The sequence below is a fragment of the Paraburkholderia sp. LEh10 genome (assembly GCF_017814945.1).
GTDB lineage: Bacteria > Pseudomonadota > Gammaproteobacteria > Burkholderiales > Burkholderiaceae > Paraburkholderia.
This window is the reverse complement of the sequence record NZ_JAGIPX010000001.1, coordinates 114118-170286: the sequence shown is the minus strand read 5'-3', so window position 1 is coordinate 170286 and position 56169 is coordinate 114118. Positions and strand designations below refer to the sequence as shown.

55 protein-coding genes and 6 pseudogenes (2 of these 61 cut by a window edge) are annotated in these 56169 nt (G+C 60.1%); 32 read left to right on the top strand and 29 right to left on the bottom strand.

From position 1 onward, the window contains the following. Positions 1-770, top strand: the 3' portion of a protein-coding gene (locus J8I87_RS00850; RefSeq protein WP_209929549.1) for a glycosyltransferase family 4 protein. 319 nt of this gene lie to the left of the window's left edge; the window shows 770 of its 1089 coding nt (coding positions 320-1089); its start codon lies off the left edge, out of view; the stop codon is at positions 768-770. Positions 771-994: 224 nt separating this feature from the next. Here the strand turns inward: J8I87_RS00850 and J8I87_RS00845 are convergent, their stop codons facing one another. From J8I87_RS00845 to J8I87_RS00835, 3 genes are all read right to left on the bottom strand, one after another. Beyond that, positions 995-1276 carry a DUF6566 family protein gene (locus J8I87_RS00845; protein WP_313063647.1) on the bottom strand — a complete coding sequence of 94 codons (282 nt, stop codon included), beginning with the start codon at positions 1274-1276 and terminating at the stop codon, positions 995-997. A 165-nt stretch (positions 1277-1441) separates the two neighbouring features. Further along, positions 1442-1660: a DUF2795 domain-containing protein gene (locus J8I87_RS00840; protein ID WP_209929547.1), complete on the bottom strand. Its 219-nt coding sequence runs from the start codon at positions 1658-1660 to the stop codon at positions 1442-1444. Beyond that, positions 1657-2181 (bottom strand): hypothetical protein, encoded by a 525-nt coding sequence (locus J8I87_RS00835; RefSeq protein WP_209929546.1) that lies wholly within the window; start codon positions 2179-2181, stop codon positions 1657-1659. Before J8I87_RS00835 ends, J8I87_RS00840 begins: the two co-directional genes overlap by 4 nt. 253 nt (positions 2182-2434) lie before the next feature. Between J8I87_RS00835 and J8I87_RS00830 the strand changes: the two genes are divergently transcribed. Beyond that, complete coding sequence (locus tag J8I87_RS00830; RefSeq protein WP_209929545.1) at positions 2435-2629, top strand: hypothetical protein; 195 nt, start codon at positions 2435-2437, stop codon at positions 2627-2629. Between the two features lie 51 nt (positions 2630-2680). Then, positions 2681-4636, top strand: a complete 1956-nt coding sequence (gene ligD, locus J8I87_RS00825; protein ID WP_209929544.1) for a DNA ligase D — start codon at positions 2681-2683, stop codon at positions 4634-4636. A 35-nt stretch (positions 4637-4671) separates the two neighbouring features. Here ligD and J8I87_RS00820 read toward each other — a convergent pair whose 3' ends face one another. Continuing rightward, complete coding sequence (locus J8I87_RS00820; protein ID WP_209929699.1) at positions 4672-5217, bottom strand: hemerythrin domain-containing protein; 546 nt, start codon at positions 5215-5217, stop codon at positions 4672-4674. A 143-nt stretch (positions 5218-5360) separates the two neighbouring features. Beyond that, complete coding sequence (locus J8I87_RS00815; RefSeq protein ID WP_209929543.1) at positions 5361-7640, bottom strand: FdhF/YdeP family oxidoreductase; 2280 nt, start codon at positions 7638-7640, stop codon at positions 5361-5363. Positions 7641-7832: 192 nt separating this feature from the next. Here J8I87_RS00815 and J8I87_RS00810 point away from each other — a divergent pair, with 192 nt between their 5' ends. The 5 genes from J8I87_RS00810 to nadE all read left to right on the top strand — a co-directional run bounded on the left by J8I87_RS00810 (position 7833) and on the right by nadE (position 12602). Beyond that, entirely contained in the window at positions 7833-9236 is a 1404-nt protein-coding gene (locus tag J8I87_RS00810) for a cytochrome ubiquinol oxidase subunit I (protein WP_209929542.1), read from the top strand. Beyond that, entirely contained in the window at positions 9233-10261 is a 1029-nt protein-coding gene (gene cydB / locus J8I87_RS00805) for a cytochrome d ubiquinol oxidase subunit II (protein WP_209929541.1), read from the top strand. Before J8I87_RS00810 ends, cydB begins: the two co-directional genes overlap by 4 nt. 293 nt (positions 10262-10554) lie before the next feature. Beyond that, entirely contained in the window at positions 10555-11034 is a 480-nt protein-coding gene (locus tag J8I87_RS00800; protein ID WP_209929540.1) for a DUF3597 domain-containing protein, read from the top strand. Between the two features lie 112 nt (positions 11035-11146). Next, on the top strand, positions 11147-11650 hold the full coding sequence (locus tag J8I87_RS00795; RefSeq protein WP_209929539.1) for a CinA family protein: 504 nt from the start codon (positions 11147-11149) through the stop codon (positions 11648-11650). Between the two features lie 109 nt (positions 11651-11759). Next, positions 11760-12602 carry an ammonia-dependent NAD(+) synthetase gene (gene nadE / locus J8I87_RS00790; RefSeq protein WP_209929538.1) on the top strand — a complete coding sequence of 281 codons (843 nt, stop codon included), beginning with the start codon at positions 11760-11762 and terminating at the stop codon, positions 12600-12602. Here the strand turns inward: nadE and J8I87_RS00785 are convergent. Beyond that, positions 12520-12789 carry a phasin family protein gene (locus tag J8I87_RS00785; protein WP_313063655.1) on the bottom strand — a complete coding sequence of 90 codons (270 nt, stop codon included), beginning with the start codon at positions 12787-12789 and terminating at the stop codon, positions 12520-12522. The genes nadE and J8I87_RS00785 overlap by 83 nt on opposite strands. 29 nt (positions 12790-12818) lie before the next feature. Further along, a complete protein-coding gene (locus tag J8I87_RS00780; protein WP_209929537.1) occupies positions 12819-14483 on the bottom strand; it encodes an alpha-amylase family protein in 1665 nt (554 codons plus the stop codon). Positions 14484-14529: 46 nt separating this feature from the next. On the opposite strand from J8I87_RS00780, the pseudogene J8I87_RS00775 reads away from it, so the two are divergent. Continuing rightward, positions 14530-14809 (top strand): annotated as a pseudogene (locus tag J8I87_RS00775) (alpha-amylase family glycosyl hydrolase); the annotation flags it as partial. A gap of 476 nt (positions 14810-15285) precedes the next feature. Here the strand turns inward: J8I87_RS00775 and J8I87_RS00770 are convergent. Further along, the gene (locus J8I87_RS00770) at positions 15286-15834 is read right to left on the bottom strand and encodes a DUF4142 domain-containing protein (RefSeq protein ID WP_209929536.1); all 549 of its coding nucleotides are present in this window, start codon (positions 15832-15834) and stop codon (positions 15286-15288) included. A 1000-nt stretch (positions 15835-16834) separates the two neighbouring features. Here J8I87_RS00770 and J8I87_RS00765 point away from each other — a divergent pair. From J8I87_RS00765 to J8I87_RS00755, 3 genes are read left to right on the top strand one after another with little or no spacing between them, the layout of a single operon-like run. Then, positions 16835-18055 (top strand): NRAMP family divalent metal transporter, encoded by a 1221-nt coding sequence (locus J8I87_RS00765; protein WP_209929535.1) that lies wholly within the window; start codon positions 16835-16837, stop codon positions 18053-18055. After that, positions 18055-18417 carry a hypothetical protein gene (locus J8I87_RS00760; protein ID WP_209929534.1) on the top strand — a complete coding sequence of 121 codons (363 nt, stop codon included), beginning with the start codon at positions 18055-18057 and terminating at the stop codon, positions 18415-18417. The genes J8I87_RS00765 and J8I87_RS00760 overlap by 1 nt, the downstream gene beginning before the upstream one ends. Beyond that, a complete protein-coding gene (locus J8I87_RS00755) occupies positions 18417-18722 on the top strand; it encodes a hypothetical protein (protein ID WP_209929533.1) in 306 nt (101 codons plus the stop codon). Before J8I87_RS00760 ends, J8I87_RS00755 begins: the two co-directional genes overlap by 1 nt. Before the next feature lie 208 nt (positions 18723-18930). Here J8I87_RS00755 and J8I87_RS00750 read toward each other — a convergent pair whose 3' ends face one another. Then, positions 18931-19968, bottom strand: coding sequence for a glycosyltransferase family 4 protein (locus tag J8I87_RS00750; RefSeq protein ID WP_209929532.1), 1038 nt, complete (start codon positions 19966-19968; stop codon positions 18931-18933). 154 nt (positions 19969-20122) lie between these two features. On the opposite strand from J8I87_RS00750, the gene J8I87_RS00745 reads away from it, so the two are divergent. Further along, on the top strand, positions 20123-20488 hold the full coding sequence (locus J8I87_RS00745) for a glycosyltransferase (protein WP_245253613.1): 366 nt from the start codon (positions 20123-20125) through the stop codon (positions 20486-20488). An 11-nt stretch (positions 20489-20499) separates the two neighbouring features. After that, on the top strand, positions 20500-22248 hold the full coding sequence (locus J8I87_RS00740; protein WP_209929530.1) for an HAD hydrolase family protein: 1749 nt from the start codon (positions 20500-20502) through the stop codon (positions 22246-22248). Between the two features lie 337 nt (positions 22249-22585). Here the strand turns inward: J8I87_RS00740 and J8I87_RS00735 are convergent, their stop codons facing one another. Both J8I87_RS00735 and J8I87_RS00730 read right to left on the bottom strand, forming a co-directional pair. Next, positions 22586-23467: a YsnF/AvaK domain-containing protein gene (locus tag J8I87_RS00735; RefSeq protein ID WP_209929529.1), complete on the bottom strand. Its 882-nt coding sequence runs from the start codon at positions 23465-23467 to the stop codon at positions 22586-22588. A 91-nt stretch (positions 23468-23558) separates the two neighbouring features. After that, a complete protein-coding gene (locus tag J8I87_RS00730) occupies positions 23559-24020 on the bottom strand; it encodes a YsnF/AvaK domain-containing protein (protein ID WP_209929528.1) in 462 nt (153 codons plus the stop codon). A gap of 319 nt (positions 24021-24339) precedes the next feature. Here J8I87_RS00730 and J8I87_RS00725 point away from each other — a divergent pair, with 319 nt between their 5' ends. The 3 genes from J8I87_RS00725 (at position 24340) to J8I87_RS00715 (ending at position 28579) form a co-directional block, all read left to right on the top strand. Next, positions 24340-25365: an alpha/beta fold hydrolase gene (locus tag J8I87_RS00725; RefSeq protein ID WP_209929527.1), complete on the top strand. Its 1026-nt coding sequence runs from the start codon at positions 24340-24342 to the stop codon at positions 25363-25365. 572 nt (positions 25366-25937) lie between these two features. After that, on the top strand, positions 25938-27446 hold the full coding sequence (locus tag J8I87_RS00720) for a tyrosinase family protein (RefSeq protein WP_209929526.1): 1509 nt from the start codon (positions 25938-25940) through the stop codon (positions 27444-27446). A 254-nt stretch (positions 27447-27700) separates the two neighbouring features. Beyond that, positions 27701-28579 carry an ATP-grasp fold amidoligase family protein gene (locus J8I87_RS00715; RefSeq protein WP_245253612.1) on the top strand — a complete coding sequence of 293 codons (879 nt, stop codon included), beginning with the start codon at positions 27701-27703 and terminating at the stop codon, positions 28577-28579. 203 nt (positions 28580-28782) lie between these two features. On the opposite strand, the gene J8I87_RS00710 is transcribed toward J8I87_RS00715, so the two are convergent. The 4 genes from J8I87_RS00710 to J8I87_RS00695 form a co-directional block, all read right to left on the bottom strand. Continuing rightward, positions 28783-29034 carry a hypothetical protein gene (locus tag J8I87_RS00710; protein ID WP_209929524.1) on the bottom strand — a complete coding sequence of 84 codons (252 nt, stop codon included), beginning with the start codon at positions 29032-29034 and terminating at the stop codon, positions 28783-28785. 141 nt (positions 29035-29175) lie between these two features. After that, complete coding sequence (locus tag J8I87_RS00705) at positions 29176-29868, bottom strand: hypothetical protein (RefSeq protein WP_209929523.1); 693 nt, start codon at positions 29866-29868, stop codon at positions 29176-29178. Positions 29869-29870: 2 nt separating this feature from the next. After that, positions 29871-30296: a DUF551 domain-containing protein gene (locus J8I87_RS00700; RefSeq protein WP_209929522.1), complete on the bottom strand. Its 426-nt coding sequence runs from the start codon at positions 30294-30296 to the stop codon at positions 29871-29873. 1 nt (position 30297) lies between these two features. After that, on the bottom strand, positions 30298-30552 hold the full coding sequence (locus tag J8I87_RS00695) for a hypothetical protein (protein ID WP_209929521.1): 255 nt from the start codon (positions 30550-30552) through the stop codon (positions 30298-30300). Between the two features lie 614 nt (positions 30553-31166). Here J8I87_RS00695 and J8I87_RS46200 point away from each other — a divergent pair. The 6 genes and pseudogenes from J8I87_RS46200 (at position 31167) to J8I87_RS00665 (ending at position 37614) form a co-directional block, all read left to right on the top strand. Continuing rightward, positions 31167-31955 carry a hypothetical protein gene (locus J8I87_RS46200; RefSeq protein ID WP_409518710.1) on the top strand — a complete coding sequence of 263 codons (789 nt, stop codon included), beginning with the start codon at positions 31167-31169 and terminating at the stop codon, positions 31953-31955. Between the two features lie 569 nt (positions 31956-32524). Further along, the gene (locus J8I87_RS00685) at positions 32525-32968 is read left to right on the top strand and encodes a cupin domain-containing protein (RefSeq protein ID WP_209929520.1); all 444 of its coding nucleotides are present in this window, start codon (positions 32525-32527) and stop codon (positions 32966-32968) included. Positions 32969-33208: 240 nt separating this feature from the next. Next, positions 33209-33754 (top strand): hypothetical protein, encoded by a 546-nt coding sequence (locus tag J8I87_RS00680; RefSeq protein WP_209929519.1) that lies wholly within the window; start codon positions 33209-33211, stop codon positions 33752-33754. Positions 33755-33910: 156 nt separating this feature from the next. Next, positions 33911-34878, top strand: a pseudogene (locus J8I87_RS00675) (transposase); the annotation flags it as partial. 403 nt (positions 34879-35281) lie between these two features. Beyond that, a complete protein-coding gene (locus J8I87_RS00670) occupies positions 35282-37342 on the top strand; it encodes a carbon starvation CstA family protein (protein WP_209929518.1) in 2061 nt (686 codons plus the stop codon). Positions 37343-37344: 2 nt separating this feature from the next. Next, entirely contained in the window at positions 37345-37614 is a 270-nt protein-coding gene (locus tag J8I87_RS00665; RefSeq protein WP_209929517.1) for a YbdD/YjiX family protein, read from the top strand. A gap of 821 nt (positions 37615-38435) precedes the next feature. Here the strand turns inward: J8I87_RS00665 and J8I87_RS44360 are convergent. Further along, entirely contained in the window at positions 38436-39305 is an 870-nt protein-coding gene (locus J8I87_RS44360; protein ID WP_245253611.1) for a DUF1269 domain-containing protein, read from the bottom strand. Positions 39306-39764: 459 nt separating this feature from the next. Next, positions 39765-40538: a helix-turn-helix domain-containing protein gene (locus tag J8I87_RS00655; RefSeq protein ID WP_245253610.1), complete on the bottom strand. Its 774-nt coding sequence runs from the start codon at positions 40536-40538 to the stop codon at positions 39765-39767. 522 nt (positions 40539-41060) lie between these two features. On the opposite strand from J8I87_RS00655, the gene J8I87_RS00650 reads away from it, so the two are divergent. The 3 genes and pseudogenes from J8I87_RS00650 to J8I87_RS00640 form a co-directional block, all read left to right on the top strand. Beyond that, a complete protein-coding gene (locus J8I87_RS00650) occupies positions 41061-41636 on the top strand; it encodes an HdeD family acid-resistance protein (protein ID WP_209929515.1) in 576 nt (191 codons plus the stop codon). Between the two features lie 87 nt (positions 41637-41723). Further along, positions 41724-42428, top strand: a complete 705-nt coding sequence (locus J8I87_RS00645) for an Hsp20/alpha crystallin family protein (RefSeq protein WP_409518709.1) — start codon at positions 41724-41726, stop codon at positions 42426-42428. Between the two features lie 412 nt (positions 42429-42840). Next, a pseudogene (locus tag J8I87_RS00640) lies at positions 42841-44349 on the top strand (Clp protease N-terminal domain-containing protein); the annotation flags it as partial. On the opposite strand, the gene J8I87_RS46195 reads toward J8I87_RS00640, so the two are convergent. Next, the gene (locus J8I87_RS46195) at positions 44300-44566 is read right to left on the bottom strand and encodes a hypothetical protein (protein WP_409518708.1); all 267 of its coding nucleotides are present in this window, start codon (positions 44564-44566) and stop codon (positions 44300-44302) included. The pseudogene J8I87_RS00640 and the gene J8I87_RS46195 overlap by 50 nt on opposite strands. Before the next feature lie 57 nt (positions 44567-44623). On the opposite strand from J8I87_RS46195, the pseudogene J8I87_RS46190 reads away from it, so the two are divergent. Further along, a pseudogene (locus J8I87_RS46190) lies at positions 44624-44917 on the top strand (AAA family ATPase); the annotation flags it as partial. A 3-nt stretch (positions 44918-44920) separates the two neighbouring features. Next, entirely contained in the window at positions 44921-45334 is a 414-nt protein-coding gene (locus J8I87_RS46185; RefSeq protein ID WP_409518714.1) for a hypothetical protein, read from the top strand. 52 nt (positions 45335-45386) lie between these two features. Here J8I87_RS46185 and J8I87_RS00625 read toward each other — a convergent pair whose 3' ends face one another. The 4 genes from J8I87_RS00625 to J8I87_RS00610 form a co-directional block, all read right to left on the bottom strand. Further along, positions 45387-45659, bottom strand: a complete 273-nt coding sequence (locus J8I87_RS00625; RefSeq protein ID WP_209929513.1) for a UBP-type zinc finger domain-containing protein — start codon at positions 45657-45659, stop codon at positions 45387-45389. A gap of 58 nt (positions 45660-45717) precedes the next feature. Next, a complete protein-coding gene (locus J8I87_RS00620; RefSeq protein WP_209929512.1) occupies positions 45718-46953 on the bottom strand; it encodes an NAD(P)/FAD-dependent oxidoreductase in 1236 nt (411 codons plus the stop codon). A gap of 149 nt (positions 46954-47102) precedes the next feature. Then, on the bottom strand, positions 47103-47342 hold the full coding sequence (locus J8I87_RS00615) for a DUF6566 family protein (protein ID WP_209929511.1): 240 nt from the start codon (positions 47340-47342) through the stop codon (positions 47103-47105). A 27-nt stretch (positions 47343-47369) separates the two neighbouring features. After that, complete coding sequence (locus tag J8I87_RS00610) at positions 47370-47612, bottom strand: hypothetical protein (protein WP_209929510.1); 243 nt, start codon at positions 47610-47612, stop codon at positions 47370-47372. A gap of 648 nt (positions 47613-48260) precedes the next feature. Between J8I87_RS00610 and J8I87_RS00605 the strand changes: the two genes are divergently transcribed. Then, positions 48261-48767: a phosphate-starvation-inducible PsiE family protein gene (locus J8I87_RS00605; RefSeq protein WP_409518713.1), complete on the top strand. Its 507-nt coding sequence runs from the start codon at positions 48261-48263 to the stop codon at positions 48765-48767. A 149-nt stretch (positions 48768-48916) separates the two neighbouring features. Here the strand turns inward: J8I87_RS00605 and J8I87_RS00600 are convergent, their stop codons facing one another. From J8I87_RS00600 to J8I87_RS00585, 4 genes are all read right to left on the bottom strand, one after another. Then, complete coding sequence (locus J8I87_RS00600; protein ID WP_209929508.1) at positions 48917-49978, bottom strand: hypothetical protein; 1062 nt, start codon at positions 49976-49978, stop codon at positions 48917-48919. Beyond that, positions 49965-50258: a triacylglycerol lipase gene (locus J8I87_RS00595; RefSeq protein ID WP_209929507.1), complete on the bottom strand. Its 294-nt coding sequence runs from the start codon at positions 50256-50258 to the stop codon at positions 49965-49967. The genes J8I87_RS00600 and J8I87_RS00595 overlap by 14 nt, the downstream gene beginning before the upstream one ends. Before the next feature lie 72 nt (positions 50259-50330). Further along, a complete protein-coding gene (locus tag J8I87_RS00590; RefSeq protein WP_209929506.1) occupies positions 50331-51479 on the bottom strand; it encodes a hypothetical protein in 1149 nt (382 codons plus the stop codon). A 667-nt stretch (positions 51480-52146) separates the two neighbouring features. Next, positions 52147-52410, bottom strand: a complete 264-nt coding sequence (locus J8I87_RS00585) for a hypothetical protein (RefSeq protein WP_209929505.1) — start codon at positions 52408-52410, stop codon at positions 52147-52149. 372 nt (positions 52411-52782) lie between these two features. Here J8I87_RS00585 and J8I87_RS00580 point away from each other — a divergent pair. Continuing rightward, a pseudogene (locus J8I87_RS00580) lies at positions 52783-52974 on the top strand (hypothetical protein); the annotation flags it as partial. A 158-nt stretch (positions 52975-53132) separates the two neighbouring features. Beyond that, a complete protein-coding gene (locus tag J8I87_RS00575; RefSeq protein WP_209929504.1) occupies positions 53133-53627 on the top strand; it encodes a GNAT family N-acetyltransferase in 495 nt (164 codons plus the stop codon). Here J8I87_RS00575 and J8I87_RS00570 read toward each other — a convergent pair. After that, positions 53627-53740: pseudogene (locus J8I87_RS00570) on the bottom strand (transposase); the annotation flags it as partial. The gene J8I87_RS00575 and the pseudogene J8I87_RS00570 overlap by 1 nt on opposite strands. A gap of 497 nt (positions 53741-54237) precedes the next feature. On the opposite strand from J8I87_RS00570, the gene J8I87_RS00565 reads away from it, so the two are divergent. Continuing rightward, entirely contained in the window at positions 54238-54441 is a 204-nt protein-coding gene (locus J8I87_RS00565; protein ID WP_209929503.1) for a cold-shock protein, read from the top strand. A gap of 402 nt (positions 54442-54843) precedes the next feature. Here J8I87_RS00565 and J8I87_RS00560 read toward each other — a convergent pair whose 3' ends face one another. Both J8I87_RS00560 and J8I87_RS00555 read right to left on the bottom strand, forming a co-directional pair. Then, a complete protein-coding gene (locus J8I87_RS00560) occupies positions 54844-55095 on the bottom strand; it encodes a hypothetical protein (RefSeq protein ID WP_209929502.1) in 252 nt (83 codons plus the stop codon). A 434-nt stretch (positions 55096-55529) separates the two neighbouring features. Continuing rightward, a protein-coding gene (locus J8I87_RS00555) for a DUF2252 family protein (protein WP_313063654.1) crosses the window boundary here: on the bottom strand, positions 55530-56169 show its 3' portion. 602 nt of this gene lie beyond the right edge of the window; the window shows 640 of its 1242 coding nt (coding positions 603-1242); its start codon lies beyond the right edge, outside the window; its stop codon occupies positions 55530-55532.

The following is a 56169-nucleotide window of genomic DNA, read 5'->3' as shown; positions in this document are numbered from 1 at the left end:
AAACGCCCTTCGTGACCACGCTGCACGGGCGTCTCGACTTGCCCGAGCTGCGGCCCGTTTTCGACCTGTTTCCTCAGGTGCCGGTGGTGTCAATCTCGGATTCTCAGAGGGCGCCTCTTCCCGCAGCAAACTGGCTCGATACCATCCACCACGGTGTGCCCGTGGATCTGCTGACCCCGCAGCCGCATGTGCGGCCGACCTACCTGGCCTTCCTCGGCCGGGCCTCTCCGGAAAAGCGCGTCGATCTCGCTGTCGAAATCGCCGCCCGCGCAGGGTTTCCCCTCAAGATCGCCGCAAAGGTCGACAAGGCCGACGAAGCCTATTTCCGGAAGGTTATCGAGCCGCTGCTGGCGCAGCCACATGTCGATTTCCTTGGCGAAATCAACGAGGTTGAGAAGTCCGAATTCCTGTCGGGCGCCCTTGCGCTGCTGTTCCCGATTGACTGGCCCGAACCGTTCGGTCTGGCAATGATCGAAGCGATGGCATGTGGCACGCCCGTCATCGCGTTCAAGCGCGGTTCTGTGCCAGAAGTGATCGAGCACGGCGTGACGGGTTACGTCGTCGACGATGTCGATGGGGCCGCGCGCGCCGCGACTCGACTCGCTGCTCTTTCGCGTAGCAAAGTGCGCGAGCGGTTCGAACATCGCTTCACTTCGACCACGATGGCGCAGCGCTATCTCGACGTCTATGCCAGCTTGACCGCGGCGACTCGCCCGCGGCTTCGGGCGGTCGCCGGGAGCGGTGGCCACGATAGTACGTTGGAACCATGAGCCCTGGCTGGTTATGCAACGTGATCGCGCTACGCCGCACGGCACGCTACACCCAACCCCCAAGCCGGTTCTTCCACCAGGTAGTGGACGATGCGTTCCGTCGCGCCGCAAGCGCGTGGCGGGACTGATCCGTATAACGGCGCTACCTGGGCGATGCACATGTCGGCTCTGTCCGAAGCGTGCTCCGCGCCGTCACCATCACGAGAGCGCGCGGCGCTGGCCGGTCACGTCGGTCGCGCCGGATTGCGAAGGTCAAGCACGCCGTCGAGCTGATCCAGCAAGTAGCGCGCGCGTTCGAGGCCCGCCCGTTGTGCTTCCTCACGTGTCTCCCAGAATGGTCCGATGCTCTCGGGTTCGTCCAGTTGCACGGGTTGTCCGTCACGCTCGACGTCAATGACGGCTCGCCAGTTGTCGCGGTCGTTGCGCTTAGCGTAGATGGTCACGTTGTAGCCGCGATACTCCAAGTACTCGCGCGGGGACTCGTCGGAGTGCGATAGGGAGGACATAGTAGGGCGTCTCACATCGGCGAATGATCGCGGTGATGATACTCGGCAAAAAGCCGGCAAGAAGCTGGCAACCAGACAGCAAAGAACGAGCAAACACAATGCCGTGGCAGCGACGCCAGCGCAAAGCGCCCTCGGGATCGAACTCCCCACCGACAACGTAGCGGGCTATTCCTCGTTACCGACTGCCTTCGAGACTGCAGCGGGGCTGTCGAACTCCTCGTCGGAGAGCGCGGCAAGTGCTTCCATGACATCTTCATCGGCGCCGTTTCCCTTCGCGGTCTTGAGCAGTTCTTCCTTCCTGGACGGATAGGAGGCGCCCTTCAATGCCTTTTGCACGTCGATGAACTTGCGGATTTGCGGATTCTTTGCGTCGGACGCGGTCATGATCGATCTCCCTGTAGTCGGCTGCGCAGCAGCGCGGCCCCGGCGAAGCCCACGGCCAGCGCAACATACACGCCGGCCAGCGAGCGGTTCGAAAGATGTTCGTCGAAGCCCGGCGTGAGCCGCTCGGGCACGACGTGGTAGTCGACGATATATGCGGTCGCGGCCGTCGCCGTCGCTGCCGTCGCGGTCGCCACGGGGTCGGTGCGACGCGCGCCGCGAGCGAGCCGAGCATTGACCGCCTCGAACAGCATCGCCCAAAAAACTGCCGACGCCTGATGAATCGCGAAACCTGTCAGTGTGAAGCGCGGGCTGAAGCCTGTTTCGCTGAACGCGCGGCGCGGCCAGAGGCAGTGCGTGACAGCATTGATCGGCGCGAGCATCGTCGAACCTTCGGAGGCTGCCCGCCAGGCGGCGAAGGCCGCCGCCAGCGTGCCTGCCGCAATGCCCGACTGCAACGCGCGGCGCGATACGGATTCGTTTTCTGCCTTCACGCTGCATTGGGCGCGCCTGATCGCTTTCATTGACGGTCTCCGCGCGCCACGAAGTCGATTCGAGGCGCGCAATGTCTGTGACGCTTGCGAATCTGCAAGCGATGTGCCGCACGGCGATATGAAGCCGATAGGCGTGTAGTAGTGGCTTGACATCGTCGTCGCTCACTGTGGCAAGGTCTGCATGTGCTCAGATTGCGCGTGCCGTGAACCTGCTTCGCGTGCGGACGAATGACTTCTATAGGCCAGGACCGGCGGATGCTGTAGCGAAGTCAGAGGACATGCCGTGAAGGCAGGAGTCGTCATCGGACAGGCGGAGCATCACGCGAAGCTTGTCGATACCCTGGTGCTCGCGCGCTACACGTTGAGGATGTTCGACGGTACGACGGTCTGCGGGCAGCGCACACCATGGAAAATCGAATGCGGCCCGGAAGTGGGCGGGCTCACGATGCGTTGCTGCAAATGCCGGGCGTCGACCTGAACCTGCCCATGTGGCTGCCGATAAGGGTATGCGACGACAGGTGAAGGAGCGATGGGACGCTGGAATTCGAGCCGCACAACGCGGATTCGTGCACGGGCCACAGCAGCCGGCGAAATGCCCGTCCTGATCGAGCCGCAGCTGGCTACGCTCGTGGAGCGTCATCCCACGGCGGGACAATGGTCGTATGAGATCAAGTTCGACGGCTACCGGATGCTGGCGCGCGTCGACGCGCGGCGTGTCAATCTGTTCACGCGCAACGGACATGACTGGACGGCCCGCATGCCGCGTCTGGCGCAAGCGCTGCAGGCTATCCCGGCCGATAGCGCGTGGATCGATGGGGAAGCCGTCGTGCTCGATTCATCCGGCAAGCCGGATTTCAATGCGCTGCAGAATGCTTTCGATCGGCGCAGTACTGCGAACATCGTTTTGTTCGTGTTCGATCTGCTGTGGTTCAACGGTGCGGATATTCGGGAACAGCCGCTGCGAGCCCGCCGAGAGCTGCTCCGGCGGCTGATGGACGAAGTCGATAGCCCGCTGCTGCGATTTTCCGACGACTTTGCGCAGGACCCTGCGTCGCTCGTCGCGTCGGCGTGCAAGATGAAGCTCGAAGGCATCATCGGCAAGCGCGCGGACGCGCCGTATCGTTCGGGCCGTTCGACCGACTGGATCAAGCTCAAATGCAACCTGCGACAAGAGTTCGTGGTAGGCGGATTCACGCGCGTGAAGGGCGCAAAGTCGGGGGTTCGTTCGCTGCTGCTCGGCGTACATGAAGATGACGGCTCGCTTCGTTACGCGGGCCACGTCGCGCCGCATCTGCCCCCTGCCCGTGCAGCAGCGTTTGCGAGGCGCGCCGCGTCGCTTGCGCAGCCGAAACCTTCGTTTTATAACGCGCCAGAACCGGAGCGCGATCGCGAGTTTCACTGGCTCAGCCCGGATGTGATCGCGGAGGTCTCGTTTCTCGAATGGACGCCCGCGGGCGAAGTGCGCCATCCTGTTTTTCATGCGTTGCGCGAAGATAAACCCGCGAGCGCCGTCACCGAAGAGAAAATTATCGACGACCCCGACCTCGAGCATGTGGGATCGACCCGGGTTCGTCCGGGCTCGCGAGGAACGGTCATCATCGGCGATGTGAAGATCAGCAACCCGCAGCGCGTGATGGACGAAGTGACGGGCCACACCAAGCTCGACATGGTGCGGTATTACGACGAGATCGCCGAGTGGGCGCTGCCCCATCTGCATTGCAGGCCGCTCGCATTGGTGCGCGCGCCCGACGGCATCCAGAAGGAGCTGTTCTTTCAGAAGCACAGCGAACGCGCCCGCATTCCCGGCGTTCGGGAACTGCCGCGCGAACTTCATCCCGGACATCCTCCGCTGCTTGTCGCGAACAGTCGCGAGGCACTGGTCGGACTCGCGCAGATGAGCGTCGTCGAACTGCATTCATGGAATGCCGTGGCGCCCGACCTCGATCACCCCGACCGGGTGATCTTCGACCTCGATCCGGACCCGTCATTGCCGTGGGCTGCGATGCTCGAAGCCGCAACCTTGGTGAAGGTCGTGCTGGATGAAATCGGCCTTCGGTCGTTCGCGAAGACGAGCGGCGGCAAAGGATTCCACATCGTCGTGCCGCTTACGCGTCGTCAAGGCTGGGACGAACTCAAGGCGTTCTCACAGGCCGTCGCCCAGCATATGGCGCGCGTCGTCCCGCAGAAGTTCTCGGCAGTGCTGGGCGCGAGGAACCGCGTCGGCAAGATCTTCATCGACTATCTGCGCAACGGCAAGGGGGCAAGTACCGTTGCGCCTTTTTCGGTCCGAGCGCGCTCGGGGATGGCCGTGTCGATGCCCGTTGCGTGGGACGAACTGTCCGACGTGCAGCGCGGCGACCAATGGACGATGTCGCAAGCGATCAAACGGCAACGCTCGCTCGGCGCCGACCCGTGGGAAGGCTACTGGCGCACACGCCAGGGCATCACCGCCGCGATGCGGCGCGCGGTGCGCATCAAGCGTTAGCGACGGACTCGATGACGCCAGCGGGTTGTCCCCCGTCAGGCCATTCGTGCGGGGCGACGCTTGCCGCCGAAAATCCGCGCTACGCCGCACGCGAGCAAAGTCACCAGCAGGGCAGTCGCGACAGGGAACGTACCTGCTGTATTCACCGCGACCTCGACGGGATGTTCGCCGAGCAGTTGCATGCGCCGGCGCGTCATCTCTGCGCCCAGCGTGCGCAACTCGGGTCCGAGCGCACGTTCCGCGAGAGGCAGGAGCCGGGTTTCCTCATCGGCGACATGGTGCATGGTGTCGCGCATCAACTTCATGAACAGCGAGTCGTACGCTGCATTTTCGGGTCCCATGGCGCGCAGCTTACCGATGACCTCGCGCAGCGCGTCATGCTCCGGCCGGCTCTTGTTCAGGATGTCGTCAGTCGGTGCGATGCGCGCGAGGGCGGGGTAGAAAATCTCTTCTTCCAACTGGGCGTGAATTTCAAGCGCTCTGCAAACGGAGGTGACGATCGCGCGCTTGCGCCACCATGCGGTTTCGTTACCGTAACGATGAAACGCAGCAACGACATGGGTATGATCGAGACGAATCATCGTCGTGATGGTGGGTACGTAGGGCACGGTAGGGACCTCTCAATGGTGCGGACGCGGCGACGGACCGTTCGCGTTTTCAGGCAGCATGCTTCGTTCCCGCGGGCGCTCAATAAGGTCGTTCGCGCCCACTCGCTCGCGAGCCACTAGACGATCCTGACCGGGATCGACTTCGCACCCGGCACCTTGCTTTCCTCGGCGTAGTGCCATAGTGGCAGGAGAACATTGCATTCCGGGTAGTAACCGCCGATACAACCCTCCGGTATCTCATACGCCTTGATCCTGAGCCCTTCGAGGCGTCGTTCGATTCCGTCGTCGGCGATCGTCTGCAGCGTCACCTTCTGTCCTTCTTGCAGATGATGCTTCTCGATGTCCGTCTTATTCATCAGAATGACCATGCGCGTATCCTTCACGCCCCGAAAGCGGTCGTCGAGGCTGTAGATGGTCGTGTTGAACTGGCTGTCGCTGCGTAGCGTCATCAGACGCAGGGCGTCCGGCATTTTCTCTGGCATGTCGGGGTCTTCCCCCAACGAACGGGGGGTGAGGAACTCCGCCTTTCCCGACTTTGTTTTCCACTCCCGATGGCGGGCCGGAACCGGACGGTGGAATCCTCCCGGCGTCCACATACGTTCATTGAAGTCGTGGAAAATATCCGGATATGTCGTCGCAATCTGGTCGCGCACGACGGAATAGTCGTCGCGCCACGCGTCCCAGTCGACGGTAGAGCGCTCGCCCAGCGTCGCTTTCGCGATGCCCGCGACGATGTATGGCTCGGGGCGAGCCTTTTCGCTAGCGGGTTCCGCGACGCCTCTCGAACCATGCATGCAGCCCGTGCTGTCTTCCATCGAGACGGCCTGATCGCCAAGGGGCGTACGGTGAATCTCGATCCGGCTCAAGCACGGAAGAACATACGACACTTTGCCATGAACGAGGTGACTGCGATTGAGCTTGGTCGCCACATTGACGGTGAGGTGCAGGCGCGCCCATGCAGGTTCCGTTTGCAGCCGGTCCGGTACGGAGCGTACGAGATTGCCGCCCAGATTGACGACGGCTTTTACGTCGCCTTTTACCATGGCTTCAAATGCTTCAACGGTGTTCAGCCCTTTCTTCGTTGGCGGCTCGAACGAGAACTGCTTTGCGAGCTGATCGAGCGGGGCGAGCTCCGGATTCTCGGTGATGCCCACGGTACGCTGGCCTTGCACGTTCGAGTGCCCGCGCACAGGCGAGGGGCCCGCGCCCGGCTTGCCGATGTTCCCGCGCAGCAATAACAGGTTGGTGAGCATACGTATGTTCTGCACACCCAGCCGGTGCTGCGTCAAACCCATCCCATAGTGCGCCATCACCGCGTTGGCGCGCATATATTCGCCGGCCGCGTCGAGCAACGCAGCGCGCGTCAGGCCGCTGACACGCTCGATCTCGCTCCAGTCCGCCGCCCGTGCGTAGGCAGCGAACTCGTCGAAGCCGGTCGTGTGTTCGTCGATGAATGCCACATCGACTACACGGGGCAAGCCCTGCGCTTTTGCCCGATCATCGGCTTCGATGACGGCCTTGCAGAGGCCGAGGATCGCGGCCGTGTCGCCGCCCGTCTTGACCTGATGATATTGCGTGCTGATCTGCGTCTCGGCGGGCGTCAACATCTGCGCGGGCGACTGCGGATTTGCGAAGGAAACGAGACCGGGCTCGCGCAGCGGATTGAAGGTGATGATGGGAACGCCGCGCTTGCGCGCATCCTGCAACTGGTGAAGCATGCGCGGACTATTCGTGCCGACATTCTGTCCGAAGAAAAACATCAGGTCGGTTTTCTCGAAGTCATCGAGTGTGATCGTGCCGACACCTACGCCGATCGCTTCCTTCAAACCCACGCTGGTGCTTTCATGGCACATGTTCGAGCTATCGGGCAGATTGTTGCAGCCATACATTCGCACGAAAAGCTGATACATGTACGACGTTTCGAGCGACGCCCGCCCCGACGTATAAAAGACGACGCTCTCCGGGTCGAGCGCGTTCAGTTCCCGGCCGATCTCGCGAAACGCGTCTTCCCAGCTGACTTCGACATATGTGTCAGTACCCGCGTCGTATTTCATTGGGGCAGTGAGTCTGCCCGCTTCCTCCAGGTCATGATCGTGCCAGTTGAGCAACGATGTCACGGTGTTGAGTTCAAAGAACTCCGGCGTCATGCGCTTTGCCGTCGTATCCCATGCGGTCGCTTTCGCTCCGCTTTCGCAGAACTCGAACGTGTGAGGATCGGCCGGCTTCGCCCACGAACAGCTCACGCACATGAACCCGTCCGGCTTGTTCTGCTTGAGCAGGATTGTGCTGTCCTTGATCGCGACTTTTTCCTGCCTCAAGATTGTCGCTACCGACTTCAACGAACCCCATCCGCCGGACGCAAACGGATACGACCGGCTCTTGTTAACGTTGCCCATGGCGAGAAGCTCCGGAGAAATAGCACGATGTGACATAACGAGCAATCTCCATTCCTGACCGTTGACGTGCGGCGGCAAGCGCGAGCGGCCCGGCGTTGCCCGGCGGCGAAAAACCGGAATGCGGCTTGCTGGCGCTTGCTGGCATCAGGCAGCAGGACGGCCGCGGTGGCCCGTCATACGATGGAGCGGCCAATGGAAACAGGCATTGATCTGGCGCGATCGCAATTCGGATTCACCATAGGGCTGCATATCGTGCTGGCGGCGTTTTCGATCGGCCTCGCCAATTACCTGATGGTGCTCGAAGCGCTGTGGCTGCGGACGGGGCGGCAAGTCTACATCGACGTCTACAACTACTGGTTGAAACCGTTTGCGCTGACCTTCGCGGTCGGCGCTGTGTCGGGCATCGTGATGGAATATCAGTTCGGCACGAACTGGGCAGCGTTCGCGGTGCGCACCGGCCCGATCATCGGACCGATGATGATGTACGAGATCGTGGTCGCGTTTTTTCTCGATAGCGGCTTTCTCGGCGTCATGCTGTTCGGCATGAAGAAGGTGGGGCGGAAACTGCACTTCGGCGCCACCATCCTCGTGGCAATCGGGTCGATACTCAGCGCCTTCTGGATTCTCTCGGCGAATTCGTGGATGCACACGCCCGCGGGCTACCAGATGGGCGCAGACGGACGCTTTCTCCCGGTCGACTGGTGGGCGATCGTATTCAATCCCTCGTTCCCATACCGCCTCGTGCATATGACGCTCGCGGCATTTCTCGCTACGGCGTTCTTCGTCGGCGGGGTAGGCGCATGGCATCTGCTGCGAGATCGCCATGCACACGGCGCGCGCACCATGCTGTCGATGTCGCTATGGATGGCATTGTTCGCAGCACCGCTGCAACTGCTGGCCGGCGATAAACACGGCGAAAACACGCTCGAGCATCAGCCGCAGAAAGTCGCCGCGATGGAAGGCGATTGGGAGGCTCGAGCGCCGGGAAGCGGCGAACCGATGGTGCTCTTCGCCGTTCCGGACATGCGCGAGCGCCGCAACCACTACGAGGTGTCAATTCCGCGCGTCGCGTCGCTCTACCTGCGCCACAATCTGTCAGGCACGATACGTGGCCTGAAAGAGTTTCCACCGTCCGATATTCCGCCCGTCCCGACCGTGTTCTTCGCGTTTCGCGCGATGGTCGGGCTTGGGTTGCTGATGATTGCGGCGGGCATCGCGGGGCTCGTGCTGAGATTGAAACGCCGCCTGTACGACGCGACATGGCTTCATCGTGCGATGGTAGCGATGAGCCCCGCAGGCTTTGTCGCGATGCTCGCAGGGTGGACCGTAACCGAGGTCGGACGTCAGCCATGGACCGTGTACGGCACGCTGCCCACCTCGCAAAGCATCTCGCCGCAAATCGGCTGGCAGACCGTCGCGTGGTCGCTGGGTGCGACGGTTGCGCTCTATGTCGTGATGTTCGGCATCGGGCTTTACTACCTCACTCGTCTGCTGGCGCGGCCGCCGAAGGAAGGCGAGCAGGGACCCCATCCGTCGCTCGTTCAGCATATCCGGCCGCGCGCAGAGACAGCTCCGGCGCACGGGGCAGGCAAATGACGAACGCGCTCGCCCACACCGACTGGCTGTCGCTCGCGGCCGCGGGAACGCTTGCGTTCGCGGTGCTCATGTACGTGCTGCTGGACGGCACCGACCTTGGCGTAGGCGTGCTGTTTGTCAGCGAGCGGAATCCGGCGCATCGGGAGGTCATGGTCGAGACGATCTTGCCCGTCTGGGACGGCAACGAAACGTGGATCGTGCTTGGCGGCGGCGGGCTCATTGCGATGTTTCCGCCCGTCTACAGTGCGCTGCTCACTGCCATGTACCCTGTGATCTTCGCGATGCTGTTCGCTCTGATTCTGCGCGGCGTCGCGATCGAATTTCGAGGCGAAGCGACGGCGCGTGCGAAGTCGCGTTGGGACGCGGTCATGCAGACAGGGTCCACGATCGCCGCATTCTGCCAGGGCGTTCTCGTCGGTTCGCTCGTGCAGGGCATTCGCACGGTCCGAGCCACATACCAGGGCGGACCTTGGGACTGGCTCGGGGCATTTACGCTCTTTTGCGGCGTCGCATTAGCGCTCGGGTATGCGTGGCTGGGTGCAAGCTGGCTGATCTGGCGCACCGAAGGCATCCTGCAGCAGCATGCGAGACGGGCGAGCCTGATGCTCGGAATTGCGACGGCGGCTTGCACCGCGACCGTTTCCGTATGGACGCTGCATCTGAACGACGGCTACGCGCATCGGTGGAAAGATGACTTCGGAGGTATGGCATTGCCCGTCGCGGTATTCGTCTTTGCTTTATTGGCCACGGGCTTCGTCTACGCCGTTGCCAGACGGCGGGCGTTCGCACCGCTCGTGTTCGCGCTCTTCTGGTTCGTCTTTGCACTGCTGTGCGTGCTCTACACGATATTTCCGTTTGTGTTGCCGCCATCGATCACCATCGCGCAAGGCAGTTCTCCGCCGCATACGCAGGCGTTCGTGCTTGGCGGATCGTCGGTACTCGTGCCCGCCGTGCTCATTTACAGCACCTTCGCTTTCTGGGTCTTTCGGGGCAAGGTGACCTCAGCCGGCCGAGGACACAAGTAGGTTCGCGTCGACTCCTGCCGTAACCATTTTCATTGCAGTTCTGCGGAACGTGGTCCAGCCAACGACGTCGCTCGACCACGGAGCGATTCGCCACATGCGTGCTTAAAGGCGCGGCCCAGGGAGCGGCCTATCGGTGGCGGCCCATCGGTGAGCATCAGTTATGCCGCGGCTGGCCTGGCGGATGATTGTGCCAGCAGAGATTCTTAGCCGATGGACAGGCGCGATAGCACGCGACAGATAGTCGGCGGCACGGCGCTTGCGGAACGCGTTGCTCTCACAAACAGGAGGGCGTCATGAGCATCTTCGGCAACATCATGAACACGATATTTGGCCACCACGCGAGTGGCGCAGCGGCCGCATCGCAGGCACCGGGGGCGACTACCGCGCCTGCCGGGCAACAGGCATCGCCTGCGGGCACGCCGCCTGCAACCGCGAGCAGCGGCGCGGGCGCGACCACCTCCACGGCAGCTTCGATACCAGCTCAGCCTGCGGTACAGCCTGCCGCGCCCCGGCAGGAAGTCGACGTTGAGGCCGTGCTTACCCGGATGCAGGCCAATCATGGCGAGCAGCTCAACTGGCGAACGTCCATCGTCGACCTGCTGAAGTTGCTCGGCCTGGACAGCAGCCTGGCTGCGCGCAAGGAACTCGCGTCGGAGCTTCACTATAGCGGCAGCACGGACGATTCAGCAGCGATGAACATCTGGCTGCACAAGCAGGTGATTCAGAAGCTCGCCGAGAACGGCGGCAAGGTGCCCGACGATCTCAAGAACTGAACCACATCGGGGCCGACCCGCGCTCGCGCGGGGTATTACCCGAAGCCGGGGGCGATGACCGGTGGGATCGAAGCGCGCCCGCCGTGCTGCGTAGAGTCGAAAGGAGGAAGCGATGAATGTGGCGAGGCAGGTAGTGTCATTTCTCGGCTCGCGCGGCCTGAAACTGGTCACGGCCGAATCATGTACGGCCGGGCTGATCGCATCGTGTCTGGCTGAGGTTCCGGGCAGCGGAGCATGTCTGGACGTTGGGTTTGTCACGTACTCGCCGTCGGGCAAGGCGGGCTTTCTCGGCGTGCAGCATGCAACGATGCAGGCTCATGGCCTGACGAGCGAACCCGTTGCACGTGAGATGGCGGAAGGGGCCCTGCAGCAGGGCGCCGTTTGCGCTGACGTTGCCGTGTCCAATACGGGTGTTGCCGATGGTGTGTCCTCGAGCGGACCGCCTCCCGGTACGCAATGTTTCGCATGGGCCTACCGGCTGCGCGATGGGGGCATCGCTACTTTCACCGAGACCCGCCAGTTTTCGGGCAGCCGTAACGAGATCAGGCGTCAAGCCGCGCGCTACGCATTGTCTCGCGTCGAGCACTATTTCAATGCCCTCGGAGCCCGCCGATGATCCCGGACACGTTTGCACGACCGGCGGCCCGGACGTTTCGGGCAGCAGTGTGTGCTCTCGCCGCGGTAACGCCGCGGTGCAGAGCGCATTACCGATACGGAGATCGAACATGACTGTCGATGTGTCAGCATTCCAGCGCGACTGGCAGGAGCAGGTGATCCACGAGCTATGCGTGCCTGTGCATTTCGACGCAAACGCCGAACGCGAACGGCGCGTCGAGTTCCTCAGCGGTTACCTGTATTCGAACGGGCTGCGCACATACGTCCTCGGCATCAGCGGAGGCGTTGATTCGTCGACGGCGGGGCGGCTCGCGCAACTCAGTGTGGAGCGGCTGCGCGCGAAAGGCTATGAAGCGCATTTTCTCGCCGTGCGCCTGCCGTACGGCGAGCAACGCGACGAAGCGGATGCGCAGCACGCGCTGGACTTCATCCGCCCGGATGAGGTGTTGACGGTCAATGTGAAAGAACCGTCCGATGCGATGCTGTCCGCGCTCAAGCGCGCGGGGGCGCAGTACACCGACGACTTCCATGAAGACTTCGTGCTCGGCAACATCAAGGCGCGGCAGAGGATGATCGCGCAGTACGCAATCGCGGGTGCGAGAGCAGGCGTCGTGATCGGAACGGACCATGCAGCCGAGTCTCTGATGGGCTTTTTCACCAAGTTCGGAGACGGTGCCGCGGATATTCTCCCGCTCGCCGGGTTGACGAAACGACGGGTGCGGGAGTTGGCGCGAGCGCTAGGCGCGCCCGATCATCTGGTGATGAAAGTGCCGACTGCCGACCTTGAAACGCTGACGCCGCAACGACCCGACGAAGACAGCTACGGGATCGGCTATGACGAGATCGACGATTTCCTCGAAGGCAAATCCGTCAGCGACGAGGTCTTGACCACGATCCGGCGCTTCTACATGGCGACGCGTCACAAGCGCGCATTGCCTGTGACGCCGGACTGAACAAGCCAACGTGTCGCTGCTTTCCATGGGGCGGGCCGAAAGGCAAATCCGCCTCAATGCCTGCAGTCAGTTCCGCTCTGGCGCTGACGACGATGTTGTACACCTGTCGCCAGTACGACCGCGCTGCTTCCATGGCGGCTTGCGAGCGCTTTGCGTGCAATGCGAACAGCTGCTGTGGTGCGCGAATGAATCTGGAAGATAAATTGCGAGACCTTTCTATATCTCGGAACGCGTCAGAAGGTAATCAAGACCGCCCACCCGATACCACCGATAGCCATAAGGTTCGAGCACCACCGCATGTCGACCGTCGGTGCCAGGCTCGCTGTGGTCATCCGAAAGAAGATTGATCAGGCGGCAGTCAATCGGTTGATCGCTGTTCGAACGAAACTTCGCGGTGCAAGCCTCGGCGCCGAAGTTATGTAAAAACAGCACCGAGTTGTTGCGCCAGTGATAACACAACGCAAGCACATCGCTTCGTGATGTGCGTAGCACTTCGAAGTCCCCCCAGCTGATCTCGGGGACTTCCTTGCGCATGCGGATCATCCGCTCCATCCAGTTCAGAAGCGAATTCGGGTCGCGCCGCTGCTGGGCCACATTGATTCGCTCAAAACCATATGCCCCGCCGGATATGACGGGTGTGGGCGGCTTTGCATGCTTGGTGAAGCCGCCCTGCGGCTCTACCGACCATTGCATCGGAGTGCGCGCGCACGCGCGCTCGGGGCGGCGCAGGTCGTCGCCCATCCCGATCTCATCGCCGTAACGGAACACGGGTGTACCGGGCAAAGTGAGCATCAGGCTGTAGGCAAGTTCCAGACGGCGCCTGTCGCCCATCAGCATCGGTGCAAGCCTGCGTCGAATCCCGCGCTCATAAAGCTGCATGTTCGGCTCGGGGGCGAACGCTGTGAACACGGCTGTGCGTTGTTCGGGTGTGAGGCGACCCAGATCGAGCTCGTCGTGATTACGCAGGAACACACCCCATTGTGCGCTCGACGGTCGTGGCTTCGTCGCGAGCAACGCGTGTTTCAACGGTTTGATATCGCCCGTTGCGAGCGTGTAGAACGTGTTCTGATTGACCTGAAAGTTGAACATCATGGGCAGGCGCTCACCTTCATCACCAAAGTACTCCAGGTCGGTGTCAGGCGACACATTGGCTTCCGCGAGAATGATCGCGTCGCCTTCGCGCCACTGCAGAAACTCGCGAAATGTTCGCAACATACCGTATTGCTCGACAGGCTGACGCACCTTCGGGCCTTTTGTCGCAATCACGAAGGGCACGGCGTCCATGCGGAATCCGGAAACCCCGAGCTGGATCCAGAAACCCATGATCTTCAGCAGCTCGGCCTGCACATGAGGATTGGACGTGTTGAGATCCGGCTGAAAGTCGTAGAAGCGATGGAAGTACCAGCGCTTTGCACATTTGTCGAAACTCCATGTCGATTTCTGCACGCCGGGAAATACCACGCCTCTTTTTGCGTCCGGCGGCTTCTTATCTGCCCAGACATACCAGTCGCGATATTTCGAATCGGGATCACTGCGTGCTTCCTTGAACCACGGGTGCTGATCGGAGGTGTGGTTGATCACGAGGTCGATGATCACGCGCAGGCCGCGCTCGGCACAGGCGTGGGTAAATTCGGCGAAGTCGCCGAGCGTGCCGTATTTCGGATCGACGTTGTAGTAGTCGGAAATGTCATAACCATTGTCACGCCCGGGCGAAGGTTGAATGGGCATCAGCCAGATCGCCGTCATGCCGAGACCTTGAAGGTAGTCGAGCCGACGCATGAGTCCCTTGAAGTCACCTACGCCGTCGCCATTGGCGTCCATGAAGGTGCCTACCGACAGGCAGTAGATGACGGCGTTCTTGTACCAAAGGTCGTTGAGCATATGATCCGCACATGCGCCAGGCGGTCCACTATGAAGAGGAATTGAAATGCCCGGGCTGACGTGGTGGCAACGCGGTGGGATCTATCAGATCTACCCTCCGCTCGTTTCAGGACAGCAGTGGCGATGGCATCGGCGATCTGGTCGGCATTGATGCACGGCTCGAATACGTTTGCGCGCCTGGCGCCGACGCTTGGATTTCTCCGATCTATCCATCTCCCATGGCCGGTTTTGACTACGATGTGGCGGACTACTGTGACATCGACCCAATGTTCGGCAGCCTGCCGGAGTTCGAGCAATTGGTGATCCACGCCCATCACCTCCGCCTCACAATGGGAACCGTCGGAAGCGCTGTGGCGTACCCCAAATTACATCTGCATTGTAAAAGGCGCCGCGCGACTGCGGCGTCCGCGACGCCCGCGCCCCATCGATGTCGCTTGCCCTGCCGGCCCCGGCGAAAGACTCATGCGGCTGTGGCGTGCTAAAAATCCGTGTGGTCACGATCGTACCGTTTCGTCCATCGACGCATTGTCGGCGACGACGATTGGCGGATGCTCGGGCAGCATGCAAAGGCGCAGAAGCGTGCCGGACAGCTATTCAGCGCGGGCGCACGTCAGGACGACAATGGTGATGCAAAATGCTGCGTCGTCGAATACAGAGGGCGTGTTGCGCACGATGGATATGTATCTGCTGCGGACTGGCGAAGGAGGTGCCGGACAGACCGCATCGCAGGTGTCGATGCAGTCCACCCGCCTCAACACGGGAACGGCGCCGAGGCTTTCGCTTCGTTTTCCGCCGTCAACTACTACTGGGACACCCCTTTTTTGGCGGCGAGATCCTGTGCCATCTGGTAGTGGTGCTGGATCGTCGGCAACGCATCTTGCGCCGCTTTCTTCAGGCTGGCATCCTGGCCGTCGGCAATCTCCTTTTGGAAAGCTGCGACGGCCTGTTTGTGGCCCTCGACACCGACCTTCGCGATGTACGCCTGATCGAACGCCTTGCCCTTTAATCCTTTCAGTGAATCGAGTACTGCCGTGTCGGAGTTGTCCTTGGGCACCGTGACGCCGTGAGGCGCGGCCATTTTGAGCTGCACAGTCAGCTTGGTGTGATCGAGCATCATGTGATGCGCGAAAGATTCAACATCCTTGTCGTCGGAATTGTGCGTCGCAAGTTTCGCCGCGTCGATTTCGGTGGACGATGACATTGACGCGGCCTGCACGAAGTCCCTGTCGGCCTGTGCGAGCGGATTGGCAGCGGTCGTCGATGCGGCTTGCGTCTGCGCAGCGGCAAGCGGCGAAACAACAAGTGCGCCTGCACAGATAGTGGCGAAAATAAGCGTGTGTCCGGGTCTCATGGCGTTCTCCGAGAGTCATGCATGGAATCGTCCGCCCGGTGTGAGCCAGGCTTCGACGTAGGTGAGCAAGTACTGAGCCGCGCAGGACCGGGCCGCCAGTGCGCTCGGTCTACAAGCGCTGCCCGTTTGACGTGGCTAAGAGCCGGATGCTGCAAAGTTTCTTGCCCCGCGCGCAGATTGAGTCATGAAAAATGGAGGCGTACTTTGAGCAGGCTACGCGCAAGACATCTGAATCGGCGCTCGCCCGATACGCCGGTCACTCCACTAGCCGTGCAGCGCGGAGCGTGAAACATGAGAGTGATGGCTGGAACCGAACGAGATCGACCGGGCGCTACACACATGGGACCAGCAAGACGCGGGCACTACGTGCGAGTCGCGCTACATCCGGCGGCGACAAGTGAATGACAGTGGTCAACGACAGAAGCGGCCGTGCTTTTCACAAGCAAATAGTCCATCTGGCGTGAACCGTGGAACTGCCTGCTCACAATGCAAACGTGACGCGTTGCAAACCACAGCATACAAAAAAGGCCAGGCCATCTCGATTGCCTGCCCGGCCCGACGAAACCCTTCCCGCCCCGACTCGATCGTTGCCAGATGATCCGCATCCGCTGTACCTGCGCCTAACCGAAGACGCGGCATCGACGGCGATACGCGGATAAAAAAATCAGGCCGAGCCGCATCGGCGGACGTTCTGCCGTGGCAAGCGCAATCAGAACCAGGGGCAACTGTCGGTTAGGTCGCCAGATTGTGAGACCGGCGGGCCAGCATTCGCTGTCCAACGCTGAACTCACCCACGAGTGCATCTGCCGGACTTCCGAGGAAACGCCCCCTCGCCTCATTCAATCGAAAAGGAGAAGTCCGGCATGACGGCACCCGCGCTAGTTATATCTCCAGGGCTAGTCCGGATCACACGCGTCTGTACGTGGCGAGCGACCGGCTCCGTCTGCGGTTGGGAACAGACAATGCTTCGCGAAGATTCTCGCTGTAGGAGCCGAACGGGATGAAAAAGCTGCTCGAGATCTCCCTCGGCGTCGTAACCGGCGTGGGCGGGTTTCTGGAAATGGGCTCGCTGGCAACAGCTGCGCAGGGCGGCGCTGCGTTTCGCTTCCAGCTCGGCTGGCCGATTCTCGTTGGCACGCTGTGCATCATCTTTCTGACCGAGATGGCGGGACGCTTCGCCGCGGTCAGTCAGCATACGATCGCCGACGGCATCCGCGACCGGTTTGGCATCCGTTTCTTTCTGCTGCCTTTGATCTCGATGCTCATCGTCAACACGCTCGTGCTGTCGACGGAAATCGGCGGCGTTAGCGTCGCGCTCGAAATGGCTACCGGGCTGAAGCACCCATGGTGGGCGCTGCCCGTCGCGCTGCTCGCGTGGTTCACTCTGTGGCGCGGCACTTTCGGACTTATCGAAAAGGGCGTATCGCTGCTCGGCCTCGTCACGCTGAGCTTCGTCGCCGCAGCGGTGATGCTCGGGCCCGATTGGCATCGGGTGGCAGCAGGCCTGCTGCCCAACGTGCCGCACCATGATCCCGCCAACTACTGGTTCATCGTGGTCAGCATCCTGGGCGCGTCGGTCACGCCGTCTCTGTTTCTCTTCTATTCGTCAGGCGCGGTCGAAGATCGCTGGGACCAGGGCTACCTTGGCGCGAACCGCGCGATCGCGGGCCTGGGCATGGCGTTTGGCGGCGGCATTTCGCTCGCCGTGCTGATCGCGGCGGCGTGTGTGTTTCCCGCCCACGGCATCGCGCGTGTCGACGATTACCGGCAACTGCCGCTGATGCTTGTCACGGTCTTTGGCTCATGGGGCTTCGTGCTGTTCATCGCATCGCTTGGCTTCGCATGCTTCGGCGCGACGCTGGAGATCGCGCTGGAGCAGGCGTACTTCGTGGCGCAGGGCTTCGGCTGGAACTGGGGCGAAAATCGCAGGCCGCGCGACGATCCGGGATTCTGCCTCGTGTACACATGCGCGCTGGCGATCAGCGCGATTCCGGTCGCCGCGGGCGTCGACCCGCTCAAGCTGACCGTGTTCTCGATGGCGCTGACCGCGTTGAGCCTGCCCGTGACCGTCGCTCCGTTCCTCGTGCTGATGAACGACGAGAGCTATGTCGGAAATCACCGCAACGGCGCGCTTTCGAATGCGGTGGTCATCGCCATCATCGGGCTCGGCTTCGTGCTGGCTGTTGTCACGGTGCCGCTACAGATACTGGGAGGCAGTTGATGGACCTGGTACGCGACGTACTCGACAAGCAGGTGGTGGACCGGCGCGGCGCGAAGATGGGGCGGGTCGACGGTATTGTCGCGGAGCTTCGCCCCGGCCGGCCGCCGGTTGTGATGGCAATCGAGATCGGCTCCGTAGCGATGGCGCGACGCATCGGCGAGCGCACCGGGCGCTGGATTGCGCGGCTCGCCGCGAAAATTGGCGGTCCACGATACGCCGAGCCATACCGAATTCCTTGGCATCGGGTCCGCCGCATCGATGTCGACATCAAGGTAGATATCGACGTGGTCGACACACCGCTTGACGATTGGCAGTGCTGGCTGCGCGAGCACATCGTCGGACGCATTCCAGGGGCGCGGTGATGACGCAGTTCAATGTCGATCTTCTGCTCGGCCGGCGCGTGGTGTCGCGTGACGGCAAGACCGTCGGACGCATCGAGACGATCCAGGTCATACGCGACGGTGACGAGTGGGTGATCAGCGAATTTCACATCGGCCCGGATGCATTGCTTGAGCGCCTGGCCGTGGTGGTGCTGCCGCGACTGCTGCGTGACGTGCTGTTCCACTGGCGTCACTCACGCAGCTATCGGATCGCGTGGCACCGGATCGATCTGACGGATGCGCGCAATCCGCGGCTGGTGTGCGAAGCACACGACCTGGATACCTAGGTCATCACCGACGCTCGGGTCAAACGGGTTAGGGCCACGAGGTTTCGCGCCGCGTCGATCGGCTTCTGCACCGGGCGCATCCTCGCAGCGGCGGCACGGGCCTTGCGCACCGGTTGTACCCAACAGGAACGGCAACTCGATCGCAGTCACGGGCGGGGCGGCGATTCTTCAAAGGTGTCTGGCAAGCCGCAACTGCGGCGTTCTTCTATCATTCCGGTGCCGCGCAAAGTTCCGAATAGAGCTGCACATATTCGTCTACCATCCGCGAAGCAGTGAAGCGTGATTCGAACGCGCGGCGGCAATCATGACGATCGATCGCGCCGATCCGATCAACAGCGGCAACTGCACCATCCAGATCATCGACGAGCCAGCCGCTCACGCCGTCTTCGATGATTTCCGTCATCGCGCCCCGCCGGAACGCAATGACAGGCGTGCCGCACGCCATTGCTTCGATCGCGACCAAGCCAAAGGGCTCCTCCCATTCGATGGGAAGTAATAGAGCCCGCGCCCGGGAAAGCAGCCTGCTGCGCGCCTGTCCGCCCGTCTCTCCAAGAAACTCGACAAACGTCGCGTTTTGCTGCAGCAACGGTGTGAGGTTGTTGCGGAAGTATTCTCGCTCGCCGGGGTGGACCACGCCGGCGATCTTCAGTTGCATGCGTGCCCGACGCGCAATTTCAACGGCGAGATCGGGTCGCTTGCCTGGCATGAGCCTGCCGAGGAACAGCAGATGGTCGTGCGGTGAAGCGTCGAATGGCAGTGCATCGGCCGGAATGCCGTGGTGAATGGTCCTGACCCAGTTGGCCCACGGTATTGGCTTTCGCTGGCTCTCGGAAATAGACACGAGCGGCGCCCCGGCGAACTCGCGCAAAAGGGGACCGTGGTCGTGAGGCAGCATCAGCGCATGCATCGTCGTGACGTAGTTGCACCGAAGGCGGTGCATCACGGGCAAGTGGATGGGCTCGCCGTGAAAGTGCAACACATCAAAGGCGCGTGCATGCCGCGCGACCTGTTCAAGTTGACGGATGTGATGGCACGACGTATCCCACGCGGAGGGATCCCGCCACAGCGCCCGGTCGCACCCGGCGATCAACGCAGCGGACGTGCGCGAATCGCCGCTTGCGAACAGCGTGACATCGTGCCCGCGTTGCACGAGTTCTTCCGTCACATAGTGCACGATGCGCTCAGTTGCGCCGTAAGCGTCAGGCGGAACGCATTCGTATAGCGGCGCGATCTGGGCTATGCGCATTGCGCCTCTTCAACTGTCATGGTGGTTGTTGTCGCAGCGCAATTTGCGTTCCGCTCGCGAGCGGACTCATTCGCACAGTGATGAAACGATGAGGCGCGGCCTGTGGAACAACAGATGCTGGCTGCACTTGACGGTAACTTCCGGGAATACAGTCATGCGCACCGCCCAGCTGGATGACCGGCACAAGAACGATTTTGTCGGGCAAGCACGCGCGCTGCTGTTCCCGGTTGACTGGCCTGAGCCGTTCGGCCTCGTGCTGATTGAAGCGCTGGCGCGCGGCACGCGCGTGATCGCGTTCGGACGCGGCCCGGTGCCCGAAATCATTGATGACGGCGTAACGGGCTTCATCGTGGAAACGATCGATGAAGCCGTCGAAGCAGTCACGAAGATCGACGGGATCGACGGGGCCCGCTGCTGCGCCGCATTGGAAAAGCGGCTCGCAGTGTCCCGTATCGCCGACGAGTATCTGACGGCTTACGCAAAACTGATCCGCGAGGCGCACGCCTTTCGCGCGCATTGAAGGGAGGCGTCATGCGTTATCTGGCCTTGGCAACGGACTATGACAACACGGTCGCGCGTGACGGTCGCGTAGCGGATTCCACGTGGGCGGCGCTCGAAAGGCTGCGCGGGTCGGGGCGCTATCTGATTCTCGTCACGGGGCGCGAACTTGACGATCTGATGACGGTCTGCCCGCGCCTTGACATGTTCGCTCGCGTCGTCGCGGAAAATGGCGGCGTACTCTTCGATCCCGCGACAGGCGAAAGGCGGCTGCTTGCGGACACGCCGCCGAAGGATTTTATTGACGCATTGCGCGCGCGGGGACTGAAGCACTTCAGCGTCAGTCAAACGCTCGTCGCGATGTTGAAGCCAAACGAACAGGTTGCACTCGAGACAATCCGCGATCTGGGTCTCGAACTGCATGTCGTGTTCAACGGTGACGCCGTCATGGTCCTTCAGCCGGGCATCACGAAAGCGTCGGGACTGATGGCGGCACTCGACGCACTGCGGCTGTCGCCGCTGAATGTCGTCGGCGTGGGCGACGCAGAAAACGACCATGCGTTGATTCGCGCATGCGGTTTGGCCGTCGCCGTGCAAAACGCGCTGCCCGCGCTGAAAAAGCAGGCGGATCTGGTCACGTCGCGTCCGAACGGCGAGGGCGTCGCCACCCTGATCGATGCGCTGATTGCCGACGATCTGCGCGGCCATACGTCGTCGCTCGCCAAATGCAGGTTGACCGTCGGCAAGCGTGGCGAGTCGGCGGAGTCACCAGCCGTCACGGTCGATACCGCTGGCAGCACCATGCTGCTGGTGGGCGCGTCGGGATCGGGAAAGTCGACGGCGGCCGAAGCGTTGCTGGAAAGGCTGACCGATGCCGGGTACCAGCTTTGCATCTTCGATCCGGAGGGCGATTACATCAACAACGACCGTCTGACGGTAGTGGGCAACGCGCAGACCATGCCTGCCGAGGAAGAGGTGCTGCAACTGCTCGAACGAGCGCGGCAGCCTCAGGTCGCCATTAACATGATGCGCGTGCCGCCCGGCGAACGTCCGCAGTATTGTGCCGAGCTGCTTCTGAGACTTCAGGCGCTGCGCGCGCGAACAGCACGGCCTCACTGGCTGGTCTTCGACGAGGCGCATCATCTCTTTCCGGCAACCTGGGCATCCGCGGGCGCGGCCGTGCCGCAGGCGCTCGAATCGACGCTCGTCGTCACTGTGCATCCCGAACAGCTTTCGCCCGCGCTGTTGAAACAGATCAACATCGTTCTCGCGATGGGCGACGATGCGGCTGACAGGCTCAGATCTTTTGCGTCGTCTGCCGGCATCGCGCAACCGGTTGCGCCGGTGGCTGGCGCCCGGTGCGGGCAAGCACTGTTCTGGGAGCCGGCTAAAGAGGACCCTTTCCTGGTGACGATCGAGCGCGGACGCAGCGCGCATCGTCGCCATGTCAGGAAGTATGCCGAAGGCCTGCTGATTCCTGAGCGCAGCTTCTATTTCCGCGGACCGGGCGGGCAACTCAATCTGCGCGCGCACAACCTTGTGCTGTTCGTCGAACTGGCCGAAGGCGTCGATGAAGCGACATGGCGTTATCACCTTCAGCGCGGCGACTACTCGAAATGGTTCGAAAGCGTGATCGGTGACGTCGAACTCGCAAACAGCACAAGGGCAATCGAACAGGACACGGCGCTGTCGCCCGCCGAGAGCCGCAAGCGCGTGTTAGGTGAGGTCAACCGGCGCTATACCCAGCCGGAAAACCCAACCCTGCCGAGACCGGACCACTAGCGTCATCACCGCTGGCGCTCACCCCTTTAACGGTGCTCGCGAATATTGGCAACGCAGGAGACACGAAGCCATGCGATCTTTCTTGGTAGAGAATGATGAATTGATTGCCTAACTTGTGATCGAGGACTTTGCAGTTGAACTGGCGTCCAATATCACGGATGAAGAATCTGCCCCCGGAAGAAAAATATACGGCGCTTCAGATCGACGGGACCAGCTCGCGGCGCTCGGCCCCCGAAGCACCGCGGTGCGATGAATCGCGAATCACGGTCCGTATCGACGTTGCATGCGTGGGCGGACTTCTGTCAAGGAGCACCGATCCGAAGCGCGCCCAGCAACGCTAGCTACCCTTCTTTGCAGGATTGGGCGTATCTGGTGTTTGCGTTCCTTCAACTCGTTCCACCTCTACCTGCGTTCCCCGGACGGTGTCGTTGATCGTTTCTTCACGCGTCTTAGCTTCTTTGCCGACGACCACCTCCTCGACTACGCGCGCGGTCTTGGCGACTACAGGCTGTTCCGCGGTTTCGCGGATTTCGACTGAGCTCTCGGTCAGGTCCGCAGCGGTTGCCGGGCGATCGACGGCGCGACGTTCGATCGTTGCATTCTCTTCCCGCAGGCTCACTGATTCGCTCACGGGTGTTTCCTTGACGCGCGAATACACCCGCACGCCGCCCGTCGACACTTCACGCTTGCCAACATCCAGCGTCTCCTCGACAACAGGGAAAGCCTTTCGCTCGGCTTCGACCTGATCGGCCGTGTAGGCGGGCGCCGTGCTGTCATACCCTGCGTAGCCAGAGGTTCTCCATTGAGCGACGCGCGAGTCGATGTCGATCGCGCCGGCGCTCGACAACGTAGCTCTCACGCGCTCCACGGATGTGTCGTCCGCGACGTCGACCGCTAGCAGTACGCCGCCGCGCCGGACGGCCTCCTGGTAATGGCCCACCTCCTCGGGCCGATCGTCGTCGCCAAAGAGCCGCTTGAAGAAGTGCTCGATGCGCGCCATCGCGCCTTCGTGCGGCTCGCCGGTGCTGCTAGTCGAGGCACTGCGTGTGACCGCGTTATCGCTGACGGCCGGCTCGCCTGCCGCGCCATAGGTACTGTCGCTGTCGTCGGAACGGTGAAGGCTGATGTCAGCGCGCGGTACGCCTTCGGCTTCAAGGCGGCTCGCCGCGTTCTCTGCCTGCGCTAGCGTGTCGAATACACCGATGATCGTCTGATTCATTGCAGCATCTCCCACTTGTTTGACGGCCCCCGCTGGCCGTGTCAGGAATCGGGATTACGTATGCGCAATGGCTGTACCTGGCAAGACACTGTCAATCTTCAGCGTCGGGGCGCCACGGTCCGTCGGCGCCATCGCGTCTTTCCACGACGATCTTTTCCGACTTTAGTTGTACTTCGTGCACGCTGTCGGTTTCTGTCGCCCGTGTCGTCACGTGCACTTCTTCTTTGAGAATGAGCTTCGTCGTTACGACGGGCACGTATTCATAAACCGGGATGATGAGGGTATCGCCTTCCCATCGCGGTTCCGACTGCTGCTCGACAGGTTGATTGACAGGCACCCGCCGCACTTCGACGCTTTGGCTGCAAAGCCGCACGGGCACACTGTGCACTTCTTCGCTGACGAGCTTGCGTATGCGCACAGCGCCTGTCTCCGCTGTGTGCGTGTCGACAGCAAGACGTTCCTGTACCGCGACGACACGCGCTTCGGGCGCTTCGGGCGATGCCGGGGCAGGCGCGGTCGGCGATGATTCTGTTGGCTTGCGATCCGGATCCATCGGCGTCTCCTTGGTCGAACGGGCGTCTCCCGCTCGCGTCATGGCTGGCGGGCAAGATCGCATGAGCAGAAAGCGCTCCAGGCCGGGCTCAAGAAACGTCTGTGCGCTTCCTGCTGCGCAGATACCTATGCAGCGCCTGAGTTGCGACGCGCAGCCCGTCCATAGGAAGGCGAAGACGAACGTTGCATCGAGGCATGATGGTTGCGCCACCGTTTGAGCTTTTTACTGTCGGCTCGCAGCGTGAGCGCCAAAAATCATCCGCGGCTCGCGCGGCCAGCCTGCCTCAATACGCCTAGTCTGCCTACCCTGGGAGATGCTCATGGCCCGCTCGTTTCAATTCGCCGCTCGCCCCGGGGGCACTACCCGGATGCTTATCGCCGCAGCGGTTACCGCCGCCAGTTCTGCGATGTGGGTGCAGCACCGCTCGAAAAAAGCGGAACGGGACAATCCACCCTTCGGCCAATTCATCGAGGTAGACGGCGTGCGACTCCACTACGTCGATCAGGGGCAGGGAGCGGCCGTAGTCCTGTTGCACGGAAATACCGTCCAGTTGCAGGATTTTTATGCGAGCGGGCTGATTGAACGACTTGCCGTCAATCACCGGGTCATCGCCTTCGACCGGCCCGGGTTCGGATACAGTGAACGTCCGAGAAAGCGCCTATGGACCCCCCAGGCTCAGGCCGCGCTGATACAGCGCGCGCTTTGGAAGATGCGAATCGCGCGACCGGTTGTACTAGGGCACTCTTGGGGCGCGCTGGTTGCATTGGGTATGGCGATCCGTGATCCTGCCGATGTACGCGGGCTCGTGCTGATTTCCGGTTACTATTTCCCGACGGCGCGTATGGACGTCGCGCTGACTGCGCCAGCCGCGATTCCCGTTCTTGGCGATGTGCTGCGTTACACGACGTCGCCGTTGGCCGGGCGCATACTGCTGGGGCGCACCGCAAATGCGATGTTTTCACCGATGCCAACGCCAAATGAATTCTTCGACCTGATGCCGCGGGAGATGTTGCTTCGTCCTCGCCAGATGCGCGCCGAGGCGGAAGACGGTGTCCTCATGATCCCCGCTGTGGCCGATTTTCGTAGACGCTATTCCACGCTCGACGTACCCGTCTGTATCATTGCCGGCGAGCGCGACAAAATCGTCCGTCCAGCAGCTCACTCGGTACGGTTAAGCCGGGAGTTACCTTACGCCGCGCTGCTTGTCGTGCCCGGTGCCGGTCACATGGTGCACTATTCGTTCCCCCGCGCTATAGACGATGCGATACATGTGATGACCCGCGACAGGAGTACGCTCGCATGCCCGTCCGTTGGGGAAGCGATGGGTATTGAACGTGATGGGTAGCGAAGGTAATGGGATCGTCCGTCACGCTGTAGTCGAGCTTCCAACGGAGCATCGACGTGAGCGCTGTGAAGTTTTGACTTGCAATCAGGTGTTGAATAGGAGGATGGCGCGATCGATGGATCGCGCTTTAGAGACTTGAGTTCCATCGCGAGGCTGCAAGTCGCGTGCGACGCTTATTCTCATCATCATGTTGTGCGAAGGCGCAGTACATTCCGACCAATTCGTTGCGCGACCAACGAGTTTTCACAGTCCGCCGGTATTAATAAAAATTGTGCCATATAGCGATTCGATTATCACTATTGGCCCCAATTAAAGCAGTCGAGCCATAACCGCGCCAACGCCCATTCACGCGTTCCAGATGAAACGTTTCTCAGCTTTTTCGGCCATGCTGTCCTCAATTGATTAAGTAAAGAAGTTAAGGATTCAGCGTTCGTCTAGTAGCATGGCGTCGAAAGGTTATCGTCTGAATCGATCTGCACGGGCCTCCTTCTTTCGAGCTTGCTTGCAATCCCTGCATCCACTCACTCTCTGCAAGAGGAGCCTTTATCGTGCCCCCGACAAGAGGAGAAATCATGTCGTATCGAATCAATCGGAGAGCGTTTCTGGGCGGGGCTGCATCAGCCATTACGTGGGCTACCTTGCCCTTTTACGCGCGGGCTGCCACAACTAACGTAATCCGCGTCGAATGGCAGCAGTTCAAATCGACCACGCATTACGCGTCGTTTCTCAACGCCGTGCGAACCATGCAGGCGAATACCAACGCTGCAGATCCGAATTCATGGCAATACTGGACCAACGTCCATGCGAACTATTGCCCGCACAAGCAGCCGTATTTTCTGGCCTGGCATCGCGGCTATCTGTACTACCTCGAACGGCAAATAAGGCTGGTTTCCGGCGACGCCGGCTTTACGCTACCGTATTGGGACTGGTTCAAGAATCCGCATGTTCCCGCTGAGTTCACGGATCAGGCGAGCGGCAATCCGCTTTACTGTCCGCGCCTGAACACCAATGTGTATAGCGCGCTCGATCTTTCCCCGTGGGCGTCCAGTACGGTGAATTTCCAGCGCGGCACCGTCAACTCATTCGAAGAGAAGTTCGAGACGGCGCCGCACAACCCCGTGCACAACATTATCGGCAATGCGATGGCCACGATGCAGTCGCCTCGCGATCCGATCTTTTATCTGCACCACGCGAATGTCGACCGCCTGTGGCACGCATGGGCGCTGCCCGACGGCAGAACGATGCCGGTGCCGAGCGATCCGTATTGGGCGGGCACCTTCACTTACGCGACGGGCCTGACGATCCTCAAAGAGCAGACTTACTCGGCACGCACTCGCCTCGGCTATGACTACGATAATGCGTCGCGTCCGACGTCCATGCCACCGCAGGCACAGGTGGGGCGCATCATTCGCGTGCAGGCCAGCATTGGCGGGTCGCGCAGTCGCCCGGCAACCGGCTCGTTCGCTGCAACGGCCGCGCGCAATATCGAAACGGGCGTGCGCTCAATTGGCGGGGTGAAAGGCGTCGCGCTGCGCGAGCAGTCGACGACCGCGCGCGTCACAGCGGAGGCCGCGTCGACGGCGCATGTTCAGCAGTTGCTCTCCGCTACGGCCGCACCGCTGGCGGAAGCTTCCCGCGGCGTGACTTCGTCTGCTGCTACTGTGAACGGCTCCGCAGCGGGGCAGTACCGTTCGATCCGGGTCGTGTTCGACGCGATCTCGGTGACGCAGGCTGGCGCCGCGGGCGGTTACTACTACAACGTCTACCTGAATCTGCCCGACAGATTCGACACGGACACCGCACGCCAGCAAAACCTCCTTGGCACGCTCGGCGCGTTTGAAATCGCCGGGGCGTCGCATCACGGCATGGTGATGCTCGAATATCCGGCTACGGCTGCGTTGCTGAAGACAGGCAATGGCGGATCGCGCGACTACTATGTCACGCTCGAACGGGTCGACGGGCCGAATGCACCCAAAGGGGCCGTCATCAACGTCGGCGAGCTGCGAGTCGAGCTGTCCACTGAGCCGGCGTACATCGTGTCTCCCCTGCGCAGCCGCGCGCCCACGGACGCACCGTATTGATGTGACGCCCATGCAAAGGCGGGAATGCGTCTGTCCGGCATTCGGTGGACCGACGCGGGACACCTTGTTGCTCATACACCCAAGCCAGGGAATCCGGCGCATGCGACGCCTTCGCCTGGTGTTCGCTCGCATTGGAGATCATGGAGGCCACACCGATGCCCCGCAGGCTACGACCTTCGAATAATGTTCTCGCTTATCCACGCGACGACGCGATGCGGTTGGAAGCAGCCGAAACGGCGCGCACTGAAGATGGAATGCCGAAACGTGCCGCCCGACGCCTGAAAGACCAGATGAAGGCGTTATTGCCCGATCTGCTTTTTCTCTCCCTATTGCATCGGAAACTGGTGGGCCGCTATCCTAATCTGCGACGGCCGCGCACGTTCAACGAACACATTCTCATGCGCAATCTGAAGCCCGATCCGCGCTATGCCGCATTGACCGACAAGATCACTGTGCGCGATTACGTCGCACGTACGCTCGGCGAGTCGTATTTGATCCCATTGATCGCGGTGCCCGACGAATTTACGCGCGACGTTTTTGACTCTCTGCCGCAATCGTTTGTCATGAAGGCAAATCACGGCAGTGCGTTCGTCGAGATCGTGCGCGACAAGTCAAAGGTGAGCTACGAACATCTGAAAAGACTGGCCGATCGCTGGCTGGCGACAGAGTTCTACCATGTCTCTCGCGAACGCCACTACAAGGAAATCGAGCCGCGACTGTTTTTCGAAAAATTGCTGCTCGATAGCTCGGGGCAGGTGCCCGCCGATTACAAGGTGCATTGTTTCCGTCGCGAAGGCAGGCGTCCCGTGATGTACATCGTGCAGATTTCAGACCGCTTCGGCCCGCTTCCGCGTGGCAATGTGTACGACGTCGACTGGAACTATCTTGACGTCACGATCGGCGAATATGCGCGTAGTGCGACACCAGAGCCGCCGCCGCCCAACCTGTCCGATATCCTCCAGGCAGCGGACAAGCTCTCGCGTGATTTCGATTACGTGCGCGTCGATCTCTATGCGCCAGACAATGCGCTGTTTTTTGGCGAACTGACTTTCACGCCCGGCGCGGGCGTCGTGCCGATGTTTCCCGATCGAGTCGATTTCGAATGGGGCGGACTTATCGGCGCACGGGTATAACGTCGATCCAGCGTGAATTTCCGGGCGATTCGCGGCTGTTTGTAGAGCAGGCCCCAGCTTCAATCTGCGATGGCCAGGTTGTTGAATGTGAAAACTGTCAAAGATACGTTCCCGGCAACGACGCGCCATCAACACGTGCCTTGACGCGATGCATCGGCAACTATCCTGGAGCCAATTCTGACAAGCCTCAAACGCCTCGGTCTTCACCCACCCGGTAATCGCGGGTCAACAGAAAGCGATTCAGCCGCTGAAATCAGAAAGTCGGCGCCCTTATTCCACGAATGCGCGACTTGCTCGATATCGGAAAATTCCTTGGTCCAAAGTTGGCATTTGAGGCATCCGCAGTGATGGCGAGGGTCTTTCTCGCGAAGCGCCAGGAATCGCGTGTAAATCTTCGGCGGCGTTTTGCAGAGCGGGCATTCCCGCACACGGGCCGTCAAGCTATCTGTTTTCATTCGGGTTCATCCTCCGTGTCTGGCTGTGCACCTTCACCAATGCACGCCCTAACGACTACCCATAGTCGCCTGTGCGCTCGCGCTCGGTAATCGGGAAGCCGTCAGGCGGATTGATGGAATAATGCGGACGTATCCTTTCGCTCATGGCAGTTTGTCATCGATCATGTCGAGTGTTATCGAGTAAAGCTCCTGGTAGGCTGCCGATCCCCTGCCGGCTATCGTCCAGGCGCGCGCCATGTCGTTCTTGCTCACGCCGCGCCAGTTTTTCCCGGGAGTGAGGGAAGTCAAGGCCGAACATATCTGCCACCCGGGGATGCCCCGGAAACGCTCCATGAAAGCCTCAGGTGTGCGCGGGACTGGAACCTGCGCGGGCTTTGCAGCGGGTTGGGATACAGGCACGGGTGCAGCGGGGCGGCCATTGGGCGTTACACGCAAGCGCGGGATGATCGCGCGCAGCGCTCGCGCGCCGTCATCCGCGCGCACGTTGCCGACGACGCACACGGAAGCCTTTCGCGAACAGAAACACACGAGAAGGTCATTGAGTGTGCGCATCGTGTTTTCGTCCACACTAATCGTGTTGGGTGTGCCGCGCAACGGGTCTCGTAACAGCGTGCGAAGAATTTCATCGTGATTCATTTTGGATCCTAATTGAATGTCAAAAGGCGAGGCGCGCGATAGCCTATCGGTGTAGCGGAATGCGGGATGGGTGCACTCTTTCCCGGTCACATAGCGTTCGAGATACATAGTGTTCACGAGATTCAACTTTCCGCGAGGAAACGTGACCTCGTACGCCTGCGGGGCGAGCGGCGCGGGCTTGCTGGCATTGGCCATCATGGTCATTCCAGCGGGGACGGGTAGAGCGCTTGCCAGTGCGTCGGCGTGTGAATGCGGTCGCCTGACTGGCTGAACCACGCGCCATCCTCGTAGCACGCAACCATGTGAAAGCGGCCCTGTCCGGGTTCATTAAACGTGTACGCCGACACGAGCACCTGCACGCCGTCATCCGGCAGTTGGTCCGTTACGCGAATCCACATGCGCTTGAGCATCGTGCCGATCGCATGGAGGATCGGCCCGGCGCCGCCCGACTCTTCAGGGGTAATGCCGAGAATCGCGGTGATCGCGGCGATATCGCGCGCAGCGTCCTCGAAAAGCCCCTTGAAGTTTCCGCCGGGCGGCGTTGCGCGGCTCACAAACGCGGCGAACGTGAGCATTTCGGCGTATTGCTCGCTCGTCGCGCCACGCTGGGTCGTGCGCAGGTACATATCAACGGCGGGCCTTACGCGATCTATATCGGCCTTGACAACTTTCATTGGTGTTTGCGGAGCGGTGCTCATGACGGTTCCCCTTGGTGTCATCGTTCTCTTTGTCATCGTTCTCTTCTTCGTCCGTGCGCCGCGGCGTGGCGCGCTTGCCCAGTACGTATTGCGAGCTCGCTTCGCCAGGGTCATGCGTCTGCGCCACGAAGACCCATAGCCAGGATACGCAAAGCGAGAAAAGTAACAGGTGGCCGTCGCTCATGACGGCTCCTGTGTGCGAACGTGTAATGACGCGCCGGTCTCGCCGACAAGGCGGCAATCAATTGGCGCGTATTGCTCGCTCGGCACGAGCACAGAAAACCTGTCCCACACGAGGTAGCAGCCAAGGAGCGAAGTGTCCGGTAGTCCCGGATCATTACTGCCGATGCATGCGGTGCGGTGAGCGGTTGCGCGCGGACAAGGCTTGTTTCCGCACGTCTCGCACGCCCAGGCCGGTCTGCGAATGGTCACACTCGCAGCGCCGTCCTTTGCCTGTGAGACGGTATCGCCTCCGAAGCTGATCAGAAGGGTGTTACTAGCGCGTGGGGCCGTGGCGATGGGTCGCCATGACGGGCATCCAGTGTCACAAGCGCCGGCCGGTCGGCGGCGGATGCTCTCTCTCAGGTTCATTTTTGTAATCCCAACGCTTGACTGCGGATTGTTTTGTGGGAATGCGAACAGGGGTTCTCCGTGCTCATGAAACGCTGAAACGCACGTACCAAGGCGGGCGACGCTTGCAACCGCAATGAAGCGCAAACGTACGCGCAAGTAAGAAATTACACGGCATTTTCCGCAAGGAAAGAACGTGGGATATATGCGACAGCGCACAAAAGATGAATGATCGATACCTATTTCGCCGGGCTGTCGTGGCGGCAGTGCCATTTTCGCCCGACCCAGACGAATAGGGTCGGCCACGAAACGTTAGTCGGGTCTCCGGCGCGACGCAGTTTTAGGCGCATCTTCGGATTGCCGGACGTGTGCTTCCCAACATATCTCGCTCGTCTCATTTGCCATGATGCGCTCGAGCCGAACGCTAGCGACGTGCCCGACGGGATCGGTGCATGCATGAATAGAAAATTTTGCTTCCGCTTTTCTTTCGCGTTTGTGGTCCCTGTTCATATTGTTTCTATTCCACGATCCGGGGAGGTCGTCATGTTTGCGGTCATGAATACAGGTAAAGGTAGAAGTGCAACGCCGGGGAAACGGATGCGTTCACTGGTCGTCATGGTGATTGCGTTGTGTGGCCCCACAATCGCCACGGCACAGGATGCGGCTTCGAGAACGGAAGCGGCGGTGCCGGCGTCGGATGTTAGCGCCGAAGCGCAGGATACGCTGTACTACGTGTGCGGCCAGGCAGGTCTGGAAAAAACCGTGACTTCGCCTGACCCGAAGCATCCGTTCAATCTCGCCATTACATTCGTTGCGCAACAGAACGGTGCACCGCTTTCGGACGTCGCTGTCCGTCTGCGGCGGCATGGAAGAGTGTTGATGGATTTCGTCGCGAGCGGGCCGCGTTGCCTGTTCTCGGTGCCTTCGGCCAGTTATCGCATCGAAGGCACATACCAGGGCGAAATGAAGTTTGAAATTGTAGAAACAGAAACGTTTGATACGCAGATCAGGTGGTAAGCCGCGGCCTGTGCACCGATGATGGCGAGTATGTGCCTCCATCGTCGCACAGGGCGCGGTCGGCGCGAATGCATGGCGCTTGAACTGCGAGCTTCGGCAACCCGCCAGGCAGTGTCAATCGTGCACAGAATATTCCGGCCGCTCAGACGGCGTCTCCGCAATGGCAAGCGGGTCATCCAATTCGCGACGACAAGTGTTGAATCATCGCCATTTCGGTGAAATGGCCGTCGCCAAACAAGCGGCTGCAAGGCAGACACTTCGCGACTCACCGTGAGGGGATGCACGAGGCGTTTGATTGGCGACGTTGCGACAATGCCGATCGGCTACACTAGGTATTGGACTTTCTGCCCGATATGGACAGAATGATCGCAACATTAGGGCACGCGATGTGCTCCGTCGCCTTACCTACAGAATCGGGTAGCAGGTCGCTGATTAATTGAACGGGCTTCGCCGGGCGGGAATTTACCGCGAACTTCAAAAGGGTCATGCGCCCGTGCCCCGCAGATAAGTCGAGCGTCGCATCCGACCGCGCGCCCCAACAATTTCGAAGGACCATCGAGGAGACCAACATGAAGCCGCAGCCCTTGTTCGTGACGCCACAAACCTACGCGCGTGCGCTGAATGTCCTCGGCGAAAAAATCACGGTCCTCGCCGACCATGCGACCACGCAAGGCTACGAGGTCTTCCTGCAGCACGGCCCGGAAGGCAGTGGCCCGCCCCCGCACAGTCATGACTGGGACGAATCGTTCTACGTGATCGACGGCAGCGTCGAAATCACTTACGACGGCACCACGTTGGTCGCGACCGCCGGCTCGTTCGTTCATGTCCCAGCCGGCACGGTTCACAGCTTCCGCTGCGGCACCGGCGGTGTCGAGATGCTATCGATTACCAGCCACACGAGCCAGGCGGCGAACCTGTTCACGACGATCGATCGTGAAGTCACCGCGATGCCGCCCGACGTCTCGAAGCTAATCGAGATCGGGACGCGGTACGGCGCGCGCCTCGGCGCGTGAGGCTGCCGCGTGTTGGCTATGACGGGCCGCGTGGGGCAGAGGTCGGCCATGAAGAGACATTCGACGCTGCAGGCTACATCACCAACAATCCGATGATGCAAGGTACGTATGAGTTAAGTTCGCTCGCGCACTGAATGCAACAATTGAATGGGGTGTAGTACACATCTAACAGATTCGACAATAGTGCCGACCGGCGCCCGCCTCTCGTCCGACTCTAGTGGATTCCAAGGTGTCTGATTTATGGATCACAGGCTACTCAAGAAGTACCGGCAGTATGCGAAGACAGAAGAGGCGTTTGCCGTTCTCTTCGTGAAGAAACACCTCACTCAGGCGAAGGAGCACTGGGTGGACGTCGTCGATTTCCGGCGCTATGAAATGTCATCCGACAGCCTTCACTTCAGGTTCGTCGTTGGCGGTCTGTACGAGAAAAGGATCCAACCGCAATACCCACCAAAATCCTCGTACACCATCAACGGTAAGCTTGATGAACACACCTACTACTTGATGGCGCGCGCCATAACGTGGGAAACCGCCCACAATGACATCGAGCAGCAAAAATCCAAGCGTGTAAAGCCGTTGAAGTTCGAGATCACGGGTGTTAGTTACGACAAGAATCGGAACAACAAGGCCTACTTTCGGGAGGATGCCCCGCGAGAGATTAAGGCACTTGCGGCCAATCTTTACGACCGTACCGACCCGTTGTGGGACAAGGCCCTGCAATACATCAACGCGCCCGAGTTCGTCTATGAGGTTCGCCAAGCCAGGATCATATGGCACGGCACCTAGCAACGCAGTCACGCCGACGCCGCTTCGCGGCGCGGCTTGATTTCGGCGTTCCTGAACGTCTGCTTCTGCGAGCCGGTCATTTCCGCTTGGGGTCGAGACCGTGTGAAAACGCAATCATCGCCTAAACTCAATCAACGCATTGGCCCGGGATGACTCATGAAGCGATTCGTTGAAGGCGAGGACCGTAAGCAGGTCGCACTACTTCCCGAATGTGTCGACGACTACATCGGGCAGGACAACCCGGTTAGGGTCATAGATGTCTTTGTAGACGAGTTGGATCTTTTAACGGTACCACTGCCGCAGTCACCGGACGCCCGTCCTACCCCCTGGGGCGATGCTTAAGATCTATATCTACGGGTATCTGAACCGGGTTCCATCCAGCCGGCGTCTTGAACGTGAATGCCAGCGCAACGTCGAGATGATGTGGCTGACGGGGCGTCTGGCGCCGGACTTCGAGACGATCGCCGACTTTCGCCGGGACAACGGTCCGGCCATTCGCAATGTATGCCGGCGTTTCGTCGAACTGTGTCGCGGACTGAAGCTGCTGTCCAGTGACATGGTGGCCATCGATGGCAGCAAGTTCAAGGCTGTGAACAGCCGTGACCGTAACTACACGATGGGGAAGATCGACAAGCGGCAGCAGCAGATAGAAGAAAGCGTTCAGCGATACCTCGATGCGATTGAAACGGCAGACCGGACGAGTCTGACGGGTTTCGACGTGAAGACCGTGCGTTTGTACGAGAAGATTGCCCGCTTGTGCCAGCAGATGCGTGAGCTCGACCAGGTCAGGAAGCAGTTGAAGAAGCAACCGGACAAACAGCTGTCTATGACGGATCCCGTCGCACGGTCCATGGCAACAAGTGGAAGAGGCTCCGGCATAGTGGGCTACAACGTTCAGGCCGCCGTAGACACGAAGCATCATCTGATCGTTGGGCACGAGGTGACTAACGTCGGAAACGATCACGGACTACTCAGCAGGATGGCAGTGTCCGCTAAGGAATCGCCGGATCCGACGATGGGAGCACGAAAATATACTGGAAGCCATGCAGCGCCGGCTCGACAGGAAGCCCAATGCAATGACCATCCGCCGAAGTACTGTCGAGCATGTCTTCGGTACGCTCAAACTCTGATTAGCGTAAATTCGCAATGTATTTAAATCGATCGACCTTACCGGCAATCTCGCCCTCAACGGCAAAAACCGAATTTTCACACGGTCTCGGTCGGGTGCAGCCAATCACGCCAGGCTGCTGGCGGCGCATAGCCGGACGTTTGGACAAACTCTGAGGAGCATCGCGGTAGGAGATCAGGCCTCGCCAGTCCAAGCGACGCGCCGGCGTGCTGGCCTCGCGGCGAGTACAAAGTGAATCGCGTCTTGCGGCACCTAGGGGCTGGGTGTAGCCTGTTTTTCGGTGGACCCCGTAGTACCGGGATGCGAGCGCGCTGCTGAGCGGTCGATCACTGAAGAACACCAGTACATGAGTTGCGCGGGAATGATCTGCCACGCGATGTTCGAGAGAGGGAGACATCATGAACAAGCTTGCGTCCATTCTTGTGTGGGGTCTGCTGGCCGCTGTCGGCGCTTTCGCCCTCGCCACCCTCGCGCTCGGGCGTGGCGAAAGTGTGAATGCCGTGTGGCTCGTGACCGCGGCCCTCATCGTTTATTTCATCGCATACCGCTTCTATAGCAAGTTCATCGCTGAGCGCGTACTGCGGCTCGACGATACTCGCCAGACCCCAGCCGAACGCCACGACGACGGTATGGATTACGTGCCGACCAACAAGTGGGTGCTCTACGGCCATCATTTCGCCGCAATCGCCGGCGCCGGTCCGCTGGTCGGGCCAGTGCTGGCAGCACAGATGGGCTACCTTCCCGGCACGCTGTGGATTCTTGCGGGCGTCGTAGTCGCCGGTGCGGTGCAGGATTTCATCGTGCTTTTCGCGTCAGTGCGCCGCGACGGCAAATCCCTTGGCGAGATGGTCAAGCTGGAACTGGGCCCGGTTCCCGGCTCGCTGGCTCTGGTCGGCGTACTCGCGATCATGATCATCATTCTCGCGGTCCTGAGTCTGGTGGTGGTCAAGGCGCTCACGTCCAGCCCATGGGGCCTCTTCACCATCGCGGCGACAATACCGATCGCGCTGCTGATGGGCGTCTATATGAGGTTTATCCGCCCGGGGCGGGTGGGAGAAGCGTCCCTGTTCGGCGTCGTGCTTTTGCTCGTCTCGATCTTTCTGGGGAAGGCGGTCGCCAACGATCCCACGTGGGGGCCGCTCCTTACCTTGACTGGCCCGCAACTGGCGTGGTCACTCATTCTGTACGGCGCCATCGCCTCCAGCCTGCCGGTGTGGCTGATGCTCGCGCCACGCGACTACCTGAGCACGTTCCTGAAGATCGGCACTATCGTAGCTCTCGCGGTCGGCATCTACTTCGTCGCCCCGACTCTTTCGATGCCGCGGACCACACGCTTCATCGACGGTACGGGCCCGGTCTTTTCGGGCGCACTCTTCCCGTTTCTGTTTATTACCATCGCCTGCGGTGCCGTCTCGGGTTTTCACGCACTGATTTCTTCAGGTACCACACCGAAGATGATCGAGCGCGAGTCCCATATGCGTCTGATTGGTTTCGGCGGCATGCTCGCCGAATCATTCGTTGCGGTCATGGCGCTGACGGCGGCCTGTGTATTGCATCCGGGCATCTACTTTGCGATGAATGCGCCGGCGGCGATTATTGGCACCACCGCCGCACAGGCGGCGCAAGTCGTGTCCGGCTGGGGCTTCACCATCACGCCGGATGTGATCAACCAGACGGCCGTTAACATCGGCGAGACCAGCATCCTGTCGCGCGCGGGCGGCGCCCCGACGCTCGCCGTAGGCATGGCACAGATTCTGGGCCAGGCACTCGGCGGCCAGGCCATGGAGGCTTTCTGGTATCACTTCGCGATCCTGTTCGAGGCGCTGTTTATTCTGACCGCGGTGGACGCCGGCACGCGGGTCGGCCGCTTCATGATCCAGGATATGCTAGGCCACGTCTATCGGCCGCTCGGCAATACCCAGTTCCTGCCCGCAAACCTGCTGGGCACCGGCCTTTGCGTGGCGGCGTGGGGCTACTTCCTCTATCAGGGCGTGGTCGACCCGTTGGGTGGCATCAACACCCTCTGGCAGCTTTTCGGTGTGGGCAATCAGATGCTCGCGGGCATCGCTCTGCTGCTCTGCACCAGCGTGCTGGTGAAGATGAAGCGCGAGCGCTACGTCTGGGTGACGCTGGTGCCGACAGCGTGGCTCCTGGTCACCACGCTCACCGCCGGCATTCAGAAAATCTTCCATAGCGACCCGCGGATCGGCTTCCTCGCGCTCGCGCACAAGTTCAGCGATGCCGCCGCGCAGGGGACTGTGCTCGCTCCTGCCAAGTCGCTTGCGGAAATGCAGCGGGTGGCCTTCAACAACTATCTGGACGCGGCTGTCTGCGGCTTCTTTGTCGTGCTGGTGCTCGCGATGTGTGTTTTCGCCATCAAGATCTGTTTGCAGGCTCTGAGGCAGGCGCAGCCCACCGTCATCGAGACGCCTGCTGTTGTGCGCGCTCAAGGAACCTGATCATGAAAACGATCTTCAATTGCAAACGCCTGGCGGTGCCGGTTCAGGCCACGAACGGCCGCCCCAGCAGCGCTACACTGGCGACAGAGCTATCGGAACTTGCGCGCACCATGCGGGGGGCCTGCATGCAGATGTTCGGCATCCCGGACTATGAACGCTATGTCGGGCACATGGCCTCACGTCACCCCTTCGATCCGATACTGTCGCGGCGCGAGTTCTTCATTCTGTCCATGGATCGCAAATACTGTCGCAACGGGCCGAGGTGCTGTTAGCGCGACTCGTGATCTCCATGGTCGTGCTTTTTGGCAGAAATCGCGCACGCTGCTCGCCGAGCGCCGCGGGACCGAGATTGGTTCGGTCGTCGCATCCTGTTACCCGTTTTTAAAGGGGCCGGGTCGCCCACGGGCGTTCGCGTCCGGCGGCAATCGGCCAACGGCGGTCGTTGGTGTGGACGCCAAGGAAGACGTTCAGGCGTCGGCTTCGATACCGGCAGCGGACCTTCGGCAGGCGTCGTGTCATCGGCAGCGTCGACCGGCGTTTTTTAGCCATGCGCGGGGAAGCGCGCATCCAGTTTCTGAAGTCGGTAGCCGCGTTAGTGCATACGAATGGTACGAAAGTTGTGGTGGAAGGCGTCGAGAGCGTTGTCGAACACGATGTAGTAACGAGGCGCCATGATCGAGAACACATCGACATGATTCCGCTTACGACCGACGACGACTGAGTTCACGTCTTCGCGGGTTGTTCGGGCTCGGGGTGAACGACGCGACTTCCCATTGTCATATAGCGCTCCATAAGGGGCGCAGCGGAATCTCGCTACCGCACCGGCGTCGCGCATGTAATCACGGTCGTTGGAAGCGCAGATCGGCGCGTGCGTGAAGCAGGAGATGCTGCACACCGCGGATCTCACGTGCTCCACCGCATCGTGCCTGACAAACTGCTCGCGAAGGCATGATCACTGTCCAATGTCGAATTGCGCGTCGATGTGATCGGCGTCCACACGGAATAATCCGCATAAATTGTCGGGGTGCCGATCCGGCCTAATGCGAACTTCAACAGAATGCACGATCACAACCCTGATGCAGCGCAGCGATGCTTATGCTGTCGTACCACTGCTGTTCAGGCTCTCTAGCGCTTTCCTCAGGCGTTCCTCCTGATCGTTCGAGAGAGACGTCTTTAATACCTTTCCGCCGAAAGGCTTCAGCTCTGGAAGGACCTTATCGAAATTCACGCGACGCACGAGGATGAACAGCGCCGACGAACCTGGCTCAATGTTCTGCCCCGTCGAACGCATGAAATCGTCATCGATTCCATAGTCCGAGAGCGCGCCCGACAATGCGCCCGTGCCAGCACCAATGGCCATGCCTGTTGCCAGCCCGACGACGGGATTGAGCAACATCAGCCCAACCAGCGAACCAAATAGACCACCCCAGGCCGCGCCACTGAGCGCGCCGATCTTGACGAGATCGACGGCTTGCTTGAGGTATACCTTGCCCTTCGCGCTGCGGACCACGATGCAGGCATCCTCAAGGTCGATCAGATGTTCCTTTTGCATCTGCTGGAGTTTGGTCAACACCTGGTCGGCCGTCTCTTCGCCTTTGAAGCTTACAACGACTAGATCGCTCATCGATTTGCTCCTTTGCTCTGGGGAAATAAGCCGAGGCTTTTCCGCGTGAAGATGGTTCAATTCATGCTCAGCGCCGCGCGCGAGCCGGAAGACCGCACCGCAAGGCAGCTGCGGTGCCAGCCAACCTTTCATGTGCCGCCGGCGCGCAACTTGGGACTTTGACGGGGTGATTGACGCGACGACGATGGCATCAAGACTAGGTTCTTGCGGCTTGCACTTCTTCCTCATTCCTGCAGGACGTGTCGGATCTCTGCGCTCCGAAGAGGTGTTTTGCCCTGTCGAGGACATGTTGAAGAAGAATGGAGGCAAGTATTCGAAGAGGCTGATTTGCGATGACATGTGGTTGTCGCGGCAAACCAGGTTACTGGCCAGATCCCGCGTCGTCGGAAGCAGCAGCAAAAGCGTTGCTCTCAAGACTGAGCAAGGCCTGATACGACGCTTGAGGTCAAGGAGCGGGGCATGGCGAAAGACCAACAGAGCCCAGGTCGGAAAGCAGAAACCAATCCAGCGACGTGATACACGTGCCCGAGCCGAAGCTGCACGAGCGCGCAGTCGTACTAAGTCAGTCGCGTGACATTCGGGAAGAACGGTTCGCGGCTCAGCAAAGCGAACCCGCATAACTCCCCACGGCATTCGCCAAACGGGGGCAAGGTCAACGTGCCGGAATTATTGTTCCGACCAACTCCCGGGGCCAGTATAACTACTTCGAGACTCTTGCCGCTCTGATTCAATCGGGAGCGGGGAAGTCCCGCGGTCATTTTTGCTCGCAACTTCCCAAAACTAATTAGCTAAAGTTAATTAGCTACCGCCGTTTCGGTGGGCAAGCCGGAATGCGCGAGGCGTCACACCGGTATATCGATGAAACACGTCGGTGAAATGCTGCTGAGTCTGAAACCCCGCGCGCGCGCCAACCTCAACCAAGGGAATGGTCTCCTCGCACAACATCGTCCTGGCAAACTTCACTCGTTCGAGCGTCACGTACAGATGGGGCGGGTTACCTGTCGCCGTTTTGAAAACGTGTGCAAAGTTTGAGGCACTCATGTGCACCAGCACTGCGAGTTGCTCGACCAAAATGGTTTCGGCTATGTGCTCATGAACGAAGATTTGAATGCGAGTCAGCATTTGACGGGTAAGTGGCGTGTCCGGCTCGGCTGCACCAGTACAGTTCCCGTAGCGCAGAGCGATGTGCACCGAGATGACATCGGCAAAAGCGTCGGCGCAGGCAGCGTCGAACAGATCCGCGTTATGCAAAGCACCCAATGTATCCACGGTCTCGCGTAGGAACGGATCCCAAGACTTAGACCATTTCGGGACCGCGCAAAACGCCTCTTGCGAGACTTGCCCAAGTACGCCTGATTTGAGTGCGATAACCCATCCATTGGGATCGCTGCCAGCGATTGTGGCCAACGTCGCTCTCGTCGGAATAACTGCAGCAAATGGTGCGCCTATCAGGATGGAGTGGCGCATTCCAAGGTCGTCGCAGCCCGCAGCATGCACAATAGTGGGACCTGTCGGTACAACGAGCTGCAATCCCGGCATCAAATTCAGTCCGTCGGTAAAAGCGACGTTCATCGGTTGGCAGCGTAATCCGTGATCCGGGGTCGATCTTGTAGCCTGATTCATGATAAGCAGGGCTCTCGTTTCTACCTCGTGGGTACCGGAAGCTTAGGTCAAGTTCAGGGTGGCTTAAGACGGATTCGTCATATGGGCAGAAACGACACGACCTCGTTTGGAGTCGCTGCTGTGCTATATCGCTGCGCAGCTCAGACGACGCTCGATCGACGTTGAGATTCCTTTCATTGGCGTTCGCGATGCGATACGGGGCCAGCAGCAATGGGCGTAAGTCCATGTGAAAACGCGTCACGGCGAGCTATAGAAATGGGCGTAAGTCCATGTGAAAACGCGTCACGGCGAGCTATAGAAAGCGGGGATGGATAGTTTATTTTCTTGCATCTGAGTGCCAGCATGAATGCCAATCAGCCCCCTCATGAATGAACGCAGAATTGCGAAACGCATGGCAGAAACGCGAAAGAATCGTAGATGCACGGGAGCCTAGACTGAAGTTCATCACCTGACGTACAGCTGGAGTCCCACATGGATGAACTGCTTGGGCGCGCTTGGTGGATGCTCATTCTGCGTGGCACCGTAGCGCTGCTGTTCGGCACGCTGGCGTTATTCTGGCCCGGTCTCACTCTTCTACTGCTTATCACCCTATTTAGCGCTTACGCAATCGCCGGCGGCGTTGTCGCGATTGTCGCGGCCATCCGCTACCGCGCGACGCACGGCGGCTGGTGGGTGCCCTTGCTGCTCGGCATCTGCAGTATCGGCGCCGGTGTGATAGCCGCGTTGGTGCCGGGCATTACCACCATTGTGCTGGTCGCCGTAATCGGCGCAAACGCGATTATCACCGGCGTATTCGATCTGATCGCAGCAACGCGGCTGCACCGGCGCCTGCGCAATACGTGGATGCTGGTGTTGACTGGAGTGCTGTCCGTGCTTTTCGGCATCTTCGCGCTGCTCTTTCCGGGCGCCGGCGCACTAGCGCTCGTCTGGCTGATCGGCGTGTATGCGTTGTTCACGGGCGCGCTGCTATTCGTACTCGGCATCACTGCGCGTGCCTGGCACCATGACCACCTGACCGGCGAGCCACACGCACCATTGCATCCGTAAAGGCATCGCTCACGGGCACTTCGTGAGTCACACGGTCAAACCTGCCGGTGATGCCACGCCGGTCGTGCCTTGGCATCAGGAGGTCGAATGGACCTGCCGTCATCTCCAGTGGTCCAGCCTCAAGTCTGGCACTGGCGTACCTCACGTAAGGAGAATCACATGCCTCTCGATCTCGACAAATGGAATCCGTTCCGATTTTTACGTTCGCACGCGAAAAAAGGCGCATCCGGGCACGCCGCTGCGCCGCGCACCAGTCAGCAAAGCGCCGGGAGAAATGGGCAACCGACTGACACGCAAACGGGTAACTGGGCACCGATGGAAGCCGCTGTTGCTGCGCCGGTATCACTTGCGCCTGCCAGCTGGCCGATGCCTGATCCGATTCATATGTTGGCCGAATTGATCCGTGATCCGTTCGGAGGCCGTGGACCGCTCGGAAGCTGGTTCGGCGACTTCAGCGCGAGCGGGTTTCAACCGCGGATTGACGTCACCGATGAAGGCGACGCACTGCGTATTGTCGCCGAATTGCCGGGCATGACCCGCGACGACGTCGAACTCGAAGTGATAGACGACATGCTGATCATGAGCGGCGACAAACGCTTCGAATCGAAGAGCGAAGAACAGGGATGCTATCGGGTCGAGCGGTCGTTCGGACATTTTCAGCGCGCGGTCCCGCTGCCCGCGGGCGTCGATCTCGATCGGGCAGAGGCCAGATTTGAAAACGGCGTGCTGACGCTGCGCGTCCCCAAAGCGGCCGGAGAACCGGCACCGAAGCGGCGCATTGAGATCAAATAACACCATCCGCACTCCGCGGTCAGGCCTATCGTGAAACGACTCCTCAGCTTCCGCAGTCTCGATGACCCATGCCGGCATCGAGCAGCAGAGTGGTGAATGGCTGCGCAACTGTGGTGGCGGCGGCGGGTACGTCCTCGGAACCAGCGCGCTTTGGCGAGCCGATGAGCGAGCTGCTCGCGCCTATGCAGCGCATTGCACGACGCGTACTCCCCTACCTGCGGGCACGCGGGGATCTTTCGAGCGACCACCCGGCGCGCCGTTCACTGTGTTACCTCGATACGAGTGCAGCACGAGCGCGGCACGTAAGCAAGGCGACATCCGAATAAGCAGCGGAATAGATATTGTCCACCCACCCCATCCACCCATTACCCGCGCGGGGCGCGATGTCCGCACGGACGAAAAGGAGATCATCATGGCCGAGTGCAGCGTTTGTGGAAAGCCTGCAACCTCGCAGATCACGATCAGCGAAAACGGTCAACGCCGTCAGCTGATGCTGTGCAATGAGCACTACATGGAGTTCATGACGCGCAATCAGCGCCACCTGTCGCCGCTCGAGTCCCTCTTTCACGGCGGACTGTTCGACAGCCTGTTCGACGACATGTGGCCGCAGATGGAAAGCGGCCGCGGTACCCGGTTCATCGGATCCTCGCCCGGACAATCCGGCGGCGCGAATCAGGGTACAGCCGCCGGCAGCGGGCAAATGGGTGATTCAGCGGGCGAATACCCAGGCGGCCGCACACGCCGGCATCGCCGTGCGCGTGAAGCGGTGGACCTGCAGACGTACCTGAGCCAGAGCGGTCTGGACCGCCTGCAAGCCGCGGCGCAAGCCGCGGTCGAGTATGGCAAGAACGAAGTCGATACGGAACACCTGTTGCTGGCGCTTGCCGATAACAATGTGGTGCAGGAAATCCTGCGCGAATTCAAGCTCGATCCCGAAGAGATCAAGAAGACCATCGACCAGACCGCGCCGCGTGGCACACGCAAGGAGCCGGCCGACAAAGAGCAGATCGGCGTGTCGCCACGCGCGAAGAGTGCGCTGGAAAATGCGTTGAGGTCGTCGCTGGAACTGGGTCACAGCTATGTCGGACCAGAGCACATTCTGATTGGGCTCGTCGAGGAAGAAGACGGCTTTGCAGGTGAATTGCTGCGCAAGCTCGGGCTGTCGCCACAATCGATGCGGCAAAAAGCAGTCAAGGTGGTTGGCAAGGGTGCCGAAGACGGCAAGATGGAAGACCGCTCCACCACGCCCACGCTCGACAAGTACGCGCGCGATCTCAGCGCGCTTGCGCGTCAAGGCAAGCTCGATCCGGTGATCGGCCGTGACAAGGAAATCGAAACCACCATTGAAGTGCTCGCGCGGCGGCGCAAGAACAATCCGGTGCTGATCGGCGAACCGGGTGTGGGCAAGACGGCTATCGTCGAAGGTCTGGCGCAACGCATTGCTCAGGACCAGGTGCCGGAAGTGCTGCGCGGCAAGCGCGTGGTCGAACTGAATATCAACAGCGTCGTGGCTGGCGCGAAGTATCGCGGCGAGTTCGAGGAGCGCGTCAAGCAGGTACTGGATGAGATCATCGAGAACCAGGACCGTCTGGTCGTATTTATCGACGAACTCCATACGATTGTCGGCGCCGGCCAAGGCGGCGGCGAAGGCGGCCTCGATATCGGCAATGTCTTCAAGCCAGCGCTCGCTCGCGGTGAGTTGCACCTCGTGGGGGCGACCACATTGAACGAATACCAGAAGTACATTGAAAAGGACTCGGCATTGGAGCGGCGCTTTCAGCCCGTGATGGTGCCTGAGCCTAGCGTCGAAGAAACGATCGAGATTCTGCGTGGCTTGCGCGACCGGCTCGAAGCACATCACAAGGTGAAAATTACCGAAGAGGCGATCGCTGCAGCGGCAAAGCTCTCGGACCGCTACCTTCCGCTGTTACTTCCTGCGAACTGGTGCCGCGCTCCTTCTTCCACGTTTCAGTGGCTTCGTGCAAGCGCTTCTGTTCCGCGACGAGCTGTTCTTCCAGGTTCTTGGCCTTATCGAATTGCTTTGCAGCGCTGGCCGCGTCCTGTTCCTGCTTGATGCGGCGGATGCTCGCCTCGATATCATGCAATGGCTGCGGACGCGAATTCGACGAAATGCGCACGCGGGCGGCGGCCTGATCGAAATCGATTGCCTTGTCTGGCAAAAAGCGTGCGGCGATGTTGGCGCGCCGCCCGGATATGTCGGCTACGAGGAAGGCGGGCAACTCACCGAGCGCGTGCGGCGCAGGCCATATTGCGTTGTGTTGCTCGACGAAATCGAAAAGGCGAACTCGGAGGTGCACAACCTCCTGCTGCAACTGTTCGACGAAGGGCGGCTCACCGACGGCAAGGGACGTCTGGTCGATTTCACGAACACGATCATCATCGCGACCAGCAATATCGGCTCGCAACTGATCCAGGACAACATGAAGGCCGACTCGAAACAGCTCGGCTACCCCGAGCTGCGCGACCGGTTGATGGAAATGCTGCGGCATCATTTCAGGCCCGAGTTTCTGAACCGGGTCGATGAAGTCGTCGTGTTCCATGCGCTCGGCAAGGAACAGATCCGCCGTATCGTAGACCTGCAACTTGCCCGTGTACGGCGTACGGCGCTGGCCCAACACATCGATCTGTCGTTCGACGACAAGTTGCGCGATCATCTTGCGCAGATCGGCTATGACCCCGAGTTCGGCGCGCGGATGCTCAAACGTAAGATCCGTCTTGAGGTGGAATCGCAACTCGCCGATGCGCTGTTGCGAGGCGACGTGCGCGACGGCGACACGGTCACAATGACCTACGACTCAGGCACACGCTCTGTGCGTGTGCAGAAAGGAGCATCGGCCACAGAAGCGACCAGCGACGCGTCAAGGCAGGCACCGGCACATGCGTGACGCTGGCATGATTGAGAACGCGACGCCGCCCGTCCATGCGGGGGCGTCGCTCTCACGATTCAAGTTCACCTGCCACGATCCCGTCGCGATAGCACCAGATCCACGTTTCGCCGGGTTCGATTGAACGTACCAGCGGATGACCGGTCGCATGAAAATGCCTGCTTGCATGCCGGTTGGGCGACGAATCGCAGCAGCCGACGTGTCCGCAAGAAAGACAAAGCCTCAAATGTACCCACGGCTGGCCAAGCTTTACGCAGTCCTCGCAATAGTCGATGGACGTGTGGAGAATGCGGGCCTCGCCCAGGTGCGTGCAACCGGAGGTCATGATCGTGCTCCTCAGACAGGTATGCGCAGGCGTACGGGGATCAAGGTTGCGCTCGTGCTCAAGCGCTATTCAGATAGCGGTGCACCAGCGCCACAGCCATTGCCCCCTCGCCGACTGCCGACGCCACGCGCTTGATCGACGCGTGACGCACGTCGCCCGCTGCGAATACACCGGGCACACTCGTTTCCAGATGCAGCGGCGCGCGTTCGAGAGGCCAATTCAGGTTCGCCAAATATTGCTGCAGGTCGGGACCGGTTACGAGATAGCCGCCTTCATCGCGAACGACGCCGACCTCCTGCGCCCATTCCGTCTGCGGCACGCCGCCAATGCAGACGAATAGCCAATTCGTTCTTACCGTGCGGGACCGGGCGGTTCGCACATCGGTCAGCGTGATTTCCTGCAACACGTCACTGCCCGCGAGCGCGGTAACTTCGGTGCACGTGCGCACTTCAATGTTCGATGCCGACGAAATGCGATCCACCAGATATTGTGACAACGTGTTCTTGAGCGATGCGTCACGTACGAGCATATAGACGCGGTTGGCAGACTGCGAAAAATGCATGGCGGCCTGTCCCGCCGAATTGCCGCCGCCCACCACATATACGTTTTCGCCATGGATCAGCGCGGCCTCACTGGCGCCGGCGCCGTAATAAAGGCCTGCGCCGAAAAAGCGCTCTTCACCTGCCAGGCCTAGCGTGCGATATGCCACGCCCGTTGCGCAAATAGACGTGCGCGCCGTGATACGCGTGCCGTCTTCCAGATACACGATGCCCTGGCCCGGCGGGAACTCCGCGTGCACGCCGGCGCGCGCCAGCAGGATTTCGGCGCCGAACTTGACGGCCTGGTCGCGTGCCCTTTCAGCGAGCTCCGCGCCGCACACGCCCTGCGGAAAGCCCAGATAGTTCTCGATCTTCGAACTGCTACCTGCCTGACCGCCCAGTGCCCAGCGCTCCACCAGTACCGTATGCAGTCCCTCCGATGCACCGTACAGCGCGGCGCTCAATCCCGCCGGTCCTGCGCCGTAAATCGCCAGATCGTAGGCCTCACGTGATGGACTGGCAAACCAGCCGAGCTTCTCGGTGATTTGCCGGATGGTGGGACATTCCAGCCGAGTTCCGTCGTGAAAGACGCAGACGGGCAAGCGCGAATCGGAAAGGTGCTGCACATGCGCCAGTTCCTCCGCTTCCTTGTCGCTGCCCAGTTCGATCCATTCGAACGGTATGTCGCAGCGATGCAGGAAGTCGCGTATCGCGTAGCCATTTGCGCTGCGCATGCGTCCATAGATCCTGACCATGAGCGTGCTATCCGCCGTTTCTCCGCTTAACAAGCAGTCGACCGCGCCAGAATAACGGCGGTTGGCCATATTCGTGCACGGTACGCCCATCCCGGAGCGGCGTCTTTCGCGATCCTGCCGGGCTTCGTGCGCTTTCTGCTGATGCTCCATCACATCGGGTCGTGCGACTTTTCCAGCTTGTGATCGATAAATCGCATGCCCCATTCGATGCCGTCGCGGACTGCCTCCTCCTGCGTAAGCCATTCCGGCTGAATCGTCTCCGGCCGGAATTCGGCCACGAGGCTATCGGCATGGCGCACGCTCACCTTCGCCTGCCACGCGCCGTATGCGTTCTGCTCCGGCTGTACCACGATCTCGTAGCCTCGATGTTCATGCACGTGCGTTCGCATGAGCCGTTCCAGTTTCGTATCAAGGCGTCAATCAGGAAGCACGAACTCGGTGCGCATGTCTTCGATCACCTTCTGTACATCATGTGCGCAATCTACGCCGAGGTCATTGAGCGGCACTATGTTCCAGTTGCGGCCGGATGCGTCCGGCGGATGCCGCTCCGGTAGCGGTATGCGCACGCGCGAAGCTCCTGGCACGTCAGCGGCGATTTTCGCGATGCGGTTCTGCAGTTCGTCGCGAATCTGCTCAGCGGTTCGAATGGTCTTTGGCATCGGTCTGGCTCCCTCGGTCGCACGTCCCGATCGTGACTCAATAGCAAATACGTGCCCCTTGCGTGAGCATGCACCGACGATGCTTTAAGTCTAGTCGCTAATCCGGGGATGTACGGATAATCGCTCGCTTCTGCGGACTGCATCAACGGAAGGCGTGCCGCAAAGCTGCTCTTCGGAAAAATGCGCAAAAAGCCACAAGGGCCCGATCCTCTCAGGCGAGCACGTATCGTATCTAAAGCTGGTGTCCGCAGGTCGGTAGTGACGCAATCCCTGTGGCGCCGCCAAAATGGCGTGTTCCATAGTGCGCTCGTTGGGGTACAGTGCATGGACATGCTGCTGCAGGCTCAGTACCTCTTCGAATACATGACAGGAACCTGTATCAGAAGCGCGAGATCGGTCGACCTCTGTTATCAATAATTGAATATGTCAGTTCTTCTTTGGGCAGCTATCCACAAAGAAGCCGCGCAAACGCGAAGGACCGTAGCATGTGCGTCATGCGACCGTCGAATGTACTGTGCACGGCGCATGCGCAATCCATGCACGTGCGGTTCGCTCGCGGCGCAGCGACGGCCCTCCGGGAGTCAAATCATGGAAAGTAAGAAAAGCTGGTTACGCAAGGATCTCGATGCGTTGCGTCTGGAGTGGGACATGCTCACCTTTTATGAACGATTCGAGCAGCTTGTCGCGCATGTGCTGAGCCTCGTGATTTCCATCATTATCCTCGTGTCGCTATGGCAGTTGATTCACGCGGTGATTTCATTGCTGGTTTCGGACGCGCTGAATCCGCTGGATCACGCGGTGTATCAGACCGTCTTCGGCATGGTCATGACGCTGCTGATCGCGATGGAATTCAAACATTCGATTACGCGCGTGATGGCGCGGCGCGATCACATCGTGCAGGTCAAAACGGTGCTTCTGGTTGCGCTGTTGGCTATCGCCCGCAAATTCATCATTCTCGATCCAGCCAGTGCGCCCGCCCAGATCGCGGCGCTTGCATTTGCGCTGGTGGCACTGGGGAGCGTCTACTGGCTGATGCGGCAGCGCGATGACCCGGTCGACGCGAAGATCGCCGCGCAAGCAGAGCGTGATCGCGCGGTGCACGCGCAGCGACAGCAAGTGGGACCGCCCCGCGAAGGCGGGCAATCGGACAATTGACCTGAGTTGCCGTGCTCGTCACGTGATGAGAGCGTAAGCTTTAATCCAGCGGACGGCGTCGATGGTCACGGGAAGTCCCGTCGCCTCCGGTTGCGCCCAGGGACAGGAGCCATGCGGCCCGACGAAGCACGGACGACCCTTGATCAACCTCATTCCCACGGTCGAATGACCAGACGCAAGGTACCCGCAATGCCCGGTCGATTGGGGTTCGCGAACGCCAGCTTCAGCTGTATCTTCCCATCGGACGCATTCGCAAAGTTCAGCATGTCTGTTGTCACAGCGCTGGGCCGGCTCGCCCACCAGTGAGCGACTTTCCAGTCGCCATTGGGACTATCGGCAGGCGTGACCTCGAGGAATGCCGTGTCACGGAAAAGATCCGCCCCTTCGTAGTGTCCGTTCGGCCAGAACCGATGATCGATTTCGTAGTCTGGCACCTTGACTCCGACAACCATCGCATACGCAAGCGAATTGTTCTTTTTATCGACAATGGCCCGCTTGGAAAGGAAAACCGACGAAAGATAGATCTGCTTGCGTTCCGGCGCACCCGACACGATCTCGGAGTGGGTGCGGCAGGCTGGCGAGTCTTCAATGGCCGTGCGCCTCGTCAAGAACCAGCGCTTACCGCGTGGCGCGGCCTTCAGTTCGATCTGGTAAAGCGCCTCTACCTTGTCTACTCCATCGAGATCACGGGGCAACGTGGCAGAGTCGATGTCCATCCAGATATCGACGCGCACATCACCGAAAAGAAAGCGCACAAGATTTTGGTACGCTTCTTCCGAATTGACGATGCCGAAGTAGCCGGAGTGAGAGCGGTAAGCGAAGGCAGTGGCGGCCGGTTCCGTGATCGCGCCATTCTTTAACCCACACAACGACGCATTGGCAATTTTGACGAGGCCATCGCTGCCGTGGCCGACGAAGGCACGCGCCATCCCTTCGGCCGTTTCGTAATCGCACCGGTTTGTGCCGACCATACAGAAAATGCGGTCGATACCCAGTACTTCATCCGGCATCAGATCCACTCGCCCAAATTTTTCGGTGATGTCTCTCATGTCCAGAAAGCCAGCCATTTCATCACGGTTGAAGGTATTGATTTCGCCCTTTGTCAGCCATTTCGGCACGTTGACATCAAGCATGTCGATGCCGTTGTGAGGCGTCGCGAATGTGAAGAGCTTATCGACGCTCGCCCGCGCCGCCGGATCACCTAGGTTCACTATTCTGCAAGAAAGCACGCGCGACCAAACCACCCATCGAGTGAGCGATGAGATGACATTTGAACGTATCGGGCGTGGTCGGCGCGCCTTTCGCTGGCTTATAAACAAGTCGTCGTACTGCGAGAATAAGATCGCTCAGCCTTTTTGCATATTCACGAATGTTCCGGGCGGTACCGTCGCCGAACCATTGCGAACTCTCGTCGTAGTAACGATGAATGATCAGCGACGCAGGCGGAATGCCAGTGGTCGGGTTCCCTTCGGCATCCGGCGGCTTTTCCATCCATCTACGGTAGCAACTTTTAGCCCGGCGTTTTGCAGCACGTCGGGCAGCCACACAAGTTCATATTCCATGTCAGGCGACGCCTCCCCTCGCGGCAGGCAATTCGGTGTCGAGCGTCGGGTCTTCGACAGTTGCATCACAACCGTCCTCGCTGTCGTGGAAAGCGACAGCGGAAGACGCGTGCTGCGAACTGCCACCCACGATTCTCACGGAGGAAGCAGGTACTAGATCGTCGTCGGGGCGCTTTAACTGGCGATCTTCCGACGCTTCTTCTGGGCTTTTCTCATGTGGTTTGACGGTCGAACGGATCACCATGATCTTGTTCAACACGTCAAACCAGAATGGTGCACCGAGCGTAATCGCGAATGCGGTCAACAGCCAGCCGAGGACCGGGACGAGATAGACATGCCACACCGTACCCACGCGTGTTTCACCACGCAGGGCTGGTGGTTGGTCCCAACCAATCGGGAGTTCCATATTGTCGATCTTGTCTTTCACCCGCTCGAAATTTGCCTTCAGGAACTCGGGATCATTGCTCGCTGCCTGCGCTTGCGCGACGATTGCGCCCCGCACCGTCTGGTTACGGTAAAGATAGTCCGCGAGCGATATCGTGTTGACGTTGAAGCCCACTGCAATTACAGCGCCCAGAACGAAGATAATGAGTTGCGTAGAGCGTTTATAGCGGCCGGAGACGCGATCCATTGCACTGTCGTACCAATGTTCGAGATTTTTCTTTGCCCTGTTGATGTCGCCGGCTGCCGTGTCGAGCGCGGTCATCAACACGCGTCGTACTGCCGGATTCGCCATACTCTGCACGTTCCGCCGCAGTTCGTCGAAAGTCAGTTCCTGGGGCTGCGTGTCCGCGCCCTGTCCGTGAGCTGGGCCGCGTGCGGCTAGGTCCATCAAGGCGACGGCGAAGCTGGCCGATGGGATATATGACGGCAAATTGCGCCCGCGACGCAGCAGGCTGGGCGCTGGCGCACCGGCGGGTGAATAACCACCAGGAAAAAGACTGAATATCAACGGATGGTTGAAGAACTGTGTCGTCAGGCCCTTGCCTTGAGGATCGTGCAGCAACTCGCGTATTGCGTATTCGAGGTATGATGCACGCGTTTTCAGAAATCCTTCGATGCCTTCGCGCAAGGCTGTGCATAGAATGCTCAGCATGAGGTAGATGAAGACAATACCTATTGCGACTTCGAGTATTGCGGAGTTGAACATGACGCCCCCCTCACATGCGCCGCGCGGCCCGCTCGCAGCGAAGAAATATTCACGCTTGTTTCTATGAGCGTATGTGGGAAATCCTGAAAAATACCTGGCATTGCGTCGAGAGTAGAGGAATCCAAGACCCGCGCCTTCACCGTGAATCGACCATGCAATAAATCAACATCGGACATTGTAATTATCGAAATAAATATCTATTTCTTTGTCGATCACGTTGATAATCAAAAAAACAGCTTATTTTGATTGGTGGCTTGATAGCTGTTGTAAGTGACGTTCAGTTTTACGGCAAACGAATAATTTTATGACCTATGTGCGGATCCACACAGACTTACGCACATTGTCGTGGCCCTTGTATTCCATTTCAGTGATGTCGACAAGAAGCAACCGCCTGTCACGTCGTCCTGTTACGTGTCTTTATTCGAATGAGCCGGACCTTGCTGCTCTCGTGAGTCTGTTCGCGAAGATAAGCCGTATGCGTGTCCAGTGCTCGATCCGGAAAAGACATTCCTTCAACCGCGCGAAATGCTAGCCGATGGTTCCATCGACATCCTTTGCCAGTTTAGCGACGTTTGTCGCGTCGAATTCGATTCGATGCGAACGCAGCAATTCTGAGCGGGAAATCAACCGTTCTACCGGTTAGATCGTCAAGCGTCGTGCCCCCCGCTCAGCACATCAGCACATTGACCGCCCCCTCGAGCAATTGCGCCTGGTGATCGAGATCTCCGGATGCCGCAGCTGATTCTTCAACGAGCGCTGCGTTCAGCTGGGTGAATTGAGCCAGCTGCTCCACAGCAACCTGTGTCTCTGAGATCTCGACACATTGCCCAGCACTCGCGAGGTGTCGCCGTCGCTGGATCGAGGCGGAACTGCGTCCCGACCTGGACGATTCGTGACGTTTTCCCCGCGCGCGGATGCCCTGATGACGCATCGGGAGCAATTCCTGACGACGCCTTCCCTCCCCAGCGAGAAACCGTTTGAAGCCGGCCTGACGGGCGATTGCGCCAGGTCAATACCTGTGCCCCAAGCCTGTTTATCGTCAGCGCATACAAGCGCGGGAAGACTTGAAGATCAGCTCTTGAGGGGGCAGGTACCTGATCGCTGCCGACTCTGTCGCAGGGGTGGGCAAATGGATATTGCCCAATATGCGGGACGACCCGGATTGCTGCGTCCCGACACACCCTCTACCATCAACTCCCCGCGCCATTTGCAGCCAATGCGTCACCGGCAATGCGCCGTCAAAAGCGAGCGCCACAGTCCACGCAATCCATACAGCACCTACGCGAGCTACCAGGAGGCAAGTATGCTTAGCGCCCATGAATTCGCGACATTGATGCTGGTCAGGGACTTGGCCGACCACATTGTCGAGCGCGAAGAACTTGATACGTTGCTTGAACGCCAGCTCGTTGCCATGGAGCAGCTTATGGGCGGGGCGGTACCTCCGCGCGTGACGCAGAAAGGAGATTCGCTCCTTCGGAGCCTCGCGCGCGTGCACCGACCGGCCATAGACGGAGAAACGGCATCGACGCGTTGCGTCGTCAACGCAGCGCACGGCAACCCGACAGATGCGTTCAGTGAGATCGAGCCAGCTTCAAAGGTAAAGCGGGATTCAACACACTGGAGAAGATCTGTATCTCGCGTTGCACCGCTGTGATGGACCTGAATTACAGCCAGGCCGCATCCGGCGATCTGGAGTGGCTGTTTGACACGTACAAGCGAACGATGAGAGTTTTTGTCACCCAGGTGTATGGATGGGACGAGGACTCACAACGGGCAGGGTTCGCAAAGAGCGTTCGCCAAGGTACCTGCCAGATCGTAACGTGCGAAAGCAAAAGATGCGGATTCCTTCACTGGGAGATCGAGCCCGATCTCGTATGGCTCAGGATGCTTTGTGTCGCGCCGGACATGCAACGCAAGTCGATCGGCAGTCAGGCGATTGCGAAAGTCCTGTCGTTATCCAGTCATCTGCAAAAGCCGCTGTACCTGCATGTGTTCGCATGCAACCGGGTCGCTTATGACTGGTACAGGAAGATCGGATTTGTCGAAATTGAAAATGATGGCAGGGTTTGCGTGATGATGTTTGATTCTTCGCCCGCCTCTCGCCCACTACGGGATACCAGTGCCATCAATTTTCTGCGCGACAGGTAGACGTTCGCCAAGGCGAGCGCGACGAACGCCCGGTTGGCGTTCTTTGCTAGTCGGCGATAGCGCACCTTGGTAAATCCCCACAGTCGCTTCACGACGGCGAAGACATGTTCCACAAGTCCCGTTGGCAGATATCTGCTTTGTTGGGAACCCCACATATTCCAGCTCGCCCCATTGGTAACCCACTTTGCGATTGACTATCTTCCGTTCCAGGGCCGCTCGCGCGCCAGCCCCATCGAGAGAGGGGGCCGCCTGCGCTCTCCTCAAGGCTGGGGAGCGACTCTAGCAGCGTCGCCGGTTCAAACGGCTTCGCCTGGTTTGAATCCGTCGCGCAACTTCAGACGACGCGCGTTGGTCAAGCCGGCGCTTCTCAGGCAGCCAGCCTCGCTGAGGCGCGCGTGCAGCGCGACCAGGCGGCGTCGCGCGCGCGTGCACTGCGCAGCTCGATATCTTCGCCGACAGCCGCGACGTGGAGCGGTGCGAGCATCGCGTATTCCTGAAGCGCTCCGTGATCGTCAGAGTCTATGCTGGACGCGTCGCCAGTACGGCGATTCGGTGCGGCATGTACTTTGCGCAATGTTTTCGTGAGCGCTAGTCGAGATGGAGGTGATTAATGGCAACGGGAACGGTGAAATGGTTCAACGATGCGAAGGGATTCGGATTCATCACGCCTGACGAGGGCGGAGACGACCTGTTTGCACACTTTTCAGAGGTGCAGGCCCAAGGCTTTAAATCCTTGCAAGAGGGGCAGCGAGTGTCCTTTGACGTCAAGCAAGGGCCCAAAGGGAAGCAGGCAGCCAATATCCAGCCTCTATAAGCAGCAGGTCAGAAACGGCACGATGTCGTTGGTGACTGGAGGACTGTGCGCCGCAGGCGGGGCGGTCGGATTTTTGCGTGGCAATGAGGTCACTCGTTGGGCGGAAGCCGGTGCGGGAAGCTGAAGTGAATCGGCATGGATGTGTCCACGGCGAGGAGTTCGAGTGCCCGGTCAAGTGCGTAGATTTCGGCCGCGAAAGGTAACATGCGCGCCGTCCCCGGTCCGACGCGGCCGGCGCTGAGCGTCGATCATGAGCGGCGGACTGCCGCTCCGTCGGGCCGCATGGCGGCCAACTGCTGCGGGCCAAGGCATCTGCAGGCGCTGCGGACGAAAGCGTTATGCTGGGAGTGGTGAGCCCGCGTGCGGGGCACACGCGGCCTGACCATGCCGCCCGCTGGTCGATTACTGACTGATTTTGCCTGTCTTGCCGCCGGAAGCTTCGTTGGGAGACAAAGCCTTTGCACGTTTGTCCATCAACGTACCCGATGCGGGGCCCTTGCTGCCTTGCTCCGCCTGGCTGGTCATGCTTTTGCCTGCCGTGCCTGACTGCACCGAGGTGCCGTCGCTTTCGGATTGCTGTTTGCCGTCGGATTGTTGTGCACCCGCTTGCGCAGCACAGGCAAGCAGGACTGCAACGGCCAGTGATTTGAGCATGTCATCCTCCCGTGAGATAAATCGGTGGGCAGGCTGTCTACAGCATCTCGCGATCCCACTGCGTTGCTATAAGAGCGACCTCGCAGCTTGCGGCTGGCAGCCTCGCGTCGACGACGTGACGGCGCTTCCAAAGCGTTTTGCCGGTCAAGTCGACCATCGCTTCCGGCGACGCTCGCGCCTGAAATCGCGGCGTTCGAATTTGCAGGGCGTACGCTGTCGACGGGTGGGCAGCAGCGCCCGCGAGGACGCGATTTCCGGTGTCGGCTCGACTGTATTGGCGGGCTATCCGCTCATGCTGTGAGCGGCGTCAACAAGGAGTTACAGGTTGTCTACACGGACGGCCAGGTCGCGTCGCCGCCCCGTTCGCGGTAAATGGCCGACATAGCTCACGCCGAAGCCGCATGAATGGGCGCGCCGTTACCGGACCCGGCGAACTATCGGTTTCGGCGGTCGAGCGCGTATCGTCGGCAATGCTCGAGATACGCGCGCTCATGCGCGACCATCAGCTCGACGATACTTCGCCAAAGCCATGCGGGGCTGGTGAGCGTTTTCGGCCGCCCCTTTTTCAGTTCATCGAGCCATGCACGTCGAGTCTGCGGGTCCATCTGCCTCGAATGCGCCTGACCGATCACCAGCGCAAGAAAATGTGCAGCGTTTACGGCATCTTCTTCGGTGAGATTTTCTGCGTCCAGCTTCAGGTCTTCGGGCATAAGCTCGCGAATCACGACAGCGGCGCCGTCCAGCCGCGCCGCAACCATCCTGTCACCGAGCATCGGCGTCAGATGCCGCGCACCTTCCAGAACGCGCTTTGCGTTGTCTCGCGGCATGCTCGCGTCATCCTGTCGAGGCGCCTCTGAACCGACCGCTTCCTTGATGTCGACGAGGCATGGCGGTCCACCCTTCGCACAGGTGCCGTCGATGTCGAGCAGCACGGCATAGCGGCGCCGGCCGAGAGAACTGCAGCCTTTGACCCAGAATGCTGCATCCAGGACGGAGACTTTGGTCGAGCTCGCGTCCGACGGGTGAGTGAGCGCGGAATGAATGAGACTTCGAGTGGGTTCTGTTTCGAACAGT

Coding starts and splice junctions, on each gene's coding strand:
- J8I87_RS00845 (WP_313063647.1), bottom strand. CDS start 1,276: ATGTCCTCCCTATCGCACTCCGACGAGTCCCCGCGCGAGTACTTGGAG.
- J8I87_RS00840 (WP_209929547.1), bottom strand. CDS start 1,660: ATGACCGCGTCCGACGCAAAGAATCCGCAAATCCGCAAGTTCATCGAC.
- J8I87_RS00835 (WP_209929546.1), bottom strand. CDS start 2,181: ATGAAAGCGATCAGGCGCGCCCAATGCAGCGTGAAGGCAGAAAACGAA.
- ligD (WP_209929544.1), top strand. CDS start 2,681: ATGGGACGCTGGAATTCGAGCCGCACAACGCGGATTCGTGCACGGGCC.
- J8I87_RS00820 (WP_209929699.1), bottom strand. CDS start 5,217: ATGATTCGTCTCGATCATACCCATGTCGTTGCTGCGTTTCATCGTTAC.
- J8I87_RS00815 (WP_209929543.1), bottom strand. CDS start 7,640: ATGGGCAACGTTAACAAGAGCCGGTCGTATCCGTTTGCGTCCGGCGGA.
- J8I87_RS00810 (WP_209929542.1), top strand. CDS start 7,833: ATGGAAACAGGCATTGATCTGGCGCGATCGCAATTCGGATTCACCATA.
- cydB (WP_209929541.1), top strand. CDS start 9,233: ATGACGAACGCGCTCGCCCACACCGACTGGCTGTCGCTCGCGGCCGCG.
- J8I87_RS00800 (WP_209929540.1), top strand. CDS start 10,555: ATGAGCATCTTCGGCAACATCATGAACACGATATTTGGCCACCACGCG.
- J8I87_RS00795 (WP_209929539.1), top strand. CDS start 11,147: ATGAATGTGGCGAGGCAGGTAGTGTCATTTCTCGGCTCGCGCGGCCTG.
- nadE (WP_209929538.1), top strand. CDS start 11,760: ATGACTGTCGATGTGTCAGCATTCCAGCGCGACTGGCAGGAGCAGGTG.
- J8I87_RS00780 (WP_209929537.1), bottom strand. CDS start 14,483: ATGCTCAACGACCTTTGGTACAAGAACGCCGTCATCTACTGCCTGTCG.
- J8I87_RS00770 (WP_209929536.1), bottom strand. CDS start 15,834: ATGAGACCCGGACACACGCTTATTTTCGCCACTATCTGTGCAGGCGCA.
- J8I87_RS00765 (WP_209929535.1), top strand. CDS start 16,835: ATGAAAAAGCTGCTCGAGATCTCCCTCGGCGTCGTAACCGGCGTGGGC.
- J8I87_RS00760 (WP_209929534.1), top strand. CDS start 18,055: ATGGACCTGGTACGCGACGTACTCGACAAGCAGGTGGTGGACCGGCGC.
- J8I87_RS00755 (WP_209929533.1), top strand. CDS start 18,417: ATGACGCAGTTCAATGTCGATCTTCTGCTCGGCCGGCGCGTGGTGTCG.
- J8I87_RS00750 (WP_209929532.1), bottom strand. CDS start 19,968: ATGCGCATAGCCCAGATCGCGCCGCTATACGAATGCGTTCCGCCTGAC.
- J8I87_RS00745 (WP_245253613.1), top strand. CDS start 20,123: ATGCGCACCGCCCAGCTGGATGACCGGCACAAGAACGATTTTGTCGGG.
- J8I87_RS00740 (WP_209929530.1), top strand. CDS start 20,500: ATGCGTTATCTGGCCTTGGCAACGGACTATGACAACACGGTCGCGCGT.
- J8I87_RS00735 (WP_209929529.1), bottom strand. CDS start 23,467: ATGAATCAGACGATCATCGGTGTATTCGACACGCTAGCGCAGGCAGAG.
- J8I87_RS00730 (WP_209929528.1), bottom strand. CDS start 24,020: ATGGATCCGGATCGCAAGCCAACAGAATCATCGCCGACCGCGCCTGCC.
- J8I87_RS00725 (WP_209929527.1), top strand. CDS start 24,340: ATGGCCCGCTCGTTTCAATTCGCCGCTCGCCCCGGGGGCACTACCCGG.
- J8I87_RS00720 (WP_209929526.1), top strand. CDS start 25,938: ATGTCGTATCGAATCAATCGGAGAGCGTTTCTGGGCGGGGCTGCATCA.
- J8I87_RS00715 (WP_245253612.1), top strand. CDS start 27,701: ATGCCGAAACGTGCCGCCCGACGCCTGAAAGACCAGATGAAGGCGTTA.
- J8I87_RS00710 (WP_209929524.1), bottom strand. CDS start 29,034: ATGAAAACAGATAGCTTGACGGCCCGTGTGCGGGAATGCCCGCTCTGC.
- J8I87_RS00705 (WP_209929523.1), bottom strand. CDS start 29,868: ATGATGGCCAATGCCAGCAAGCCCGCGCCGCTCGCCCCGCAGGCGTAC.
- J8I87_RS00700 (WP_209929522.1), bottom strand. CDS start 30,296: ATGTACCTGCGCACGACCCAGCGTGGCGCGACGAGCGAGCAATACGCC.
- J8I87_RS00695 (WP_209929521.1), bottom strand. CDS start 30,552: ATGAGCGACGGCCACCTGTTACTTTTCTCGCTTTGCGTATCCTGGCTA.
- J8I87_RS46200 (WP_409518710.1), top strand. CDS start 31,167: ATGATCGATACCTATTTCGCCGGGCTGTCGTGGCGGCAGTGCCATTTT.
- J8I87_RS00685 (WP_209929520.1), top strand. CDS start 32,525: ATGAAGCCGCAGCCCTTGTTCGTGACGCCACAAACCTACGCGCGTGCG.
- J8I87_RS00680 (WP_209929519.1), top strand. CDS start 33,209: ATGGATCACAGGCTACTCAAGAAGTACCGGCAGTATGCGAAGACAGAA.
- J8I87_RS00670 (WP_209929518.1), top strand. CDS start 35,282: ATGAACAAGCTTGCGTCCATTCTTGTGTGGGGTCTGCTGGCCGCTGTC.
- J8I87_RS00665 (WP_209929517.1), top strand. CDS start 37,345: ATGAAAACGATCTTCAATTGCAAACGCCTGGCGGTGCCGGTTCAGGCC.
- J8I87_RS44360 (WP_245253611.1), bottom strand. CDS start 39,305: ATGTCATCGCAAATCAGCCTCTTCGAATACTTGCCTCCATTCTTCTTC.
- J8I87_RS00655 (WP_245253610.1), bottom strand. CDS start 40,538: ATGAACGTCGCTTTTACCGACGGACTGAATTTGATGCCGGGATTGCAG.
- J8I87_RS00650 (WP_209929515.1), top strand. CDS start 41,061: ATGGATGAACTGCTTGGGCGCGCTTGGTGGATGCTCATTCTGCGTGGC.
- J8I87_RS00645 (WP_409518709.1), top strand. CDS start 41,724: ATGGACCTGCCGTCATCTCCAGTGGTCCAGCCTCAAGTCTGGCACTGG.
- J8I87_RS46185 (WP_409518714.1), top strand. CDS start 44,921: ATGGAAATGCTGCGGCATCATTTCAGGCCCGAGTTTCTGAACCGGGTC.
- J8I87_RS00625 (WP_209929513.1), bottom strand. CDS start 45,659: ATGACCTCCGGTTGCACGCACCTGGGCGAGGCCCGCATTCTCCACACG.
- J8I87_RS00620 (WP_209929512.1), bottom strand. CDS start 46,953: ATGGTCAGGATCTATGGACGCATGCGCAGCGCAAATGGCTACGCGATA.
- J8I87_RS00615 (WP_209929511.1), bottom strand. CDS start 47,342: ATGCGAACGCACGTGCATGAACATCGAGGCTACGAGATCGTGGTACAG.
- J8I87_RS00610 (WP_209929510.1), bottom strand. CDS start 47,612: ATGCCAAAGACCATTCGAACCGCTGAGCAGATTCGCGACGAACTGCAG.
- J8I87_RS00605 (WP_409518713.1), top strand. CDS start 48,261: ATGCTCACCTTTTATGAACGATTCGAGCAGCTTGTCGCGCATGTGCTG.
- J8I87_RS00595 (WP_209929507.1), bottom strand. CDS start 50,258: ATGGAAAAGCCGCCGGATGCCGAAGGGAACCCGACCACTGGCATTCCG.
- J8I87_RS00590 (WP_209929506.1), bottom strand. CDS start 51,479: ATGTTCAACTCCGCAATACTCGAAGTCGCAATAGGTATTGTCTTCATC.
- J8I87_RS00585 (WP_209929505.1), bottom strand. CDS start 52,410: ATGCGTCATCAGGGCATCCGCGCGCGGGGAAAACGTCACGAATCGTCC.
- J8I87_RS00575 (WP_209929504.1), top strand. CDS start 53,133: ATGGACCTGAATTACAGCCAGGCCGCATCCGGCGATCTGGAGTGGCTG.
- J8I87_RS00565 (WP_209929503.1), top strand. CDS start 54,238: ATGGCAACGGGAACGGTGAAATGGTTCAACGATGCGAAGGGATTCGGA.
- J8I87_RS00560 (WP_209929502.1), bottom strand. CDS start 55,095: ATGCTCAAATCACTGGCCGTTGCAGTCCTGCTTGCCTGTGCTGCGCAA.